The sequence below is a fragment of the Bacteroides sp. 1001302B_160321_D4 genome (genome assembly GCF_015667765.1).
Classification (GTDB): Bacteria; Bacteroidota; Bacteroidia; order Bacteroidales; family Bacteroidaceae; genus Bacteroides; species Bacteroides xylanisolvens.
Map to the genome: position 1 here is coordinate 1 of NZ_JADPLO010000034.1, position 57,671 is coordinate 57,671.

Sequence of the window (57,671 nt, forward strand, 5' to 3'; positions counted from 1 at the left end):
ACCAGCCACAAGCCCTGAAAGGGCGGAACTGTATACAATTATGCCCTTTCAGGGCGCAAATTCAGATTGTCGTTTTTTCGTAGGGCGTTGCCCTACGCTATATAATTAAGCCCTTTCAGGGCACTCCGCAAAATAATCATTTATTGACCTACCTATTTTTATCCTACAATGTTTTATTTCTCAATTTTTAATTCTCAATTCTTAATTTATCATTACCTTTGCCACACTAACTAACATTACGTAATAAAATAAGAAACTTATGGCAACACCTCCGTTTAAGTATCAGCCCATGTTTGAAAAGGGAAAAGATACAACTGAGTATTATCTGCTTACAAAAGACTATGTATCAGTAAGCGAGTTTGAAGGAAATCCCATCCTGAAAATTGAAAAAGAAGGTTTGACTGCGATGGCTAATGCTGCTTTTCGTGATGTATCATTCATGCTTCGTCGTTCACACAATGAACAAGTTGCTAAGATTCTGAGTGATCCGGAAGCAAGCGAAAACGATAAGTATGTGGCGTTGACTTTCCTGCGCAATGCAGAGGTTGCTTCAAAAGGCGTACTTCCATTCTGCCAGGACACCGGTACTGCTATTATCCACGGTGAAAAGGGACAGCAGGTATGGACTGGATATTCTGACGAAGAGGCACTTTCACTGGGCGTATATAAAACATACACTGAAGAAAACCTGCGTTATTCACAGAATGCGCCTCTGAATATGTATGATGAGGTAAATACAAAATGTAACCTCCCTGCACAGATTGACATCGAAGCTACCGAAGGTATGGAATATGAATTCCTTTGTGTAACAAAAGGTGGTGGTTCTGCCAACAAGACATATTTGTATCAGGAAACAAAAGCGATCCTGAATCCCGGTACATTGGTTCCGTTCCTGGTTGAAAAGATGAAAACATTGGGAACAGCCGCTTGTCCTCCTTATCATATCGCTTTCGTGATAGGTGGTACTTCTGCTGAAAAGAACCTGTTGACAGTGAAATTAGCTTCTACTCATTTCTATGATAACCTGCCGACTACCGGAAACGAATATGGTCGTGCATTCCGCGATGTCGAACTGGAGAAAGAAGTATTGGCAGAAGCTCACAAGATTGGGTTGGGTGCACAATTCGGAGGTAAATATCTTGCTCACGATGTACGCATCATCCGTCTGCCTCGTCATGGTGCATCTTGTCCGGTAGGTTTGGGCGTATCTTGCTCTGCCGACCGTAACATCAAATGTAAAATCAATAAGGAAGGTATCTGGATTGAGAAACTGGATTCAAATCCGGGTGAACTGATTCCGGCTGAACTGCGTCAGGCAGGTGAAGGTGATGTTGTGAAGATCGATCTGAACCGTCCGATGCCTGAAATCCTGAAAGAACTGACTAAATATCCGGTTGCTACCCGTCTGTCATTGAACGGAACGATTATCGTAGGTCGTGACATCGCTCATGCTAAACTAAAAGAACGTTTGGACCGCGGTGAAGACTTGCCGCAATATATTAAGGATCATCCTATTTATTATGCAGGTCCGGCAAAAACTCCGGAAGGCATGGCGTGTGGCTCTATGGGCCCTACTACGGCAGGACGTATGGACTCTTATGTAGAACTGTTCCAAAGTCATGGCGGTAGCATGGTGATGTTGGCAAAAGGTAACCGTAGCCAGCAGGTGACAGATGCTTGTCAGAAATATGGTGGTTTCTATCTTGGTTCTATCGGAGGTCCGGCAGCTATCCTTGCACAGAACAACATCAAGAGCATTGAATGTGTGGAATATCCGGAATTGGGTATGGAAGCTATCTGGAAGATCGAAGTAGAAAACTTCCCTGCATTTATCTTGGTAGATGATAAGGGTAACGACTTCTTCAAACAGTTGAAACCGTGGAATTGCAAAAAATAATCGGTTGATACCTGTTGGGATAAAACTATAAGAAGAGGCTGTAAATGCCTTGAATTAATAAAGGGGCTGTCTGACTATTTTATTGTTAGACAGCCCCTCTTCTTATTTTAAGGACTTAAAGACTTTCCGGATATTTACTTTTTCAGTGTAAATATCGACCTTTCATCTGTTATGATTACTTATTCTGTTCTTTTTTCCATTTTTCATATCTCTTCAACACCTTGCTTCCATCTTTGTTATACCAACTATAACCATTTCGGCGTTCGTGTCCGATTTCCGATATATCATATTTTTTAATACCATCACGGTCGCAGAAAAAAGGCCGGTTTGTTTCCAGATCATAAAAACGTGCCCAAAGAGTAGGACAGTCTTCACAGGGAACCATGCGATAGTCTTTTTTGCCATCACTGTTGGTGAAATATTCCTTCTGTATTCCTTTTATTTCAGACTTTTGGAACCATTTGATAGCACCTTCTATGGATTTTACAACGTCTGCAGATGGATGGGGAAGTGACATCAACAGTAATACAATGTTGTCAGACTCTTGTCCGCTTAGTGATGGGAGTTCATAGGCACGTGCTTTGCAGGGTTCCAAAGTGACACGGTCATGTTGGGCGCACCACACTGTTAACTCTCCATTTTGGCGCACCTGCGTTTTGAGTATACACTCTATCCCTTTATTAAATGCATTACGTGCTTGTTCACAGATATTGTCAGGAAGGAAAGTGTACGGAGCTTTCTTTTCGTATATGCTCCGAAGTTGATTCATGACTCTCACCATTGCATTGTCATTGTAGGTGATTTGTACGTAATAACCTTTGGGACGCGGATAAAATTGAGGCCATCCACCGTTTTCATACTGCGATTTGAGCAGATATTGAATACCGTTCAGCACTCCTTCTTTATATTTCTCCTTTTGCGTAGCCAGATAAAGCCGTGACAAATATTCTATTTCTGTCGTGGTGGCATTGTTGTCAATGGTGCTTTGGTTGGTATCTTCTTTAGCTTTTAGTGCTGCATTATATTCTTGTTCCGTCAGTTCCGCTGGCATATAGATATTCTTGGGCCAGCCTCCGGTTGTTTGTTGATAGAGTAACACGTTGTCACCGATGCGTTGGGCTTCTTCCGTCTTGAAGAAATCATCGTCAAATTTAGGGGCGATGTGTACCCATTCTTTGTAGTTCTGTTGTTTTCTGTAATCTGTTGCTTTTTGGGCTGAGGCGTTTGTCAGGATAAAAAGTAGCAGTAAGAAAAGACTTAGTTTTCTCATGGCTTTTATTATTTAATGTTTTTATAGTATGCAAATGTAGGAAGAAAGAAAAACATCGGTATGTAATAACTGTTTTTTATACAGTAAAAATTGGGTTAACCCTTCCGATAAGAAGATTAACCCAATAAAAAAATAAATGGAAACTACTTCCTTATTCCAGATATTTCGTAATCTTTCCGCTGATTTGCAACAGGGATATTTCGCAAAGTTTCGTATTGTATTCAGCAGAGAGGATGCGTTCCTCTGCATCTAACAAACTTTTTTGTGCTTCACGCACTTCAAAACCGGAGAGGTCTCCCTGTATATAACGGTCCATGGCAATATCGTGATTATCTTTGGCGGTTATCAGGTTTTGACGTTCCAGATTCAACAATTGAAGATTGTTGCGATAGGCTTGCCATAAGTTACTGAGATCAGAGCGAAGTGCTAATTCCAAGTCCTGTCGTTCCAGGCGACGATTCTTGAAAGCCAGACTCGCATTTCTCTTTTCGCGGCGACGATTACCGTCGAATATATTAAAACCGACAGTTATTCCGGCATTGAAGCCCAGTTCACCTCTTCTGCTGTTTGCATTGATGTCATACTTGTTGAACGTATATCCATATCCGGTATTTAATTTGAGATATGGATAGTTGCGTGAGTTTATTTTCTTGTAGTCCAATTGGGCAAGTACCGTGTTTTGATCGGCCTTGAGCAAAGAAGCATTGGTTGCTAACGTAGAATTCCACAAATCATCAAATTGCAAGTCGCTGTGTACGTCGATGGTGGAATCTTTGATAATAATGTTTTGATTGACATTGTTGTTAGCCATCAGTTCATTCAACTGGATGCGTGAAGAATGTAGCAATTCCTGTTGTTTGATGTATTGGGCACTGTCTGCATTGAAATCCACCTTTGCCTGCTGATAATCCAGCCCTGAAAACTTACCGACCAGGTGACTAGCCTCGGCTATGCGCAAACGCTCTTTGGAAAGTGACATTGCATAATGAAAGTTTTTCAGACGGATCTTCTGCTGGATAAAATTATAGTACTCGGAAGTCAGGGCAGCAATAAAATCTTCAATAGCAATACGCGTGTTGGTTTCCCCCTGACGTTCCAGCTCTTTCAACTGTTTGTAGGTGGTACTGATATTGAATCCGTCGAAAATAGTCCAGTTGAGGTTAAGACCGACATTAACCGTCTGATCGTAGACTCCGTTATGCTTTGTTATTTCCCCGGTAGCACGCGCCTTGGTCTCAATATTGTCGAGGTTTCCGGTATATCCGGCAGAGAAGTCCAGTGTAGGCAGGTATCCCGCATTTCCCAACGTTGCGTTGTTTTTGCTGATCTGCTCTTCGTTATGGATGATACGTAAAGAGTAATTGTTTTGCAATCCTTCTTCCAGACACTCCTTGAGAGTGAGAACTTGTGCCTTTGCAAAAGAGACTGATAAGAAGGCACATGCAATGGTGATATAAATGATGCGTTTCATGCAAATTCCTTTCTGTTTCATTCTTGTAGTTTTTTGATTCGGTTAGTCGAAATGTAACTGTAAATAGCCGGTACAATGTACATCGTAAGCAGAGTGGATACGACCATACCACCCACTACCGCCGTACCCATGGCAATACGCTGGTTACAACCTTCTCCGGTGGCAAATGCCAGCGGGATAAGTCCCAAAACCGTAGAGGCACTTGTCATCAGAATCGGACGGAGGCGTTGAAGGGCAGCATCTTTGATGGCACTCATTTTATCCTCTCCGGCTTCCTGTTTCTGATTGGCAAATTCTACAATAAGAATACCGTTCTTCGCCACCAGACCGATCAGCATGATAATACCGATCTGACTGAAAATATTCATCGTAATATCTCCGAAATACATGAAGACCAAAGCTCCGGCAATAGCCAGCGGCACTGTCAACATGATAATCAACGGATCTTTGAAACTTTCAAACTGGGCTGCCAGAATCAGGTAAATCAAAAGGATAGCCAGGATAAAGGCGAACATCAGACTGGAAGAACTTTCACGATATTCTTTCGAGTCTCCCGACAGGGCAGTGCGGAAAGTGTCATCCAATGTTTCTTTGGCAATCTTATCCATTTCATCCAAACCTTGCCCGATTGTTTTGCCGTCTGCCAATCCCGCAGAGATGGTAGCTGACACAAAACGGTTATAACGATACAACTTTGGAGGTGCAATACCGCTTTCCAATTCAATCAAGTTGTCCAGCTGAATCATATCCCCACTACTGCTGCGGACGTAAATCGCTTTCAGGTCGGCCGGTTTGTTTCGTTGCTGGCGGTTGATTTCACCAAGAATTTCGTATTGTTTACCGTTCATATAGAAATATCCCATACGCTGTCCACTTAATCCATATTGTAGCGTTTGAGCAATGTTTTTGGTACTTACTCCCATAATACTGGCCTTGTCGCGGTTGATCTGAATACGAGCTTCCGGTTTACTGAACTTCAAATCAACGTCCGCCATCTGGAAAACAGGATTCTCATATACTTTAGCCATAAACTTGGGCAACACTTCTTCCAGCTTTTCCAAATTGGTAGCCTGAAGTACATATTGTACAGGCATACTCCCACGACGTCCGCCAAAAGAAGACTGCTGCTGTACGAATGAACGCGCCATTGTTTTCTTCTGTACCGCTTTTGATATTTTCTCTGCCACATCCATCTGGGTATAATTACGTTCATTCATATCCTTCAGCGTGATGCGCACGTTTCCGCTACCGCTGGATACACGGGCAGTTACAGCCTCTGCATCAGGCAGAATAGAGTCTACCAGTTGATTGATGTCTTCTGTGTAATCCCTGATATATTCATAGGTGACGCCTTCCGCTCCTCGTGTATTGATACTGATTTGCGAACGGTCTTCAAGTGGGGCCATTTCCGCAGGAACTGCATTCCACAGAATACCAATCAGGCAAATGGTGATGAAAGTAAATGGAAGAGCGATCCAGCGTTTACTAAGAAAAGCGGCAAGCGAACGGCTGTATAGCCGGTTCATTCCTTCAAAGAACGGTTCTGTTTTTGCATAGAACCAACTTTGTTTTTCCCGTTTAATGAGTAACTTCGTTGCCAACATCGGAGTGAAAGTCAATGCGGCAAATGAGGATATAATCACCGAACCCGAAATAACGATACTGAACTCACGGAATAATCGTCCCGTCATTCCATCCATAAAGACGATAGGGAAGAATACCGCTACCAGCGTAATAGTGGTGGAAATAACGGCAAAGAAAATTTCTTTGGCTCCTTCTATTCCCGCTTCTTTCGGGGCCATTCCTTTCTCTATACGGATGTAGATATTTTCCGTCATAACGATGGCGTCATCTACCACCAGTCCCACCGATAGTACGATGGCGAGCATGGAAAGCACATTGATGGAGAATCCTGCCAGATACATAACGAAGAAAGCACCGATAAGGGAAACAGGGATTACGATACAAGGCACCAACGTGACGCGCCAGTCACGCAGGAAGAGGAAGATAATGATGATTACAAGTACAAAAGCCTCATATACAGTGGACTTAACCTCATTGATAGACGCACGGATAAACTTGGTATTATCAAAACCATAATTATAGTGTACATCTTCCGGCAAGTCTTTTTTCATTTGCTCCATACGTTGGTATACAGCATCCGCAATCTCAATGTGGTTGGCTCCCGGCTGTGGAATGACTACGACACCCACCATAGGAACGCCGTTCATCTTCATATAACTCTTGATATCAGCCGGCCCCAATTCAGCACGTCCGATATCACTGAATCGTACAATACGGTTATTCTCTTCTTTGACAATCAAGTCATTGAATTCATCTGCGGTATGCATCAATCCTAGTGTACGGATCGTCAACTCGGTGGTATTTCCTTCGATACTACCTGAAGGAAGTTCCACATTTTCGTTATCTACAGCGTTTTTAACATCGACGGGAGTGATACCGTAGCCTGCCATCTTTACCGGGTCGAGCCAAAGGCGCATGGAGTAACGCTTTTCTCCCCAGATAGATACACTACTTACATCGGAAATAGTCTGTAATTGTTCTTTCACAGTCAGATCCGCTATTTCACTTAATTCCAACAGAGAACGTTTGTCACTTTGAAGGGCAACCATCAAGATAGGCATGGCATCGGCATCCGCTTTTGAAACTGTCGGTGGGTCACAGTCGCGAGGCAGATAACGTTGGGCACGTGAAACCTTGTCACGTACGTCGTTGGCCGCTGTTTCCAGATCGACGGACAATTCAAATTCTACAGTGATACGGCTTTGCCCCTGCTGGCTCACACTGGACAAAGAACGGATACCGGGAATACCGTTGATATTCTGTTCCAACGGTTCAGTTATCTGGTTTTCGATAACGTCGGCATTAGCTCCCGGATAAGAGCAGCTGACAGAAATAATCGGATTATCTACCGACGGATATTCGCGGACACCCAAATAGTTGTATCCGATGAATCCGAAAAGGAGGATAATAATCGTTAATACTGTGGCTAATACCGGGCGACGTATACTTAATTCGGAGATGTTCATTGATTTATGATTTCTGATTTCTGAATTATGATTTCTGAGTTATGGATTGAAGATTTCTGATTTTTGAATTCTGATTTCTGATTTCTGAATGTTTGCTGGATTCTGCTGACTTATAAATCATAAATTATTTGGCTTTATAAATCATAAATTCTCATTCTTCAATATTGTCAAGTGTTACGGCGAGTCCGGTACGGAGTTGCAATGTTCCTGAAGTGATGATTGTGTCTCCTACGTGCAATCCTCTAATCACTTGCACTTCAGATGCGGTGCGGATACCGGTAATAATATCCACCGGTTCGGCCTTTCCTGATTTATACAGATAGACTTTATCTTTACCCATTTCCGGCACAATTGCTTCCGTTGGGATGGCTATTGCATTAGGTATTTCATCCTTTTTCAACAGCACACTGGCATAACGGCCGGGAAGCAGGGTGCGATTGACATTCGGGTATAATGCACGGGCGGTAAATTGATGCAGATTCGGATCGATGGCAGATTCTACAGCGTATACCTGTGCGCCAAAAGCATCCAATGTTCCTTCAACGCTGAAATTGAGATTGGTACCCTTTTTAATTTGCTTGGCATAGCGTTCCGGAACGGAAAATTCAACCTTCAGTGGAGCGATTTTTGTCAGCTTGGCAACGACTGTGGTCGGAGACGCATACGTACCGATACTGACTTGGCGAAGTCCGATCACTCCGTCAAACGGAGCACGTAGCTCTGTCAGTTCAATATTAGCTTTGATAATTTCTATATCGGCATTCAGAGTTGCTAAATCCGTTTTCACCTGTTCGTAGGCTTCTTTACTGACAGCATCCCGTTTCAATAAAGCATCCTGGCGGAATACACGGTCTTCTGCCAGTTTCAATTGCGAAATCAACCTTTGCAATTGTGCCTGCAACTGCCTGTCATTCACTTTGGCTAGTAATTGGCCTTTCTTTACGGCTGTTCCTTCTTCAAAGTTGATTTCTACAATCTTTCCCGACGTTTCGAAAGATAAATCCACTTCTTCATCGGGTAGAAGTACACCAGTAGTGGTGAACTCATCTGTCAGAGATTGTGGTTTTATGACCTTGGCATTTACATTTAAAACTTGTTTCCCTCTTTTTTTATTACTGCCCATCACTTTGTCGGCGGCTGCTAGTTCGTCGTTTTTTTTCGGTAATTGTGAGTAGATTCCTCCACCGATAATCCCGGCACCAACAAGAATAATGATGCCCCATTTAGTCTTCTTATTCATGGTTTAGTATTGTATATGGCAATTATATTGTACATCTTCAAAAATTAGACTTCCCCTGATGGGAAAGGTTTAAAGAAAGGAAGAGTAAAAAAGAGTTAATCAGTAAGCAGCCCGATATTTTCCTTCCTCTTTATCTTCCAACATATTGAGATAAGAGGTATAACGGGATTCGCTGATGAGGTGCTCTTCCACTGCTTTGCGTACGGCACATCCCGGTTCATGACGATGTGTACAGTTGCCATATTTGCAGTCGGCGGAGGTTTTGAATATTTCGGGAAAATAATGTCCGATCTCTTCTTCTTCCATATCGAATGTGCCGAAGCCCTTGATACCCGGAGTATCGATGATATAGCCATCTCCTTCCACAGGGAACATTTCGGAGAAAGTAGTAGTATGCATTCCTTTGTTGTGGTAAGAAGAAATTTCGCCGGTCTTGGTTTCTATGCCCGGCAGTATGGAATTGATAAGAGTCGATTTGCCGACTCCCGAATGTCCGGAAAATAAAGTAATCTTGCCTTCCAGTGCTTTTTTGATTTCAGCCACTCCAGTGCCGTTCTTTGCGGAAACTTTGAAGCAAGGGTAGCCGATTTGTGTGTATAAGTTGATAAGTGCGTCCAGATAGCGGAGCTCATCTTCGTCGTAAGCATCTACCTTATTAAATACCAGTTTGACAGGGACGCGATAGGCCTCTGCGGATGCAAGAAAACGATCAATAAAAATAGTGGAAGTTTCCGGATAATTGATGGTTACCACCAGCATACACTGGTCGAGATTGGCAGCAAGGATATGAGATTGTTTGGAAAGATTGGATGAACGGCGGATGATGTAGTTCTTTCTATCTTCTATTTCACTGATAAAAGCAGTGCCTTCCTGATTAAGTATAATTCGGACACGATCACCCACTGCAACAGGATTAGTACTGCGAATCCCTTTCAATCGGAAATTCCCTTTGATTTTACATTCAATAGATTGTCCGTCATCGGTTTTCACCTGATACCAACTACCCGTGTTTTTGATTACTAATCCTTTCATATAAATTATAAATTAAAAATGAAGAATGAAGAATTCAGGCTGTGTTTCAACTGAATAATACAGCATTATAATTCCTCATTCTTCATTCTTAATTCTTCATTATTTTTTAGACGGTCATAATTTCTTTATCCTTTTCAGCCAGCATATCATCGATTTGTTTGATATACTTATCATGGATTTTTTGCAGTTTGGCTTCCGCATTCTTCTGCTCGTCTTCTGCCAATCCGTCTTTTACGGCCTTTTTCAGTGCGTCGATGCCGTCACGACGCGCGTTGCGTACGCTTACTTTAGCCGTTTCGCCTTCTCCTTTACACTGTTTTGCCAGTTGTTTACGGCGTTCTTCCGTCAGGGGAGGGATGCCGATACGGATCATTTCTCCATTGTTTTCGGGCATGATACCGAGGTCAGAGTCGATAATTGCTTTTTCGATGACACGGAACATGCTTTTATCCCAAGGCTTGATCACGATACTGCGGGCGTCCGGAGTAGTAATTGCTGCTACATTGCTGATAGGTACCATACTTCCGTAAGAATCTACGCGGATACCATCTAATAAGCGTGCACTCGCTTTTCCGGCGCGGATATGTGCCAGTGCTTCTTCCAGATACATGATGGCCATATCCATCTTTTCTTGTGCATTGTCAAGGCAAGTCTTTACGTCTACCATATTTTTTGAGATTTAAAATTGCATTTTGATTGATTAAGTAGCAAAAGTATATTATTTTTTGTTCATCTGCAACAGCATACCCATCTTTTTTATGAGTGACTTGCCAATGATAATCAGGGTAACAGCGGTGATAATCATTAAAATACCCATCATTAAGCGGGGAGTCAGTTTTTCGTGAAACAGGAGAACACCGAAGAATAAAGCTGTCACCGGTTCCAGAGCACCCAATATTGCCGTTGGTGTAGAGCCTATATAATGGATGGCCAGTGCGGTACAGACCAGTGATACGGCAGTTGGCAGGATGGCGAGTGATAATACATCGGCCCAGAGCCAGGCAGACGGTATTACTTGCAGTTCCGTACAGAAATTTAAACGGACGATATAAACCGATAGTCCGAACAAAATGGCATAGAAGGTAAGTTTCGTGGTCGGCAGGTTTTTCAATGTCGAACGGTTTACACCTACTATATATATAGCATAAGAGAGAGAAGACAACAGAACAAAGATAATTCCCAAAGTCGATAGCGGTTTGTTGCCGTCTCCCTGATAGAGCAAGGCAATACCGGAAAGTGCCAGCAGGATGGAGAAAACGGTAATGGCGGAAATCTTTTCCTTGAAGAATATTCCCATGATGACAGCTACCATCACCGGATAAACAAACAGAATCGTAGAAGCAATTCCGGCATCCATATAATTATAACTCATAAACAAAAGCAGTGATGAAAAAGAGAATAACAATCCCATAATGACTAAGGGCAAAACGTCTGCCTTATGAAGTGCAAAAGACTGATGCTGCATTTTCATCAGAATACCCAATACGATTGTCGCAAAGAAGTACCGGTAGAATAAAACGGTATCGACACTCATTCCGGCTGCATAGAGCGGAAGTGCAAAAAGAGGATTCATACCGTAGCTCGCAGCGGCAATCGCTCCATAGATAAAACCTTTGGTTTTGTTAGTCATTGTTTTGCTTTTTTTAATGGCGTGCAAAAGTACGCAGTTCACCAATGATAAACAAGTGTTTAGGCGGTTGATAGTATAATTTAATCTTTCGTATGCTAAAAACTATTTCTTGGTAAAGAGATAACTAATCTTGTTTATGCATAAAATTAATCGTCTGACTATAGTCGAACTTGCGTCTGACTACTGTTAAACTTACGTCTGACTATAGTTGAACTTTCGTCTGACTATAGTCAGACGAAAAAGAATTAACCGTCAGATGATTAATTTTATTCGGTAGGGAGATTAGTTATACGCCTCCCGAGTAATAGTCTGCAGGCAATAGGCAATCAGGTTTTTGAATAAACACTTGCATATATCTTGGATTTTCCCGAATATTGCATCTGAATTATCGAAAAACACAGATGACCAAAGCTAAATTTCTTGTTGTTTATTGCCTGTTCATATCGGGACTTTGTTGCATGGCAAATGTGACGAAGGATATCAATATGCGCTTTAAGGACGTAAGGCAGGGACTTTCTCATCAAACAGTCAATTGTTTCTATCAGGATGAATTCGGATTTTTGTGGATCGGCACTCAAGACGGGCTGAATCGATTTGACGGACGTAAGTTTGAAGTATTCAAACCGGATAACGCTAATCCTTATTCCATCAATATCAATAATATCAGGCAGGTTTGCGGAAATAAAGCCGGATTGCTCTTTATCCGCAGTTTGCAGAGCGTGACTCTTTATGATATGCGTTTGAATCGTTTTAGGGTGTTGCGTGAAGGAGAAGTTGCGGGAATCTGTTATGCGCACGATGCATTATGGATAGCTACCGGAAAGGAAATCTACCGTTATCGCAACCTCGACCAGGCGCCCGAGTTATTCTTTTCATTTCCTTCGGATGAGGAGGATGTATTGATGAACAGTCTCATGGTTCGTCAGAATCAGACAGTGGTGGTGGGGACTTCTTCGAAAGGTGTATACTGTATTGACCAGTCTGCACATATCACCCGGCGTATGGATGTGGGAGCTGTCAATTCAATAACAGAAGATAGAAACGGGAGTATCTGGATAGCTACCAGAAACAGAGGGCTCATACGGTTGGATGAAGATGGAACACTTACTCATTTCAAGCATAATAAGGTAGCTGAAAATACGATTAACCATAATAATGTGCGTCATGTGACGCAAGCTAATGATAGTCTCCTGTATATCGGAACCTATGCCGGTTTGCAGACTTTAAACCTGTTTACCGGAGAGTTTACAGATTATGAATATGACTTGAATGTGGAGGCGGCCGATATACGTTCTATTATTTCGATGCATTACGACACTTCGGGGACTTTATGGTTGGGGACTTTCTATCAGGGAATCCAATATTATAATGTAGCGAATGATGCTTTCCATTTTTACCGCTCGTCTACGGCTGTTGGCGGTCATTTGAATTCTTATATTATCAGTTCCATTGCCGAAGACCGTTCCGGACGGATCTGGTTTGCAAGTGAAGGAAGCGGGTTGAACTATTATGATAAACATACCAAACGCTTTTTCCCTTTAAAAAAGGTCTATTCTCAAGAGCTTTCTTTTAAGATAGTGAAGTCTCTTTATTATGAGAAAGAGCCGGATTATCTTTGGGTAGCTTCTCTTTATCAGGGAATCAACCGGATTAATCTGTCGACCGGGCATATAGAATCTATCTCGGAAAACATCTATACTCCGGAAGGAAAAACAGTTGTTGACAGAGCCTATAATCTGGTGAAAATGATAGAGTTTGCCGGCCACGATTCTTTATTGATAGCTGCCAAGGGAGGATTGCTTGTATTGGATAAAAAACACCTTCGACTTCATCATTTCGAACACCCTTCGTTGGCTGCCAAACATCTGTCGCAGGTTTGGGATATGACGTTTGACAAAGACGGGGATCTATGGCTGACTACCTCTTTTGATCTGATACGAGTCAACCTCAAAGCGGGCATTGCCCATAGTTATCCTTTCTCCCAAATAGCGCAGAGTACAGCGCAGCATCACATCAACCACATTTTATGTGATAAGAAAGGACGTATATGGCTGGGATCGACAGGCTCGGGAATTTATCTATTTGATAAGAAGACAGATTCTTTTGTGGGATACGGAGCGAAACAGGGATTGGAAAATGGATTTATAACCGGATTGGTGGAGAGTCCTTTGGATGGTTCTATCTATGTGGCAACCAATGGTGGTTTCTCTAAATTCAATCTGGCAACGACTACATTCGAGAACTATAACAGACAGAGTGATTTTCCCTTGAATAATGTAAATGACGGAGGGCTGTATATTGCGTCCGACCACGAAATTTACGTGTGTGGTCTGGCGGGTATTGTCTCTATCGCCCAGGAAAAGCTGAACAAGCAGTCTGTTGACTATGATGTGTTTGTAAAACGGGTGCTTGTGGATAATACGGAAATACAACCGCTTGATTCGTTGGGGCTTATCAAAGAAACCGTATTGTATGAACATCGGTTAGTATTGCCGCCCAGATATTCTTCCGTCACTTTTGAGATAGCAAGTAACACCCTGAATAATATTTCTAATATCGGTCTGGAATATAAACTTGAAGGCTTTGATAACGAATATATGAAGGCGGGCGATAATACGATGATTACCTATACCAATCTTCATCCGGGGCATTATACTTTCCATGTCCGTGGCGACCAGGTGGGCGTTCACGGTCGGGAAGCACCTTCCGTTAGTTTTGAGCTGATAGTGGAGGCTCCGGTTTATCAGCGGGCATGGTTTATTTTGTTGATGGTGCTGGCAGCTATCCTTATTGCCGGCTATATTATCCGTATGTTCTGGATACGAAAAACCTTGCGGCACTCTTTATTGGCCGAGAAACGGGAAAAAGAGTATATCGAAAGTGTGAACCAGTCCAAACTGCGTTTCTTTACCAATGTATCGCATGAATTCCGTACTCCGTTAACGCTTATATCCAGCCAGCTCGAAATGCTCCTGATGCATAAGGACATTATTCCTGAAGTATATAATAAGATTCTGGATATTTATAAAAATTCCCGCCGGATGAATAACCTCGTGGATGAAGTCATTGATATCCGTAAGCAGGATCAGGGATACTTGAAACTAAAGATTTCTAAAGAGAATATTGTGGCGGTGATAGAGGAAATTTGTGGCTCTTTCTATAGTTATGCCCAACTGAATAAGATAGATCTCCGCTTTTCTTCCACTCTGAAAGAAGCTGATTTGTATATTGACAAAACACAGATAGAGAAAGTATTCTATAATTTATTGTCCAACGCTTTTAAGTATACGAAGCCTGGTGACTGGATTTCTGTTGAGCTGTCAGCGGAAGGAGATAATGACATTGTGATTTCAGTCAACAACCTGGGGGTAGGCATTGATAAATCCAAGATCAAACATGTATTTGAACGGTTTTGGCAGGATGATTCGGCAACAACCACACGAACTGTCAAAGGATCGGGCATTGGATTGGCGATGGCGAAAGGAATTGTAGAGTTGCATCAGGGAACCATCGGAGTGGAAAGCGAACTGAATGGAGTTACCTCTTTTACCGTTACTCTCCACCGGGATGCGAATATGAATATGGAAGCCTCTTCCTCCGCAGACGAGCACGTTGCCGAACATTATATAATAGAGCCTCAAGAAATCTCGGAAATGGTGAAGCCGGATAAAACGGTGAAAATACTGATTGTAGAAGATAACCCGGAAATGCGTAAAGTATTGACGCAGATTTTTGAACAGATATATGAGGTATATACGGCTGCCGACGGGCAGGAAGGATTGGAACGGGCTTCTTCGCTCCAACCGCAGATGATTGTAAGTGACATCATGATGCCTGTCATGTCCGGACTGGAAATGTGCGAGAAGTTGAAAAGTAATTTGCAGACCAGCCATATACCTGTTGTCTTGCTGACAGCCCGCAACCGGGAAGAACATACCTTGGAAGGCTTGCAGACAGGTGCGGATGATTATATCTCCAAACCTTTTAATATCAAGATATTGGTAGCCCGGTGCAACAATATCATCCAGACTCGTAAACTACTTCAACAACGGTTTGTTCGAAACGACGAACCTAAAGTGGAAGACCTTCCGTTTAATCCGATCGATAAAAAGATGTTGATGGATGCTACGGCGATTGTGGAATCTTATATTGATAACCCAGACTTTGACGTAGCTACTTTTGCACGAGAAATGTGTATGAGCAGAACGTTGCTTTTCACCAAATTGAAAGCATTGACCGGACAGACCCCGAATGACTTTATTTTATCTTTGAGACTGAAAAAAGCAACAGAAAAATTGCGGAATGACCCCAATGCCCTGATTGCTGATATAGCATTTGATTACGGTTTTTCTAATCCAAGTTATTTTATCCGGTGTTTTAAAAATGCTTATGATATTACTCCGGCTGCTTATAGACGGAAATATGCAAACTCTTAATTTATAGTGTTTTAGGTGCTTTCTACCTGACGAGATTTGTACTATTTGAACTTTTATACGGACGATTCTATTATTCGAAATCATTAATAATTGGGATTTTTGCGCTGTAATCATTCAAATTATTACATAGTATGAAAAACATCGTAATTAAATGGGCTGTGTTCCTGACAGCCTTTCTTATCTCTTTAGAGGTTAGTGCTCAAAACGTCAGAGTTTCTGGAGTGGTGACAGACGCACTTGGACCGATCCCCGGAGTTAATATCATGGAGGAGGGGACTACTAACGGTACAGTGACGGATGTAAATGGAAAATATTCAATCAGTGTATCGGCTAAATCTACCCTTGTTTTTTCTTGTATAGGATATAAGGAACAAAAAATACGTGTCGGTACGAAAACGGTACTGAATGTGAATATGGTGGAAGAGTCGAAAATGCTCGATGAATTGGTGGTTGTCGGTTATGGAGTTCAGCGTAAGAGTGATGTGGCCACTTCGGTAGCTTCGGTCAAAGCGGATGAAATGAAAACATTTCCCGCCGGAAATGTGGCTGACATGTTACGTGGACGTGCCGCAGGTGTGAATGTAACGAGTAGTTCCGGACGACCGGGATCGACTCCTTCGATTACCATTCGTGGTTCCCGTTCTATCAGTGCAGACAATGCACCTTTATATATTATAGATGGTTCTCCTTCCAGTGCAACAGAGTTCAGTACGTTGAGTGCGGATGATATTGAATCGGTTGAAATTCTGAAAGATGCTGCGTCGCAGGCTATTTATGGTGCACGCGCCAGTGACGGTGTGGTACTGGTGACTACCAAACGTGGTAAAGCCGGAAAAGTGGAAGTCAACTATAATGGCTATCTGGGTATTCAATCTCTCTGGAGAAATTTCGATTTCTACTCTCCCGAAGAATATATGCAGCTTCGTCGTGAAGCAAAGGCGCATGATAAAGGAATAATTGATGCGCGTGAGATTTCTATAGCCGAAGCGTTGGAAGACGAGGTGATGCAACGGGTATGGGCCAGCGGAAAGTTTATCGACTGGGAAAAAGAAATGTTCAGAAATGCAATCTATCATAATCATGACGTCAGTGTACGTGGAGGAACAGAAAAAATCAAAGTATCGGCAGGTGCCAACTACTTTGACCAACAAGGAATGGTGGTTACCGGATCGGGGTATCAGAAGTTTTCTTTAAGACTGAATCTGGACTTTGAAATAGCCAAATGGATTAGTTTCGGTATCAATTCTTCTTATGCGATGACAAAACAAGATCGTGAGGATGGTAACTTTAATGATTTTATTACCAGTTCTCCATTGGCGGAGATATATGATGCGGATGGCAAGTATACAAAATATATCAACTCGGAAGGAAATTATAATCCTTTGTACCGTGCCGAACATTATGGACGTGAAGTAACCCGTGATAATTACCGCCTGAACTTTTTTATGGATGTGAAACCTTTCAAGGGATTCAATTATCGTCTGAATACTTCTGTTTATAATCAGACGTCTGAAGACGGTTCTTATAAAGATTCCCAATATCCGGGAGGCGGAGGAACGGCCGTTCTTGACGAATCGCGTACACAGAACTGGCTGGTTGAGAATATTGTAACCTATAAAGTGCCTATCCGCAACAAGAAACACCAGTTGACATTGACCGGCGTTCAGTCTGTCGACCATAATGGGTCGAAGTCTATCGGGTACTCGGTTGAGAATCTTCCGGTGGATAAAGACTGGAACTTCATTTCTCAAGGTGAGTTTACAGGCAAGCCTCGTCGTCAGTTTAATGAAAATAACTTGGTGTCGTTCATGGCCCGGGCGCAATATTCGCTTTTAGATCGTTATTTGTTGAACGTGGCTGTCCGCCGTGACGGTTCCAGCCGTTTCGGAAAAGAAAATAAATGGGGAACTTTCCCGTCGGCAGCTTTTGCCTGGCGTGTCAATCAGGAGAGTTTCCTAAGAGATGTGTCGTGGATTGATAACCTGAAACTGCGTGTGAGTTATGGTATTGTAGGTAATCAGAACGGTATCGGCAATTATACTACTTTGGGACTGGCTGATAATAAAGGATATGAGTTTGGAGATGTTTTTCAAATGGGATATTTGCCGGGCAAGGAACTGTCTAATCCAAACTTGAAATGGGAACAGTCTGCAACAGCTAACTTTGGTGTTGATTTTAGTTTCTTCAATGGGCGTCTGAATGGTACGGTTGAGTATTATAATACTCATACGAAGGATTTGTTGGTGAAACGTTCCCTGAATGCGTCACTCGGATATACTACCATGCTAGATAATCTGGGAAAGACGAAATCCAGTGGTATCGATCTTTCTTTAAATGGTGACGTGGTACGTACAAAGGAGTTTACCTGGACACTCGGAACTAATTTCAGCATGTATAAGAATGAAATTGTCCGTATTGACGATACTCTCGATGAGAACGGGAAACCGGCAAGTCAGGTAGCACAGGGGTGGATTATCGGAGAACCGATCAATGTATACTATGATTATCTGATAGATGGAATTTTTCAGTATGATGATTTTGATATCACTCGTGATGGTACGGGAAATCTGGTTTATACACTGAAAAACACCTATGATAGTGATAATGACGGTGTGGCCGACAGTCCGATTAATTACGGTGGCGCTATTGAACCGGGAATGGTCAAGGTGCGTGATAACAACGGGGATGGAAAGATTACAGCTGATGACAGGGTACCTATCCGTAAAGATCCGAAGTTTACACTCTCCCTTTCTTCTACATGGAACTGGAAAGGATTTGATCTGTTCATGGACTGGTATGGAGTTTCCGGCAGAAAGATTAAGAACGGTTATTTGTACGAGTATAATTCCGGTGGTTCTTTACGTGGAAAATTGAATGGGGTGAAGGTGGATTATTGGACTCCGTTCAATCCTTCGAACAAATTCCCACGTCCTTCTTATAGTGCGGACCCTGCATATTTGAGTGCCATTGCCATTCAGGATGCTTCTTATATCCGTTTACGCACCTTACAACTGGGATATACTTTCCCCACCCGACTATTGAAGAATACTCCGATTCATAAATTACGATTGTATGCAACAGCTACTAACTTGCTGACATTTACGGAGTTTAAATCTTATAGTCCCGAACTGACTCCAGGGTCTTATCCGGAGTCCAAACAATATGTGTTTGGTGTCAATGTTTCATTCTAAAATAAAGAATCCTTATGAAAAAGTTAATATATACAGCCTTTGTCATTTGCGGAATGTTGACCGCTTCTTGCTCGGATTTATTAAATCTGGAATCAAAAACAGACGTGACGAATAATTATCTGTTCACTACTCCCGAAGGGTTGAATACTGCCGTTACAGGATTGTATTCCCTGGCACGTGAATTGCCGGGTGGAGCGGATAATAACGAATCTAATCTGTACATCGTTACCATGTGTGACTTTAATACGGATATTGCCATACTTAGAGCAGGTGTTTCTACCTCAATCGGACGTTTGAATACAAGTTTTACTCCAAGTACTGGAGATGTTAATAAGTTCTGGAAACATCACTATGGGATTATCGGAAAAGCAAATGAAATTATTGTAGCGGCAGAAGCCTTGGGACTGGATGACAGCGATGTATTGCACGCATGGAGTGAAGCGAAATTCTTCAGAGGACGGAGCTATTTTGAACTTTGGAAACGCTTTGACCGCCTTTATCTGAACGTCACTCCAACCACTGTCGATAATCTGAAACGGGAGTATAAACCGGCTTCTCATGAAGAACTGATGACACTGATGACGACTGACTTGGATGATGCAATGAAAGGTCTGGACTGGTCGCTTCCTCAAAATAACGGAAATGTATTGTATGGACGGGTAACGAAAGCGACTGCCAAACATGTCCGTGCACAGGTTGCCATGTGGGAATCGGATTGGGATACAGCCATTGAGGAATGTGAAGACATCTTTAAACAGGAGGGCATTTACTCAATGGAAAAGAAGGCCGAGAATGTATTTAATAGCGCAGATTTGAAATCCCCGGAAGTGTTGTGGAGTTTCCAATATTCACAAAACTTGGGTGGAGGAGGTTCCGGAACTCCGGTTGCCGGACATCGTATCTCTATTCAGACCACTACCCGAATCAATAAAATTGCAGGTTGTATCAATACGGCCGATCAGGGTGGATATGGTTGGGGACGTATTTATCCGAATACCTATTTATTGAGTTTGTATGACCAGGCTAAAGATACACGATACAATGAATTGTTTGTACACCGTTTCAAATACAATGATCCTACTTCTCCTAAATATGGCGAATTGATTCCCCTTGCGAAAAGTTCCAGTTATTGTGAGACGTTGCATTTCATGTCGAAAAAATACTTTGATCAGTGGACTATGGCCGATAATCCGGACCGGACAACGGGATTCAAGGATTTGATTGTCTATCGACTGGCTGAAACTTACTTAATGGCGGCAGAAGCGTATATGCGCCGTGACGGAGGAATGAGCACGGATGCTCTGCGCTGTTACAATAAAATATGGGAACGTGCCGGGAATGACAAATTTGCGGGACCTCTGACGCAAGATATTCTTTTGGATGAATATGCCCGTGAACTGAACTTCGAGGGAGTCCGTTGGCCTTTACTAAAACGTTTGGGGCTTTTGGGTGAAAGGGTGAAAGCGCATTATGGCGAGACAAAAGCTGAAAATCCTTATTTAGATAAAGATTATGCGGAATGTCGTACCAGTTTTGTAGTTGGAAAGCACGAATGTTGGCCTATCCCACAGGAGCAGATTGACTTGATGGGGAAAGAGAATTTTCCACAGAATGAGAATTGGTATTAAGCGATTGATTATCTGAAAAACATGAATGAGTATGAAAAGAATAATATATCTGTTATTGATTTTAAATCTGGGGCTGCTTTCCTGTGTCGATGATGCGTCGGTACGTGTGATGCCTGAATTTAATTGTAAAGATACAAAAGTAAACCTGGCAAAAGCGGCGGGTTCTTCCGTTACATCGCTATTATATACTAATGTCGGTCAGGTTGTTGCTCAATATCAAGCGGAGTGGCTTTCTGTAGATGTAAACGCTAAAAGTGTAATATACACTGCCTTGACGCAGAATGACGGTGAGGATGCAAGGACTACTGTCGTGAAGCTGACTTGCGGTTCATATACAGTGGAAGTGACGGTTACACAGGATTCCAAAGAACCGGACCTTTCTTTGAAGGTAGGACAAAGTGTAGATGATGGTATTGGTATGATTTTCTGGGTGGATCCTTCGGACAAGATGGTAGGAAAAGCTGTATCTGTAAAACGTCAGGGAGGAAATCCTTTTGAGGCCTCCGTGATGTTTCATAATGCGCTTTCTACAGTGAATGGATATGCCAATACGGCTTTGTTTACTGCTCCTACTGCAAATGATGCAGTGGCATACTGTCAGTCGTTGGGTGAGGGATGGTATCTGCCTGCACGTGATGAGTTATGGGAGTTGTTTGATGTTTACAACGGTATTGGACATGCTGATCCGGATTTTGCTTCGGTTGTACCTGATAAGTTGACGGAAGTTGAGAAAGCGGCACGTGCGGCATTTGATAAGATGTTGACCGATTTGCAGGGTGATGTGATAAATGAGGCTGCCGGTTCGGGCAATGGGGAAAGCTATTGGTCGAGTACGGAAAATGCAGCAGGGGATAAGGCTTATTGGGTACGTTTCGGAAAGTCTGGTGCTGATGCAGGAAATAAAACAGCTACCAACCGTTTTGTGAGATGTATGCGCACAGTTGGTGATTATACTTATCCTGAAGAGCCGGCAACTCTGACGGTTAATCCGAATCCTGTGACATTGGAAGGTGCTAACGAAGCGGAAGCAAATGTTACGTTGACATCCAATAAAAGTGTATTCAGCGTAGTGTTGGCAGATGATTCCTGGCTTTCATATACTATTTCAGGCACAACAGTTACGTTCAAGGCAAAATCAAAAAATACCACTGGTAATATTCGTACGACAATTGCTACAATAACAGCCGGTACTGGCGCAGCCGCAAAAGCAGTGGAGGTAACAGTGAATCAAAATGTAGCTGCCGAGGGAGACGCTTCCCTCGAATTGAGTACCAATACGGTGACTATTACGCCTGATGCGGTAGCAAAATCAGAGGTAATCACAATGATTTCTGATGAGACGGAATTTGTAATAAATATCACTGATGAATCTTGGGTGAAAGCGTATGTTGATGTAACAAATAAAACTCTTTATTTTTGGACATTATCTCCCAATCTGAATAGTTCTAACCGGGTGACGACTGCTACGGTAACAGCCGGAAGCGGAGCGAATGCGCCTAAACAAGAGGTTACGATTACACAGAGAGGACTTTTAAGTTCCGAGTTTGCGGTGGGACAGGTAATTGCGGATAATGGTTCGTTGAAAGGAGGCATTGTTTTCTGGGTAGATGCAACTAATCGTGGTAAGGCTAAGATTATGTCGTTGGACAGAGAGAATTTGGCATGGTCTACAGCAGGCTCTCCGGCTTCTACCGGAGTGGATTTATCCGGAGATGATGGATATACTAATACTATGGCGTTGGCTGCATTACCAAATGCATCGGAAATGCCTGCCATTAAGTTCTGTATGGACAAGGGGACAGGTTGGTATTGGTCGGGGAGAAAAGACTTGGAACAAATGTTTGAAACATATAATGGGACCACTGTGGCAAATGCAACAAATGATAATCCGAATGCGATTACTGATTTTGAAAAAGCCAATCGTGCAGCATGGGATCGGGTTGTCAGCAATGCGGGAGGAACTATTATGAATGAGGCTGCGTCATCTTCTACAGGAGATACATATTGGGCTTGTCGTGAGGCTTCGAAAGGTGTGAATGGATTTTATGTACGTTTTGGAAAGCCTATATCTTGGAGCAGTGCAACCTCTAAAAAGAGTTCTTTAAGATATATTCGTGCAGTCCGTTCAATCTCGAAATAATGGTATTAGGTATGTATAAGGTATATAGAAAAATAATCTTAGCCTGCTTGTTATTGATTGTTGCCGGCACGGTTTGCGGTCAGCGTGTGACGCAAACGATCAACGATGGTTGGAAGTTCTCCCTCTTTGAGGGAGACGCGTTCGATGCTGACTTTGATGTGTCCGGTTGGACTGACGTTTCCATTCCTCATACTTGGAATGCAAAAGATGCAGAAGATGAAATCCCCGGTTATTTCCGGGGAAAAGGCTGGTACAGGAAAGCCGTGACAGTGGAGGAACTGATTGTCGGTCAAAGAGTTTATCTTTGTTTTGAAGGGGCCAATCAGGAGACAAATGTATTTGTGAATGGAAAGTTGGTAGGGAATCATAAAGGTGGTTATTCTGCTTTTACGTTTGATGTGACTGACTATGTTCATACCGGACGCAATCTGGTAGCAGTGAGTGTTGACAACTCTTATAATCCGGATATTGCTCCTCTTTCGGCAGACTTTACTTTCTTCGGCGGACTTTATCGGGATGTTTATCTGGTGTATACTTCGCCCGTGCAACTGTCTACCACCCATTATGCTTCCAGTGGAGTATATCTCAAAACTGTTGGAATAACAGACGCTCAAGCGGAAGTGTGTGCAAAAACATTCTTGTCCAATGCTTTGAAAAGTAATCAGGCATTGATTCTTGAAACGGAGATTTTGGATGCAGACGGTAATAGAGTGGCACTTTCCGCAAAGAAAGTGAATGTGAAGGCAGGAGAGAAGAATGTAGCCTTTGAAGCGTTGATGACTATTGCGCAACCCAAACGGTGGGATGTTGATTCTCCTTATTTATATAAGGTGTATAGCCGTTTGAAGAATAAAAAGGGAGAAGTTCTCGATTGCGTTGTTAATCCGCTGGGAATCCGTGAATATCATTTTGATGCGGAGAAAGGTTTTTTCCTGAACGGGAAATATCGGAAATTGATTGGTACCAGCCGGCATCAGGATTACAAAGGAATGGGGAATGCCTTGCGGGATGAAATGCATATCCGGGATATACAGTTGAGTAAGGATATGGGAAGTAATTTCCTGCGAGTGGCTCATTATCCGCAAGATCCGGTTGTGATGCAGATGTGTGATAAGTTGGGGCTGTTGACTTCGGTTGAAATTCCGATTGTAAATGCCATTACTCAAAGTAGGGCGTTTATGGACAACTGTGTGGAACAGGCTACGGAAATGGTTTATCAGAACTATAATTATCCGTCTGTCATCATTTGGGCTTACATGAATGAAGTGCTTTTGCGTCCTCCCTTTAATCCTGACAACAAGAAAGAACGGGCGGAATATATGAAGTCTCTTCATCAAATAGCTTCGGCTGTTGAGGCGCAGATCAGAAGTCTGGACTCGGAACGCTATACCATGTTGCCTTGTCATTCTGCTTCCCAAATCTATCAGGAAGCAGGGATTACTGAATTGCCGATGTTATTGGGATTTAATCTTTATAATGGATGGTATGGTGGTAATTTGGACGGATTTGAAGAGAAACTGGAAGAACTTCACAAGGAGTTTCCTCATAAACCGTTGCTTATTACCGAATATGGGGCGGATGTAGATACTCGTATTCATTCTTTTTCGCCTGTGCGGTTTGATTTTAGTTGTGAGTTTGGCTCTGTCTATCATGAACATTATTTGCCTGAAATTCTAAAGAGGGATTATATCGTGGGGGCTATGGTCTGGAATTTGAATGATTTTTATTCCGAAGCCAGAAGAAATGCCATGCCTCACGTGAACAATAAAGGGTTGGTAAGTACGGATAGAGAACGTAAGGACGGATATTATCTTTATCAGGCTTATCTGAAAGAGTTACCTGTTCTGCATATTGCTTCTAAATCTTGGAAGAATAGGGCAGGAGCCAGTCGGGATGGAAAGAGTTGTACACAACCCTTGAAAGTTTATACTAACGCGGATAAGGTGGAGGTCTTTTTGAATGGAAAAAGTTTGGGAGTATATCCGGTAGCAGATAAGGTGGTTTCCGTGGACATTCCTTTTGTAAACGGAAAGAATGTGGTGGATGCTGTGATTGAAAAGGAGGGACGTGAATATCGTGACCAGTATGTTTGTGATTTTAAATGTGTCAATGTGAAGAATGGCTTTACGGAAATCAATGTACTACTGGGTGCTCGACGCTATTTTGAGGACCGGATAGCAGAGATGTGCTGGATACCCGAACAGGCTTATGCAGAAGGTTCATGGGGATATATTGGTGGGGAAGTGGCTCCGAACAAAACTCGTTACGGTTCTTTGCCGGCCAGCGATACAGATATACTGGGGACGGATCAGGATCCTGTCTTCCAGACACAGCGAGTAGGCATTGAAGCTTTTAAGGCAGATGTACCGGATGGTGTTTATGCTGTATATTTGTATTGGACAGAACTTACTTCTGAAAATAAAAGAGAGGCTTTGGTGTATAATTTAGGAAATGATGTAGTGAGGGAGGACTATATTAACCGGGTATTTTCTGTGGATATAAATGGAGTATCTGTTGCCAAACAAATGAATATTGCAGAAGAATACGGTTCCGAACGTGCGGTTATTAAGAAATATATTGTTCCGGTTTCACAAGGAAAGGGGCTTGTCGTTCGTTTTGGAGCGGTGGAATCTGTGCCTATTTTAAATGCAATACGAATCGTAAAAGAATATTAGATGATGAAAAATAGTATAGTTATATTGTTTTTACTGCTGTTATCCCAGTTTGGTTATGCGCAGGGAAGCACATTTAAGGTCACTGCCCGTCCGTGGGTGAAAGGACAGAAAAATCTGCCTTGGAAAGAGTATGATACTCGTACTATTGCTCAATTGGATGGGTTCAAACCTACTGGTAAAGTACGTGTGAATAAGTATGGAAGTGATTTGGATGCTCCCAGGCATCGGGCTACAGGATTTTTCAGGGTAGAACGTACCGGAGATCGATGGTGGATGATTGATCCCGATGGGTATCGGCATTTGCAGAAAGTGGTGGTAGGAGTACGTTTAGGTACTTCCGAACGCAATAAACAAGCAATGCTGGACAAATTCGGTACGGAAGAAAAATGGATCGAAGGAACGGCACGGATGATTCATTCGCTGGGCTTTTCCGGGGCCGGCTCCTGGAGTAATGAGGAAGCTATTGCCTCTTACAATGCCTCTCATAAGGAGGTACTGACTCGCTCAATCATTCTGAACCTGATGAGTGGATATGGGAAGAAACGAGGAGGAACTTATCAGTTACCTGGTAATACGGGATATCCTAATCAGTGTATTTTTGTTTTTGACCCGGAGTTCGAAACCTATTGCGATGAGATGGCACAAAAACTGGTCGCAAATAAAACGGATAAAAATATCATCGGCTATTTTTCGGATAATGAACTGCCGTTCGGGCCGAAGAATCTGGAGGGGTATCTGACTTTGAAGAATCCCAATGATCCGGGAAGATTGTATGCAGAATCCTGGTTGAAACAGCAGGGTATTACTTTGCAGCAAATTACGGACGAACATCGGGAAGAGTTTGCGGGGGTAGTAGCGGAACGATACTATAAAGTGGTGTCGGAAGCGATTCGGAAATATGATCCCAATCACCTTTATTTAGGTAGTCGTCTACATGGAAAACCTAAGTTTATCCGCCAGATTGTGGAAGCGGCAGGCAGGTATTGTGATGTCGTTGCTATTAACTACTATGGTGCATGGACACCGAGTGAGAAGACCATGAAGCATTGGGGCGAATGGGCTCAAAAACCTTTCATCATCACGGAATTTTATACGAAAGGAATGGATTCAGGGCTGGCAAACACAACAGGGGCAGGTTTCACCGTTCAAACCCAGCAGGAACGTGGATATGCCTACCAGCATTTTGTTTTGGGATTATTGGAAAGTGGGAATTGTGTCGGATGGCATTGGTTCCGTTATCAGGATAATGATCCGACAGCAAAAGGGGTAGATCCTTCGAATCTGGACTCTAACAAAGGGCTGGTAGATAATGAATACAATCTTTATAAACCGTTGGCTGATGCTATGAAAGAATTGAATATCAACGCTTATCGTTTGGCTGACTGGTTCGATCAACAATCAACTAATAATAAATAAAATACATACCATGAAAAAACTATTTATATTGGGAACTTTTCTGTTTATAAGTTCTATTCCTATGGTGTCTTGTACGGATGATGATGATAAAGATCCTAATTTTATGCCTCCTGACATAGTGATGGGAGGGGGAGATGTAGAATCGGAATATCCGGAAGATTTGCCTGCTCCCGGAGCTTCTGTGATGTATACTCCGTCATTAAATGCCAATATGTATCGCCCTATCAATGTTAAGTATTCCAGTGCTTATCCGCCTATATCTAGTTGGAAAACAGAGAATACACGTATTATTGCGTATATGGACGGGTATAAGCCGGCTATTAAAACGTTGAAAGCGTATCAGGAGTCGGTTAATAAATACGGAAGTTCGACTACGCTTCCGAAACAGGCGGCTACGGGAAGATTTTATACGAAGAAAATAGACGGACGTTGGTGGTTGGTTGATCCGGAAGGTTGTCTGCATCTGGAACGTAGTGCGACTTCTTTGCGTAAGGGAACTTCCAGTCGTAATAAAACGGCCTGGAATAGCAGGTTTGGAACTGATGAGAAATGGTTATCTACTACTCAACGTGAATTGAGTGAGATCGGCTTTCACGGTACAGGTGCCTTCTGTACAGGAACTTATTCACTGATTCAGACTCATAATGCTTCCAATCCGAGCAGTCCGTTAACTTTGGCGCCTTCATTTGCTTTTTTAAGTCAGTTCAAGAGTGCGAAGTCTTATAATTACCCTGGAGGAAGCGATGATAACGCAGCAGGTCTTGTGTTTTATAATGGATGGAGTGAATGGTGTGAATCATATTTGGCAGGTAGTGCTTTCGCAGATTATTTGCGTGATCCTAATGTGTTAGGTTTCTTTTCGGATAATGAGATAAACTTCTCTTCAAACAGTTCCCGGATTTTAGATCGTTTTCTGGCTATCAGTAACTCAAGTGATCCGGCTTATGTTGCGGCGAAAGCTTTTATGGATTCTAAAGGTATGCAAAGTGTGACGGATGACTTGAATAATGAGTTTGCCGGGATTGTAGCAGAGAAATATTATAAAGCAGTGAAAGAGGCAGTGAAGAAAGTAGATGATAAGTTGCTTTATCTGGGAACAAGATTACATGGAACTCCTAAATATATGGAAGGAGTAGTGAGAGCTGCCGGAAAATATTGTGATGTTATTTCTATCAACTATTATAGTCGTTGGAGTCCTGAACTGACAACAGCGATTGCTGATTGGGCTAATTGGGCGGACAAACCGTTTCTTGTAAGTGAGTTTTATACGAAAGGGGTGGAGGACTCTGATCTGAATAACCAGTCGGGAGCCGGATATTCTGTTCCTACACAAAACGAGAGAGCTTATGCTTATCAGCATTTTACATTAGGATTGCTTGAAGCTAAGAATTGTGTTGGCTGGCATTGGTTCAAATACCAGGATGATGATGGTACGGACAATTCGTCGAAACCTGCTAATAAAGGTCTTTATGATAATTCTTATCAACTCTTTCCTTATCTATCTTTCTTTGCCCGCGAATTGAATTTTAATGCGTATGATTTGATTCAGTATTTTGATAAATAGGTGTTTGTTTCTATATAATATTTGAGAGGAAAAACAAAGTGCGAATTTTACAGGATTAGTTTTGGTTAAAGCTATACTGCAAAATTCGCACTTCTTATTTTTTAATGAATAATCAATGTCTTATCAGATCAGAGTATCATCTGATAGACAAATGAATATCGGTAGTGAAAAATTAGTTATGTACTAACGTACCTATCTCTTCTCCACTGATAACCTTCTTTAAGTTGCCTACTGTGTCCATATCAAATACGACGATTGGCAGATTGTTTTCTTTACACATACAAGTCGCTGTCAAATCCATGACTTTCAAACCACGTTTCAGTACTTCATCGTATGTAATATCGTCGAATTTGGTAGCGGTAGGATCTTTCTCGGGGTCAGCTGTGTAAATACCATCTACACGAGTACCTTTCAGCATAACGTCTGCTTCGATTTCTATGCCTCTAAGTGAAGAACCGGTGTCAGTAGTAAAGAAAGGATTTCCCGTTCCAGCGGACATAATGACTACTTCGCCGTTCTCCATACATTCGATAGCTTTCCATTTACTGTAGAATTCACCGATAGGTTCCATCCGGACTGCTGTCAACACACGTGCCTTTACACCGGTAGCCACAAGAGCAGAACTTAGAGCGAGACTGTTGATTACAGTAGCCAACATTCCCATTTGGTCTCCTTTCACGCGGTCGAAACCTTTATTGGCTCCGCTTAGTCCGCGAAATATATTGCCTCCTCCGATAACGATACCGATCTGTACCCCTTGTTCGTGGATTTCTTTGATTTGTTCAGCATATTCTGCCAGTCTTTTTTCATCAATGCCATATTGCTTTTCGCCCATTAAGCTCTCTCCACTAAGCTTTAGTAAGATTCTTTTATACTTTGCCATACCTTTTGCTTTTTATTGTTTGCCGCAAATATAGAGATAATTTATCGGATAGCCTCACCGGGATACGATTACTTTTTTCATTATTTGTCTTCCCAAAGGGGTTTGTATAATTCCCCGCAATGAAAGATAAACGAGAAAAGCCAGCCACAGGGCATGATTTCCTAAAAGGGGATGGAAAGCGTAATAGACTCCAAAGAAGCTGGCAGAGGCAACTAACATGGAGTAAAGCATTTGTCGGGTAGCAGTGGCACCGATGAAAATGCCATCCCATAAGAAAGCGGAGAAACCGGCTAACGGAATAATGAGTGCCCAGTAAAAATAAGTGTCTGAAGCGCTGATTACTGAAGTGTCATTGGTTAGTAATCCTAGGAATTCTTTTCCGCCAGCTGCATAGAGAATTGTGAATACCAGTGAAAGACCGAACCCCCAATAGAAAAGGTGATGTACTGTGTTACGTAAGCCTGTTTGGTTTTTGGCACCAATGTAACGGCCGGCCAGTGCTTCACCGGCATAAGCGAATCCGTCCATAATGTACGAAAACAAGGTAAATAATTGCATGAGTAAGGTGTTCACGGCTAATACGATTTCTCCTTGGGCGGCTCCTGCAGAGGTAAAAAACATAGTGACTATAACAAGGCAGAGGGTGCGGAAGAATATGTCCCGGTTGACTTGAAAGAAACGGTACATGGCTTGTTTCTGTATGATTTCTTTCCATACGATTCGTTTTTTAAGCGCACTATAGTAACGCATGTATAGCAGAATAGCCATGAAGAAACCTGCATATTGGGCAATTAAAGTCCCTGTTGCCACTCCTGCCACTTTCATGTCCAATAAGTAGACAAAACATAGACTGGCTACAATGTTGACAATATTTTGAGTAATAGCGATATGCATGGGAAAACGTGAATTCTGCATCCCGATAAACCAGCCGGCGAATCCATAAAGCCCTAATGTGGCTGGGGCTCCCCAGATACAGATATAGAAATAGGTTGTTGCCAATTGCTTGACCTCCGGTGTGGTTTGTATCAGTGTAAATGCCAGTTTCAGAATAGGGTATTGGAGTATCAACAGGCAAAGTGCTATAAATAATCCTACTCCAACAGAACGTAGCAGTAACCGGGTGATTTCGTTTAAATCATGTTGACCGTACGCTTGTGAAGTCATTCCGCTTGTTCCCATGCGTAGGAATCCAAAAATCCAGTAGATAATGTTGAATAACATTCCCCCTACTGCAATGGCTCCAATGTACGCCGGAGAACCGAGATGTCCTACGATCGTGACATCGATAAGTCCCAGTAGCGGAACGGTAATATTCGATATAATCGATGGGATGGCTATCTGTAATATTCGTCTGTTTACGGAGGATTTTTTTTTATCTGTCATTGTATAAAAACACTTTTATCAATTTGATTGTTCTTTTCGCGAACAAAGGTACATTTTTTATTTTTTTATTGTATCTTTGTGTGTCACGAACTAAATAGCAATCAGATGGATTATGAGGACCTTAACTATTTTTCTTATCTCTTTATTTTCATTGCCGCTGGTGCTGAATGCGCAGTCGGTTGATGAGATGTTACAAAAAGTGTCTGCTGCCATTGAGGCAGGGCAGAATGGGCAGGCTGTGAGCTATTTCCGGCAGACTATCGCTCTGAATATAGACCGTACGGAAATGTATTATTGGACGAATGTAGACAAGAACAGTGAAATTAGCTCCAAACTGGCTACAGAATTAGCGCTTGCCTATAAAAAGAATCGGAATTACGATAAAGCCTATTTATTTTACAAGGAATTACTGCAAAAGACTCCTAATAATGTAGATTGTTTGGAAGCTTGCGCAGAAATGCAGGTATGTCGTGGGCAGGAGAAAGATGCTTTGCGTATGTACGAAAAAATATTGCAACTTGAGGCGGATAATCTGGCGGCTAATATCTTTTTAGGAAACTATTATTATTTGACAGCAGAACAGGAGAAGAAAAAGTTGGAGATGGATTATAAAAAACTTTCTTCTCCCACTAAAATGCAGTATGCCCGCTACCGGGATGGATTATCGAAGTTGTTCACTACCCGGTATGAGAAAGCGCGTAACTCTTTGCAGAAAGTGATTCTGCGTTTTCCATCAACAGAAGCTCAAAAGACATTGGATAAGATATTGAGGATAGAAAAAGAGGTGAATCGCTAAGCGGTTCACCTCTTTTCAATTATATTCAATTTGTTATTTTATAGTTCGTATTGGTAAATCCAAAGGCCCTTCATTAAGCGCTCGGGTATCAATGTCTCCTTTCTTCGGTCCGGGTATCAGAGGACTATAGGATAAGACATGTCTGATACGTTCACGTTGATTTTGAGTGAATTGGTTTGAATAACTAATAGCATAATCCATGATATTATAAGAGATAAACTCTATACCATCACATCCTGTTCGTTTTACCAAATTTTTAAATGTGTATTTTTCTCTCTCATTCTCATATATGTAATCACATTTGCTATCATACTCTTGTTTATTATAGCTTTTGGTATCTTTGCAATAATCCGTATCTTCACACGTGCCATTATCGGTTTCGGCAAAGACATGATGTAGTCCCAGGTAATGTCCTAATTCATGAGCTAGCGTGACAGCAATGTCTGCTGTACTATATTCTGTTGGAGTAGACTCTTCATTAATATATAGGCTATTAATGGAGACAGATAGTGGGAATTGTAAATTTGCTAATGTTAGATGAGAGTAGTCTGTTTCACCAAGCCCTTCTAAATAATGCTTGCCTGTAGTAGAAAAAGGAATATGAGAGATACCTAATGTTACTGAATTTGAATTCGGTTCAGTTGTAAAATTATAAACCATAATGTTGATATATGAGTTTGGATCCCATAAGTATTTTACATATTTTCCCGAATTATCCTTCATAAAAGCTTCACAATCGATAGGGTATGACTCTGGCCATTGGATATATTCTACGCCAGGATTGGGTAATGTTTCTCCATTTTTATCTGTTGTTGCCAATGTAAAAGTAAGATTCATGTCTACACTGTTATTCTTGCTTTTATACAGACTGTTCACTTTGTCTAGTATATGGGATAAACGGCTTGAATTTACTTTTTGTAGAGAATTCTCATCTTCTTTATACAATACATGAAAGATTACAGGGAGTTCATAATGGTATTCTTCAGCCGTATTGGTAGAGCCATTTTGAATGATTTGAACAGTTTTGCTAACCTTATGACTTATGATAGTGACAGTTGCTGTTCTGGATTTGGATTCCAGATTTGCATTAATAGATAAGATTAACTTTCCATCGTTTTCTCCTTTTTGTGTATTGGGAATGCACCATTGTTTATTACTTGTAACAGTCCATGAGGAACTACAAGTAATATCTATCGTTAATGATTCACCGCTTGCGCTGATGTTATCAAACTTCGATTCTGATATATGCAATGTTGCAGAATCTGAATCATCGCATCCTATTAATATCCATAACAATGGAAGGAGGAAAATTAATTTTGTTTTCATAAATGAAAGAGTTTTATATAAAAACGCACGTTTCAAAGATAATGTTTTGATCTGGAATAGAATAGCTTATTTCAGTAAATATTCTACTTCCTTAAACATATACCCTCTTTTAATCAGCTTCTCATCTTCTAATATCAACTTTCCTTCAGGTTCTACACAAACGATTCGTGCAAGAAATTCTCCATTGGCATCTTTATATCGATGCATCCCTTCCCTTCTGAAAAGAGATTTTTCATATTGACAGGCTATTGATGTCGTATCGCCTTTTTTGAGCAAGCTATAATAAGATTGGATACGCAGCATGATATTTTTCAGTATTTCAAATAGATCATGCTCTTCTTCTGTGATTTGTAGCAGTGAAACGGGGTTAGGAGCAGAACTGTGAAATATCTCTTGATTAATATTGATTCCGATTCCTATAATGCTCTGACTGATATTCCGCCCCATCAGATCGTTTTCTATCAACATCCCACATATTTTTTTTTCTTTCCAATAAATATCATTCGGCCATTTGATAGAAATGTCGGTGGTATAGGTATCCAATTCTTCTTTAATAGCTAAAGATATAATCTGTGAAATAAGAAACTGACGTCGTGCTTCCAAAAACTCGGGGAAGATAACGGTGCTGAAAAGAAGATTCTTGCCAGGAGCTGATTCCCACGAATTTCCACGCTGTCCCCGACCGGAAGTCTGAAAATCGGCGACAACGACAGTTAATTCCTCCACCTTCTGTTCAGAACAGAGAGATTGCAGATAATTGTTGGTCGAGTTCGTCTCGTTGATATGAATCAATGGAACCGGGAATGTATCAGGGGAGGGCATCATATTCTGCGCGTAACTTTTTAGTAAATTTTTTGATTACCTCATCATAAGAGTGGTCAATAAGCTCTTTCATCAATTTATCATCTACGTCACTGTCAAAGCGGACACTATTCCAGTACTTTTTATTAAAATGATAAGCCCCTTCAATTCCCGAATAATGTTCACGCAATTCGATTGCTTTTTCCGGATCACATTTTAGTGCGATGTGATTAGCTTCTTCCAGGTCAATGAGAGCAAACATCTTGTTCATTACCTTTACAACCAGTGATACATCATCGAAAGGAAAAGATTCGGTGACTCCTTTCTTGTTCAAGCAGTATTCTCTGACAGTTTCTACATTCATAATGAATTAATAATTATAGTATGTTTTCATAATTGGTTATATCATAAATTAAAGCGCAGATTGCACGAATTTCACGGCTTTTATAATGATGAATATCTAAATCCACAGCTTTCTTTAATATAAAGGAGGATAAAACGCTTCCTCTATGTGTTCAACCTTGAAATTCCCGTCGTTGCCTACTACAGTGATGATATCGAAGCGTACAGGAGTGTCAATCTGAAACAATCTGATATAGGCATCTGCTGCACGTACTGTACGTTTTATTTTGGGTAAATCTACAGCATCTTCCGGGGCTGCAAACAGAGTGTCACTGCGCGTCTTCACTTCTACTACAATTAGTTCATTGTCTTTTGCAGCTACAATGTCCAGTTCGAAATGTCCTCTTCTCCAATTCCGGTCACGAATAAGATAACCTTTCTGCTCAAGATAAGCTACGGCGGCATTTTCTCCGGATTTTCCTAAATCATTATGTTCAGCCATCTTTTTTTGCAAATTTACTGCTTTTATTCTTTGTTTTTACAGAAGTAAAAGTAATTTTGCAGAAGATATGAGAAAAAGGAGTAAGAAGTGCCTGAAAATGCATGTCGAATGTACCAAAAGGGAACGACGGATGAGCATTTTATTGAGCGACGAAGAACAGCTGATTGTAGATCGTTATCTTGAGAAATATAAGATAACGAACAAGTCACGTTGGCTTCGTGAAACAATTCTCATGTTTATCCATAAGAATATGGAAGAAGATTATCCCACCCTTTTTGGTGAACATGATATGAGACGATAGTTGAAAATTAAAAATTAAAGAGGGGAATGCTGGACGATATTTACTTCATGAAACAAGCCTTGATAGAGGCAGGTAAGGCTGCCGAGCGAGGAGAAGTTCCCGTTGGAGCTGTCGTGGTTTGTAAAGAGCGGATTATTGCGCGTGCCCATAATCTCACAGAAACATTGAATGATGTAACGGCTCATGCTGAGATGCAGGCTATTACAGCTGCTGCCAACGTGCTTGGTGGTAAGTATTTGAACGAATGTACCCTGTATGTCACCGTTGAGCCTTGCGTGATGTGCGCAGGGGCTATTGCTTGGGCACAAACAAGCAAGCTTGTGTTTGGTGCCGAAGATGAAAAACGCGGCTATCAGAAATATGCCGGTTCGGCTCTACATCCTAAAACAGTGGTTGTAAAAGGGATAATGGCTGACGAATGCGCTGCACTAATGAAAGAGTTTTTTGCAGCGAAACGGAAATGAAAGCAGTGTAATGGCTATTTGATTTCCTCAAAATCTACATATTCGCCATCATCCTGGGTGAATATTTTTTTATGTCTTTTCTCCGGAACATTCTCGGAATATATTTCTTCTTCATCATCATTTGAACGGCGATTCGTTTGGTTATAGCTTTGTTGGCTTGTACGTCCTGATTCCGTCTGTTTCGGGCGGGATGAAGAAGAACTACGTCCTAATCCGAAAATCGTTCTTAATATGAAGCCGACAATAGAAAGGCCAAATACGAAAATGGCAATGATAAAAATGAGTATGAATAAAAGTATATGCATCGGACTATGATTTTTATGTTGTTACTTTGATAAAACTCATAGTACAACAAACGTGCCAAGAGATTGTTTATTTACTTTTTCTTGTAAAAAGTGAAAGTAAAATATACCATACAATAATGGCGGCAAAACTGCTAATTCCAAGAAGTAGAAGAAGAGGAATGCAGATAATCAGGAATATAAAACTGATTTTGTTGTCATTCCATGACAGGTTTTTAAATTTCAAAGAAAACATCGGTATTTCTGATACCAGTAGTCCGGAAAACAGACAGACAAGTATAAGAAGGTAGACAGGATGGCAGTTGTCTGATATCAGGAAGTCATGTGCCCCTGCCACTAATGAGCCCCAAAACAGAGCATTGGCTGGTACTGGGAGTCCGACAAAAGAGCTGGTCTGCCGTGTGTCATTGTTGAATTTAGCCAGGCGCAAGGCAGAAAAAACAGAAATCAAGAATGCCAAATAGGGTAGATAAGGAGCGATGAACTCCATATTTGCCGGATAGTACATTTCTTTGAACAAGGAGAATACGATCAGTGAGGGAGCAACTCCGAAGCTGACATCATCTGCCAATGAATCCAGGTCTTTTCCGATAATGGAATGTGCATTAAGTGCACGAGCCAACAATCCGTCAAAGAAATCAAAAATAGAACTTAAAGCGATGAAAAGTAGAGCCAGTTCATATTTTGCTTCAAAAGCCATGACGCAAGCAATACAACCGGAGAAAAGGTTCAGGCAGGTTACGGTATTCGGAATACTATTTTTAATAACGTTTGTCATTGTGACAGAATTATTTAAGTTTGGCGATAACCGTTTGGTTACCGGTCGTTAATTGTCCCATTTTGACACAAATCTCCGTGCCAATGGGTAAATACACATCCACGCGGGAACCGAATTTGATAAATCCCATGTGTTCGTCAATATAACATTCTTCTCCTACTTCAGCGTAGGTGACAATACGGCGTGCCACTGCTCCGGCGATTTGCCGGGTGAGTATTTCCACTCCTTCCGGAGTTTCGATCACTACCGTAGAACGTTCGTTTTCTGTGCTGGCTTTCGGCAGCCATGCTTTCATAAAATTGCCATTATGATGCGCTACCTTTTTAATAGTACCATCTACCGGATACCAGTTGGCATGTACATTCACGATGCTCATAAAAATAGATACCATTAAGCGGCGGTCATGGAAATATTCGTTTTCATCCACTTCTTCGATGACGACGATTTTTCCATCGGCGGGTGCTACGACAATCTTTTCAGTGTCCTGCCCGAAGAGACGGATCGGACATCGAAAGAAATTCACCATCAGCAGATAGACTGCTATACTCGCTACTGCTACCACATAAAAAGGTATTTTGCAATCGATTCCCCAATAAAGAGCTGCATTAATCAATAGCAATAGCAAAAAGCTTGCCCATAATATATGTGTTCCTTCGCGGTGAATACGTATTTTCTTCAATTTCTTTAGTCGGCCCATGAATGCTGTTTAATGATATTGTCTGCAAAAATATACTTAATTTAAAAAATCAGCAAGTAAATGAGCATAGAAATGCGAATGTTGATAACTTTTTGAGGATTATTTTTGTTTATAACCCAAGAGGTAGTAATTTTATGCCTTCAAATTAACTACTTATCATTATGCAGGATTTCGTTCATTTACATGTCCATACTCAATATTCTCTGTTGGATGGTCAGGCTAGTGTAGCTCGTCTGGTCGATAAAGCCATGCAAAATGGGATGAAGGGTATTGCCGTGACCGATCATGGAAATATGTTCGGTATTAAGGAATTTACGAACTACGTTAATAAAAAGAACAGCGGTCCGAAAGGTGAAGTCAAAGACCTGAAGAAGCGAATTGCAGGAATTGAGGCCGGCACAATAGAGTGCGCGGATAAAGAAGCGGAGATTGCTGCCTGCAAAGCTAAGATAGTGGAAGCGGAAAACAAGCTTTTCAAACCTGTCATCGGTTGTGAAATGTATGTTGCGCGCCGCACTATGGACTTAAAAGAAGGTAAGCCCGACCAAAGTGGTTATCACTTGATTGTATTGGCTAAGAATGAAAAAGGTTATCATAATCTTATTAAATTAGTATCGCACGCATGGACACGCGGATATTATATGCGCCCGCGTACTGATCGTAGCGAACTGGAAAAATATCACGAAGGACTTATTGTTTGTTCGGCCTGTCTCGGTGGTGAAGTGCCGAAGCGGATTACTGCCGGGCAATTTGCAGAAGCCGAAGAAGCCATACAATGGTATAAGAACCTGTTTGGGGATGATTATTATCTGGAGATGCAGCGTCATAAAGCGACTGTTCCCCGTGCTAATCACGAATGTTATCCGTTGCAGGTAAATGTGAACAAATATCTGATTGAATATGCTAAGAAGTTCAATGTCAAACTAATTTGTACGAATGATGTTCACTTTGTAGATGAAGAGAATGCGGAAGCGCACGACCGTTTGATCTGTTTGAGTACCGGTAAGGATTTGGATGATCCTAGCCGTATGCTTTATACCAAACAGGAATGGATGAAAACACGCGAAGAGATGAACGAACTCTTTGCCGACGTTCCCGAAGCGTTGAGCAATACGCTGGAGATTCTTGACAAGGTAGAATATTACTCCATCGACCATGCACCTATCATGCCTACTTTTGCTATTCCCGAAGATTTTGGGACGGAAGAAGGCTATCGGGCGAAGTTTACGGAAAAAGACCTGTTTGATGAGTTTACTCAAGATGAGCACGGTAATGTGGTATTGAGTGAAGAGGATGCGAAAGCAAAAATCAAACGCTTGGGTGGCTATGATAAACTCTATCGTATTAAACTTGAAGGAGATTACTTGGCGAAACTAGCTTTTGACGGAGCTAAGAGAATTTATGGTGAACCTCTGTCGGAAGAAGTCAAAGAGCGAATGAACTTTGAACTGTATATCATGAAAACGATGGGTTTCCCAGGATACTTCTTGATTGTACAGGACTTTATCAATGCGGCACGTAAGGAATTGGGTGTGTCGGTCGGTCCGGGACGTGGTTCGGCTGCCGGTTCAGCGGTGGCCTATTGTCTGGGAATTACGAAAATCGACCCTATCCAGTACGATTTGCTGTTTGAGCGTTTCTTGAATCCGGACCGTATCTCCTTGCCCGATATCGATGTGGACTTTGATGATGACGGGCGTGGAGAGGTACTTCGTTGGGTAACGAATAAATATGGTCAGGAAAAAGTAGCTCATATCATCACTTATGGTACAATGGCTACCAAGTTAGCTATCAAGGATGTTGCCCGTGTGCAAAAGCTGCCTCTATCGGAGTCTGACCGATTGGCTAAATTAGTGCCGGATAAGATTCCTGATAAGAAACTGAACTTGCGGAATGCGATTGAATATGTTCCCGAACTACAAGCTGCGGAAGCATCATCCGATCCGTTGGTACGGGATACGATCAAGTACGCTAAGATGCTCGAAGGTAACGTACGTGGTACAGGTGTACATGCTTGTGGTACGATTATCTGTCGTGATGATATTACCGATTGGGTACCTGTCAGCACTGCTGATGATAAGGAAACGGGCGAAAAAATGCTTGTTACCCAGTATGAAGGTTCGGTGATTGAAGATACCGGATTGATTAAGATGGACTTCCTTGGTCTGAAAACTTTGTCTATTATCAAAGAGGCCGTTGAAAATATCCGTTTAAGCCGTAATGTTGAAGTAGATGTCGATGCGATAGACATCTGCGATCCGGCTACTTATAAATTATATAGTGACGGACGTACAATTGGTACATTCCAGTTTGAATCTGCTGGTATGCAGAAGTATCTGCGCGAATTGCAGCCTTCTACATTCGAAGATTTGATTGCCATGAATGCCCTTTATCGTCCGGGGCCGATGGATTATATACCTGATTTTATCGACCGTAAACATGGGCGTAAGCCGATTGAGTATGATATTCCGGTAATGGAGAAATACTTGAAGGATACGTATGGTATTACGGTTTATCAGGAACAGGTGATGCTTCTGTCGCGCTTATTGGCGGACTTTACCCGCGGTGAGTCTGATGCACTCCGTAAAGCGATGGGTAAGAAGCTGCGTGACAAGCTGGACCACATGAAACCTAAATTTATTGAAGGTGGACGAAAGAACGGGCATGACCCGAAAGTTCTTGAAAAAATCTGGACCGACTGGGAAAAGTTTGCGTCATACGCTTTCAATAAATCACATGCTACTTGTTATTCGTGGGTAGCTTACCAAACCGCTTATCTAAAAGCTAATTATCCTCCTGAATATATGGCTGCTGTGATGAGCCGAAGCTTGTCGAACATTACCGATATTACGAAACTGATGGACGAATGTAAGGCAATGGGTATTCAGACGCTGGGGCCGGATGTAAACGAAAGTAACCTGAAGTTTACAGTAAACCATGATGGTAATATCCGTTTTGGACTAGGGGCTGTCAAAGGTGTAGGTGAAGCTGCTGTCCATAGTATTATGGAGGAACGTAGTAAGAATGGTCCTTTCCTCGGTATATTCGACTTTGTGCAACGTGTCAACCTGAATGCCTGCAACAAGAAGAATATGGAGTGTCTGGCATTAGCCGGAGGGTTTGATAGTTTCCCGGAACTGAAGCGGGAGCAATACTTTGCTGTAAATTCTAAGGGTGAAGTATTTCTGGAAACATTGATGCGCTATGGTAACCGCTATCAGGCAGATAAGGCAGCTGCTTTCAACTCTTTGTTCGGTGGTGAAAACGTTATTGATGTTGCAACTCCTGAAATTCCTCAAGGTGTAGAACGTTGGAGTGATCTTGATCGCTTGAACCGCGAACGTGATTTGGTAGGTATTTATCTTTCCGCTCATCCGTTGGATGAATTCTCTATCGTGTTGGAACATGTCTGCAATACACGGATGGCGGATTTGGAAGATAAAGCTGCACTTGTTGGTCGTGAAATAACGATGGGAGGGATTGTGACTAGTGTTCGTCGCGGAGTCAGCAAGAATGGAAATCCGTATGGTATTGCTAAGATTGAAGATTATTCCGGTTCTACCGAAATCCCATTCTGGGGAAATGACTGGGTGACTTATCAGGGATATCTCAACGAAGGAACGTTCCTATATATTAAAGCCCGTTGCCAAGCGAAACAATGGCGACAGGATGAATTGGAAGTGAAAATCACTTCTATGGAACTTCTTCCCGACGTGAAAGAAGAACTGGTACAGAAGATCACGATTATCATTCCTCTGTCAGTCTTGAACTCGGCTTTGGTTACTGAGCTTGCCACTCTGACCAAAGAACATCCGGGAAATACGGAATTGTATTTTAAAGTGACGGATGATGCCGATATAAGTCACATGTCAATTGATTTGATTTCTCGTCCGATTAAGCTTTCGGTGGGGCGGGATTTAATAACATATTTAAAGGAACGTCCCGAACTGGGATTTCATATAAATTGATTATATTTGTGGCGAGAATAAGCTAACGAAATAACATTTAATAATTAATACTTAAAAAAATGGCTTTAGAAATTACAGACAGCAACTATAAAGAGGTTCTTGCAGAAGGAAAACCGGTTGTTGTAGATTTTTGGGCTCCTTGGTGTGGCCCATGCAAGATGGTGGCTCCTATCATTGAAGAATTGGCTGCGGAGTTTGAAGGACAAGTAATCATCGGTAAGTGCGATGTAGACGAAAATGGTGATATGGCTGCTGAATATGGTATCCGTAATATTCCTACTGTATTGTTTTTCAAGAACGGTGAAATAGTAGACAAACAGGTAGGTGCAGTTGGTAAACCGGTATTCGCAGAAAAGGTGAAGAAGCTTTTATAGTCGATAATACTTAATACTTATCACTTAATACTTAAAAAAATGGGACTGGAAGACGATTTTTTATTAGCAGATGCCGATGACGAAAAGACCATCGAGTTTATCAAAAACTATCTGCCTCAAGAACTGAAGGAAAAGTTCTCGGACGACGAATTGTATTATTTTCTCGATTTAATCGACGAGTATTACTCTGAAAGTGGCATTCTCGACGCTCAACCCGATGAAGATGGTTATGTCAACATTGATTTGGAAGAGGTTGTGGCTTACATTGTAAAAGAAGCCAAAAAGGATGAAGTAGGAGAATATGATCCTGAAGAAGTCCTCTTTGTGGTTCAGGGAGAGATGGAATACGGAAACTCTCTGGGACAAGTGGACTAAACGACGTCCGGTCTCATTGCAGATAAAATTAAGATAAGGGGTGTGCTCTGTGAGTATACCCCTTTTTTGTGCGGTGTTTTTTCTCAAACATTCTTATGCCTATGAGAAAAAGTTCTCACTGCGATGAGAAAAAATACTCATTGCAATGAGAATTAATTCTCACTATGGTGAGAATAATCCCTTGCCTGAATAGCCTGAAACAGCGTATTCTGGTTATATTTCCTCCAATGCATAATACTGATAATCGCGAAGTACAGTCTGAAGAAATTTTTCCTGATTACCGTCACGAGGAGTAACGGAAAGCAATTCCTGTACTTTCTTAGCAAGTGCCGTGACACGTCTTGCCCGGTCTTTCTCGCTGGATTCCAGTGTTCGGGTAATTACATTCACTTGTTCGAGTGATAAATCAGCCGATTGTGGATATACCGGATGATAATTCTGGGTAAGATAATCGAATTCATCCAAGCTAACATGAATCTTACGGTAGTTTTTCTCTTTAATCACCATCGTACCGGCAGCAAGATCTCCTAGCCGTTGATTATTTTTATTCAATAAAATGACCAGAAGTCCAAGGCCACTTGTGATGGGACCATCAATTGGGAAAAGAAGCCATCGTAACAGATAAGAGCCGATGCTTGGAGTAGAACCGTCTACTTTTACGACACGGATATTGATGAGTTTTTTGCCAAAGCTCTGTCCGTGATTGAACATCTCGCAAAGAAAAGAATAACCGAGAATCGGTAAATAAACGACGCACAGAAAAAAGAATAAACTGAATCCTGATGGTAAACTTAATTTAGACAAGAGCGTAATAGTGGACAAGATGTAAAGCCCGATCAGAAAATAATCGATGATTAAAGCCATCAGTCGTTCGCCGATACTGGCGGGCGTTTGGCTGATACGAACGAATTGTCCGGTTATTATCGTAGATTCTGCCATTTCAGGTTAAACATTTTTAGGATTCCGTTGCAAATATATCATAATTCTCTTATTTTTGCTTCCGGTTTCGGACAAAACTTATCTGAAATCGATTGAAAAGCATGAAAGAAGTAACGTTTATTCGTCGGAACATTGAAAAATGGAAGGAGACAGAGAAAGTTGTGGAGCGGGCGGCAAGCCTGTCCCCTGACCAACTTGCCGATGCATATACGGACTTGACGGCTGACTTGGCATTTGCCCAAACACATTTCCCAACTTCCCGTATTACTATTTATCTGAATAATCTGGCTTCAGCGTTGCACAACGAAATCTACCGTAATAAACGCGAGAAGTGGACACGGATTATTACCTTTTGGACACAGGAAGTGCCACGAAACATGCACGATGCACGTCGCGAATTATTGACCTCCTTTTTGATTTTTGTTGCCAGCGCATTAATCGGCGTATTATCAGCAGCGAATGACCCGGATTTTGTCCGGCTGATATTGGGAAACGGTTATGTGGATATGACACTCGACAATATTGCCAATGGTGAGCCGATGGCCGTATATAATGGTTCTTCCGAAGTACCGATGTTCTTGGGCATTACACTTAATAACGTGATGGTCTCTTTCAACTGCTTTGCAATGGGATTGCTGACTAGTTTTGGAACAGGGTATATGCTTCTCTCCAATGGTATCATGGTAGGAGCTTTTCAAACATTCTTTTATCAACACGATTTGTTGTGGGAATCCAGTCTTGCCATCTGGTTGCACGGAACGCTTGAGATTTGGGCGATTATCGTGGCCGGTGCCGCCGGATTGGCTTTAGGCAACGGCTGGCTGTTTCCCGGCACCTATTCCCGACTGGAATCTTTCAGAAGAGGAGCGAAGCGAGGCTTGAAAATAGTGATCGGCACTGTTCCAGTGTTCATTATGGCAGGCTTTATAGAAGGTTTTCTTACCCGCCACACAGAGCTTCCCGATGTGTTGAGGCTTGGCGTGATATTCACTTCTCTGGCATTTATTATATTCTACTATATTTATTTACCAAATAGAAAAAAACATGGAATCACAGAAACCTAAGATTGCGATGTACGTGAAACGTCCTTTCGGTGAGAAGTTGAACGCTTCTTTTGATTTTATAAAAGAGAATTGGAAACAATTGTTTAAGTATTCAACTTATCTGATACTCCCTATATGCTTAATTCAAGCCGCAAACTTTAGCGGTTTAATGGGAAGTATGACAGATCTTACTGCCATGCAGGCATCCGGAGGAATAAGTGATAATCCTTTAGCTGCTCTGGGACCTTCATTCGCACTGAATTATGCAGGAGTTATCTTTTTTTCATGTCTGGGAGCTTTGCTGATGACTTCTTTGGTTTATGCGATGGTGCGATTGTATAATGAACGGGAAGAACGTCTGAACGGGATTGTATTCGGCGATATTAAATCGTTGTTGCTCCGCAATATTAAAAGACTCTTTTTGATGGGGATTGCCTGCAGCTTTTTATTCATCTTTGCTGTGGTCATTGTTGTCTTGTTGGCTGTGTTAACACCTTTCACACTCATTCTGACCATCCCGCTTTTATTCGCATTTATGGTTCCTTTGGCATTAATGGCTCCCATCTACTTATTTGAAGATATTTCATTGGGTGAGGCATTTGCAAAAACATTCCGGTTGGGATTTGCAACCTGGGGCGGCGTCTTTCTGGTTTTAATGGTGATGGGACTTATTGCCAGTGTATTACAAGGAATCGTTTCTATACCCTGGTATGTGATCTATATTGTAAAAATGGTCTTCACTATGAGTGACGGAGGTGCAACCTCTTCATCAGTCGGACTGAACTTTGCGCAATATTTGTTCTCTATCCTGATGCTGTATGGTTCTTACTTGTCGGCTATATTCAGTATCGTCGGTCTGGTTTATCAGTATGGTCATGCATCGGAAGTGGTGGACAGCATAACGGTAGAAAGTGATATTGATAATTTTGATAAACTCTAAAGAAAAACTCCACTAGATGAATCTCACTTCTCCGGCTGATACACTAGTTTGTGATACGGTGCAGATTGCCCTCTGGCAGTCTGATCCGGCATACAACTATAACCGTGAACTGATTACTCCGGAGATGAATGTCTTTGAGTGGATCAGTCGGCAGTTTGGGGAGTTGTTGCGCAAAATATTCGGCAGCCATTTTGCTGAAGAGTATTCAGGGCTTATCCTGGTATGTATTGCCATTCTTCTTTTGTTGCTGATTGTTTGGTTTGTCTATCGGAAACGCCCGGAATTGTTTATGGTCTCGCATAAAAATGCGTTGCCTTATACAGTTGAAGAAGACACCATTTACGGAGTAGATTTTCCGGGAGGGATTGCGGAAGCGCTTTCCCGTCAGAATTACCGGGAAGCAGTACGTTTGCTTTATCTGCAAACTTTGAAACAACTTAGTGACGCAGAACGTATTGACTGGCAACTTTATAAAACGCCTACCCAGTATATCAATGAAGTCCGGCTACCGGCTTTCAGGCAACTGACCAATCATTTCCTGCGGGTACGTTATGGCAACTTTGAGGCGACGGAAGAACTCTTCCGGATAATGCAGACCTTGCAGGAAGAAATAGAGAAAGGAGGCGTCTCATGAAAGGAAGTCGCTGGTTCATTGTCTTTATTGTCGCTTTTCTATTCATCATGTTTGCAATAGAATGTCATTTGCCGAAGAATTTTGTGTGGAAGCCCACTTTCGGACATCATGATGAGCAACCTTTCGGATGTGCAGTATTCGATAGTGTATTGTCTTCTTCTTTGCCACAGGGCTACACTTTTTCGAGGAAAAGTCTTTATCAATTGGAGCAGGAAGATACGACGCAACGCAGAGGTATATTGGTTATCTCTGATAATTTGCGATTGTCGGACGTCGATGTAAACGCTCTGTTGAAAATGGCGGAACGCGGAGATAAGATCATGTTGGTGAGTACCTTGTTCGGCAGATATTTGGAAGATACCTTGCAGTTCAGGTCTTACTATTCTTACTTCAGTCCGATGGCTTTGAAGAAATATGCAACTTCATTTATGAAAAAGGATAGCTTGCATTGGATAGGAGATTCGACGGTTTATCCCCGTCAGACTTTCTATTTTTATCCCCAGTTGTGCTCCTCTTATTTTGGGGGAGATTCACTTCCGGAAAGGGTGTTGGCACAAAGAGTTTTTGAGTCGAATGAGTTCCGGTATGAAACAGAGGCGGACTCGTTGACAACGGATAGTCTTGTTTATATGCCTGTAGCGATGTCCCGTCGGTGGGGGAAAGGAGAAGTTATTTTAGTTTCCACTCCTTTGATTTTTACCAATTACGGAATGTTGGACGGCAAAAATGCAACCTATATCTTCCGTTTGTTGTCGCAGATGGGGAAGCTTCCCATCGTTCGCACGGAGGGGTACATGAAAGAAACTGCACAGGTGCAGCAATCACCTTTCCGTTATTTTCTGGCACATGAACCGCTTCGTTGGGCTTTGTATCTGACGATGATTACCATCATACTCTTTATGATATTCACAGCGAAGAGGCGGCAACGGGTGATCCCTGTTATTCACGAGCCGGCGAATAAATCTCTTGAATTTACCGAACTGATAGGCACGCTTTACTTTCAGAAGAAAGACCATGCGGATTTAGTTCGCAAGAAGTTTTCCTATTTGGCCGAAGAACTGCGGAGAGAGATTCAGGTGGATATTGAGGAAGTGGCCGACGATGAACGCTCTTTCCACCGGATTGCCCGGAAAACCGGAATGGATGCCGGAGAGATTGCTAAATTTATCCGCGAAGTCAGACCCGTGATTTACGGAGGACGTGTTATTGATGCGGAGCAGATGAAGGTATATATCGATAAAATGAATGAAATAATCAATCATATCTAAAGAAGAAATTTATGGAAGAGAATACAGAACAGCGAGTAGATTTAACTCTCTTTTCCGAGAAGATACAAGAGTTGAAAGACCGGATTGCTTCCGTCATAGTTGGGCAGGAGCAGACAGTCGATTTGATACTGACAGCGATTTTGGCGAATGGACACGTATTGATAGAAGGTGTTCCGGGAGTTGCGAAGACACTGTTGGCCCGCTTGACAGCTCGTCTGATTGATGCAGACTTCAGTCGTGTCCAGTTCACTCCGGACTTAATGCCGAGTGACGTATTAGGTACGACTGTGTTTAATATGAAAACCAATGGTTTTGATTTTCATCAGGGACCGATTTTTGCGGATATTGTATTGGTCGATGAAATCAACCGTGCTCCTGCCAAGACACAGGCTGCCTTGTTTGAGGTAATGGAAGAGCGCCAGATCAGTATTGATGGAACGACTCACCGGATGGGAGATCTTTATACGATTTTGGCTACCCAGAATCCGGTAGAGCAGGAGGGAACATACAAACTTCCCGAAGCACAGCTCGACCGTTTTCTGATGAAGATAACGATGGATTATCCTTCATTGGAAGAGGAAGTGAATATCTTGGAACGTCATCATACCAATGCCGCATTGGTGAAGTTGGACGACATCACTCCTGCTATTACCAAAGAAGAACTGTTGTCGCTTCGTGCTTTCATGAATCAGGTATTTGTAGACCGCACGTTGCTCCAATATATCGCATTGATTGTACAGCAGACCCGTACCAGCAAAGCTGTATATTTGGGAGCTTCTCCACGTGCATCTGTAGCCATGCTGCAATCGTCGAAAGCGTATGCTCTTTTGCAGGGACGTGATTTTGTGACACCGGAAGATATCAAGTTTGTAGCTCCTTATGTACTTCAGCACCGTCTGATCCTGACTGCGGAAGCTGAAATGGAAGGCTATTCTCCAGTGAAAGTGACGCAACGCTTAATTGATAAAGTGGAAGTACCAAAATGAAAAGATTTATGATTTATGAATTCTGATTTATGATTTGGGCTGCGCGTTGGATGTCTGACTCTATTCATAACATAAATCGAAGAAATCATAAATCGTAAATTATAAACTGTACGTAAATTGTACGTAAATTGTAAGTTGAAGAAATCGTAAACCCAAGAAATTATAAATCATAAATCATAATTCATAAATCATAAATCATTTGTTTCTGACTCGTCGTTTCTATATTGCCCTTGTCATAGTTATCCTGTTGTTGGGTAGCGGATATGTTTTTGCTCCGTTCTTTGTTATCGGGCAGTGGGCACTCTTTGTCTTGCTTTTGGTGGTACTGGCAGACGTATATTCTCTTTATCGTATTCGTGGAATCCATGCTTTCCGCCAGTGTGCCGACCGTTTCTCTAATGGCGACGAAAATGAAGTAAGTATTCGGGTAGAAAGTAGTTATCCGCATCCTGTATCTTTAGAAATCATAGATGAGATCCCTTTTATCTTTCAGAAACGTGATGTCGACTTTCAGGTGAAGCTTGGAGCAAACGAGGGAAAAACAGTTACCTATCGTCTTCGACCTACTCATCGTGGTGTTTACTCTTTCGGTCATATTAGAGTTTTTGTGACCGGAAAAATCGGCTTTATATCCCGGCGCTATACTTGTGCAGAACCTTTGGATATCAAAGTGTACCCGTCATATCTGATGCTCCATCAATATGAATTGTTGGCAATAAGTGATAATCTGACAGAACTGGGAATAAAACGTATTCGCCGGGTTGGGCATCATACGGAGTTTGAGCAGATTAAAGAGTATGTAAAGGGGGATGATTACCGTACGATTAACTGGAAAGCAAGTGCCCGTCGGCATGAACTTATGGTGAATGTGTATCAGGACGAACGCTCACAGCAGATTTATAATGTGATCGATAAAGGTAGAGTGATGCAGCAAGCTTTCTGTGGAATGACCTTGCTGGATTATGCAATTAATGCTTCGCTGGTGCTTTCGTATGTTGCCATGCGGAAAGAAGATAAAGCCGGATTAGTGACTTTCGATGAACACTTCGATACTTTTGTGCCTGCTTCCAAGCAATCGGGATATATGCAGACATTGCTGGAAAGTCTTTATAGCCAGCAGACCACTTTTGGGGAGACAGACTTCTCGGCTCTTTGCGTTCATTTGAACAAACATGTCAGTAAACGTAGCCTGCTGGTACTATATACTAACTTCTCGAGCATAGGAGGAATGAACCGTCAATTATCTTACCTGAAACAACTAAACCGCCAGCACCGTTTGCTCGTAGTCTTTTTTGAAGATGTCGATTTGAAGGAATATATCGCCCAACCGGCAAAAGATACGGAAGGGTATTATCGGCACGTGATTGCAGAAAAGTTCGCTTACGAGAAGCGGCTGATTGTATCTACTTTGAAACAACATGGCATCTATTCTTTATTAACTACACCGGAGAATCTTTCAATTGATGTGATTAATAAGTATCTGGAGATGAAGTCACGACAGTTGCTTTAGACATAAGAACAAAAGAACATATTTTTGTAGTCTTTTGTACTTATGTTCTTTTGTCTAAAAAAAATGTGTCAAAGAGTGATGGCTTTCCGTGTTTCCACAAAGAAGAATATAGCCATTCCAATGATGATAATTCCCAGTATCCCATAGAAGAGTCTTGCCCGGTTGCGTCCTACATTCCGGACAATGGTTTGTGCGTTGCGCGTTGTAAAGAACCAGTCCCAGTTCAGCAATGACGCCAGCAGGGAGACGATTCCTGCTAGCGCAAAGATTCCTTGTACGATATATTGTCCGGTCATAGTCTGATTACTCTATTTCCGTCTTCCAGTTCTTCAATCGTTACTTTTACGGCATTTCCCGGAAGTAATTCTTCTACCAGTTCCGGCCATTCGATAAAGCAGAGAGCGCCACTGTAGAAATAGTCTTCGTAGCCCATGTCATACACTTCGCTTAGTTTCTTGATGCGGTAAAAATCGAAGTGATAGATTAACTCTCCGGTTTCGTCCGAACGGTATTCGTTGACAATGGCAAAAGTAGGAGAAGTGATAACATCCGTTACGCCCAATTCTTCGCAGAGCGCTTTGACAAATGTCGTTTTGCCGGCACCCATCTTTCCGTATAAAGCAAATACAGTGTTGTCGCCCATAGCAGCGATAAATTCACGGGCTGCTTCATAGATACTTTCCAGTGATTGAATTTTGATTTCCATATACTATCTATTATTATGACTTTTTCTTGCAACAACTCTTTCCGATTTTACAAACAGCGTAAATCAGGATAGAGAAGAATATGATGGAAGCTCCCGAAGGGACTTTCCAGTGATAAGAAATAAATAATCCACCCAGGCAGCCCAAGAAACCGATGCCGATTGATAACCAGATAATCTTCTTGAAACTATAAGTGAACAAGTTGGCTGTCATCTGTGGAATGGTGAGAAGAGAAATGGCCAGTACGATGCCTACCATACGCAGGCAGGCTACAATTGTCAGCGCAATGAACATCATCAACACATATTCGAATATCTCTACCGGAATCTTTTGCGAACGTGCAAATTCACGGTCAAAAGCAATATATACGATAGGGCGGATAAACAGATAAAAGAATCCGGTCAGTATTAGTGCCAATATGCCGAGCATCCATAAATCGATTTGGTTGATGGTCAGGATATTGCCAAAGAGGTAAGCCGATAAGTCAGGCGCAAATCCCGGCGACAGGAAGCTGAACATAATTCCGAGTGCCATCCCTAACGTCCAGAATACTGCAATGGCAGAATCTTCGCGCATATCTTTCCGTCTGCTAAGCCACTCGACACCAAAAGCCGATAATACCGAGAATACGGCTGCCGAGAGTATCGGGGAAATTCCGGCAAACAATCCTAACCCGACCCCTCCGAAAGAAGCATGGGTGATTCCTCCGCTGATAAATACCAGGCGGCGGGTTACGATATATGTACCGATAATCCCACAGGCAATGCTTGCCAGCAGACTTCCCAATAGGGCGTGTTGAAAGAATGTATATTGTAGTAAATTCATCACCTCTCATCTGCTTTTTTTACTTCTACGTTTCTTCTTTCTCCGATAATCAGAAAAACTTCGTCTTTGAGATCATCCGGTAATTCAATGCCACGGAGCTGAAGGCTACGTATCCATCCGGCCACTTCTACATCCAGTGTCGTATACAATACATCCCGAAACATTTCTGTTTCTTCTTCTGTATACGCATCTCCTGCCCTGCCAATGAACTGATCCAGTTCTTCGTCATCGTAATATTCTATTTTTTTGCTGACAGCTGCCAGCAGGCTATCCCGTTCGCATACTTCGTGTTGTCCGCAGCATTCCACATCTACTTCCTTCACTTCCGGCATACGGTCCAGTTCGCCCTTTTCTATTTTCTTTTGCAGTCTTTTGTTGCGGATAATTCCGGCTATCAGCGCAATGACACCCAGCAACACCAGACTTATAATAAGTATCCACATGACAATATAACAGTTACCAATCAATTTTGTGCAAAGTTACTTATAAATTTGCATTCTATCATGTATGCTATCTATTTCTTTCGTACTTTTGTATGTTACCTACAAAATAAACATTGGCGGGTGAATTAAATTTCACCAATCAATGAAAATGACTTAAGATATTTGAAGTACAATGAAGAGAGATTATTTACTATTAGCGTTACTGTTGGTTGGAAACATTACTTTTGCCCAATCTCCTATTGAGAGGGCCTTGAATACAATTAACCGTTCCTCTGCCGAAGCTACTATCAACTTTTTGGCTAGTGATGAATTGCAAGGGCGTGAGGCTGGGTTTCATGGTTCGCGTGTGACTTCAGAATATATTGTTTCTTTGTTGCAATGGATGGGAGTATCGCCTTTGGCTGACAGCTATTTCCAGCCTTTTGATGCTTACCGTAAAGAACGTCAGAAAAAAGGACGTCTGGAAGTACATCCTGATTCCATAGCAAAACTGAAACAGGAAGTTCATCAGAAGCTTACCATGAGGAATGTATTGGGAATGATTCCCGGTAAAAATACCAAAGAATATGTGATTGTGGGGGCTCATTTCGACCATTTAGGTATTGATCCTGTACTTGATGGCGACCAAATATACAATGGTGCTGACGATAATGCTTCCGGTGTATCGGCAGTGCTGCAAATTGCAAGAGCCTTTTTAGCCAGTGGACAGCAACCCGAAAGAAATGTAATCTTTGCTTTTTGGGATGGAGAAGAAAAAGGACTGCTTGGCTCTAAATATTTTGTACAAACTTGTCCTTTCCTATCTCAAATCAAAGGCTATCTGAACTTTGACATGATTGGCCGTAACAACAAACCTCAACAGCCTAAACAGGTCGTTTATTTTTATACAGCCGCCCATCCGGTCTTTGAGGATTGGTTGAAAGAGGATATCAGAAAATACGGTTTGCAATTGGAACCGGATTACCGCGCCTGGGAAAATCCGATAGGAGGAAGTGATAATGGTTCGTTTGCCAAAGTAGGTATTCCGATCATCTGGTATCATACGGACGGGCATCCTGATTATCACCAGCCTTCCGATCATGCCGACCGATTGAATTGGGATAAGGTCGTAGAAATCACCAAAGCCTCTTTTCTCAATATGTGGAAGATGGCAAATGAGAAGTCTTTTTAATGAAGCAGATAAAATACAATCCTGATAATTAGCGGGAAAAGTCAGGATTGTATTTCTTATTTTTTGAGTATTCTTTTTAAATAGTCGATAGGTGGCAAATTCACAGTCTCAAAACTTCCTTTATAAAATACAGCAAAATTATTAAAAACACACGGTAACTCTTTTGCTTTCTGTAGCGTATCTACTTGAATAAAAGAAACAGGGACATCATTTGTTTCACAATATTGTTTGATCATTTCAATGTATTTATAGATGTAGGGGCATTGCATATCATAATAAATCGTCAGTTCCTCACTTTCTATTTTCAGATTTTTGGCATTTGGCGCAAATTGCGGTACTGTTCCGTCGAAAGAAAGAGCAAGCAATTCATATCCGTTATCAGTAGTGTCAACCACCTCAAAACCAAATTTCTTTGCAAATGATTGGTCGGAAAGCCAGCTCTTCTGTTTTTTTGCCCCAAGCATACAAATGCCGGATCTACCTTTTTCTTTGGCATCGGCTATACAGTACTCTATTAATGCTTTCCCATATCCGTTTCCTCGGGGGCTACCTAGCACCCATAAACAATACAGATAATAATAGTTGTCGCCGATGACGGGAACCCAAGCTGTTTCAAGAGGGGCATATTCAATGAAAACCGTAGCTTTGGCGTTTAACTTTCTAAAGACATGGCCTTCATTCAGCCGGTCGGAAAGCCATTGCCGTTTTGCTTCAATACCAGGATGAGACTTTTTGCTGCGGATGATGCAGCATAAATGCTCATTAGAAAGATTTTCTGTTGTTAAGTTTGTAAAGTCAGTATTCATATACACCTTTGTTTCAAGTTAGATATTATCAATCGGATAGTGTAGTAATTGTAATACTTGATTAGCCCGGTTGACAGATAAGCAAATACAAATGTAGTGAATTTTGCGGATAATCTCTGTTGGGTGACTATGGAAATCACAAAGACTTTTTATACATCTGCAGAGGATGTTGAACGAGAACTCATGCGAATGTAAAACTTCATTGCCTAACTTAGGATTAGATTGACCGCAGTTCTACCTAATCTGGAGCGAGACAATGAAGTTTATAAAAATAAAAAGATAACAGATATATAATATTAAGGTCGATATATTTGTAAACTCAAAGAGTTGTTCTTTTATCTTTTTATTATTCTACAGGTTGTGCGCCAGTGTCGCCTTCAATCTTCCATCCCGGGTTCTGATAAACGACTGAACTTGTAAAATCATTCTTATCCGAGGCTGTCTGACGAAATACAGCCATACCTATCGGATTCAGATAATGAGCAGGTGTAAAGAGGAATCCCTTCTGCCCGGCAATCAGATTATTCTTCGTGATTTTTTCGTATGGAAGAATATATTTACTTAAATCAGGTGAGGACATATTACCTTCTGCCGGATCTACTTTACATAAATCTGCCAGTTGCGTTTCATAGTTGCTTCCCCAGTATAGCATACCTTCTACACGGTAAGATTTGGATATCAACTGGTCGCATGCACGCCAGCGTTTCAAGTCTTCCCAGCGCAAAGCTTCTGCACAAAGTTCGTTACGGCGTTCACGGCGGATATTATATAACGTCGCGTCTATCAATTGGCCATGAGAATAAGCACCGAAATCGCCTTTAGCCTCTTCGCTCATCTGTGTTGCAGCGATTGTCTTATTATAGTCTTCGTCCACTTTGGCGCGTCGGCGTAAAGCTTTCCAATATCCGTCGGCTGTTCCGTCGATTCTACCATTTTTTTCATACGAAGCTTCCATGTAAATCAACATGGCTTCTGCCGCACGGAAAACAATACCACCTGATGTTCCCGCACTATGGTCATTTGCCATGTGACTGGAGTAGTGTTTGCCTTTTTTGATGATGAATCCGGTTGTTGCCAAACTTCCTTTATCGCCATAAATGAAACGGATTGAGCAATAACTGGGAGTTCCGTCATCACCGTAATAATTCACATCACCTTTATTTTCGGTGTTGGCATCACCCGGCTTTTTGGTAAAGATAACAATGCGTGAATCACGATTCTGTAAAGTGGAATTTACTCCTTCTTTCTCCCAATCGGGATTATAACCGGAACCGGCTGCATAGATGGGAAGCCCATTGCGCATCAGGAACGAATTGACCATGCCACGAGTCCATCCGGAACCACCGCCATTGCGTGCCAACTCCATTTGCAAGTTGCTGGTTACCAATCCTTCCTTGAACTGTTTCCACATCAGTATTTCATCATATCCTTCCATGTTTTCATCGCAGAACATGGTGTAGTAAGGATTGATGGAAACCAGACTGGCGTTCATACCTTCGGGGGTATCGGTATTGTCTGCCAGTTTTCCGACGATATAGTCGCCTACCACTTTTGATGACTTCATTGCTTCATCAAGAAAATAAGCCACTTCTGCATCACTATTAAAACCGCTTACATCTGCGGGATTACCCGGCCATCCTTTTCCACCGGGTACAAAAGCTGTTCCTTTGTGATACTTTTCCCAAGTTGCTTCGAAGAGGGCAACGCGTGCACGTAGCAAGTGAGCTACGTTTTTGCTGATGCGATTCTTGCCACCGGGACTTTTATCAAGCAACAATTCTGTTGCTTTTTGCAAATCGTCCAGAATGAAGCGTGCCACCTTATTACGCGGCTGGCGCTTGCTGGATTCCACCAAAGTCTCTTCTATGTCGGGCAATGCAGTAGTGATAATAGGCAGATCTCCTAAAGAAACCAATAATTTATAATAATTGTATGCCCGGATCACGTACATTTCTCCGATATAATGCTTCACATTATCCTGATTGCCGGTAATAGTGCCTGCTTCGAATTTCGGTAAAGTATTATCAAAGAAATAGTTGCAGGTTCGTATTTTGCTCCAGTCCCATTCGCCTTCACCAGACGGCACCTTCTTTTGCCCGGGTATCCAGAAGGCCGGTGAGTCACCACTGGCTTGGTTATCAGTATCATTATCTTTGCCGAAGAAATTGATGCCATACGCATCGGTCACTGTTTCAAATGGGTAAGCATTGATTGTGTATGCAGCCAGATCACTTTCGGATGCAAAATATTTTTCGGGAATTACTTTATCCAGTGGTTCCCTGTCGAGAAAATCATTGCAACCGGTCAGTCCGCCCAATAGCAATGTTCCTATTGTCAAAAGTTTAATATGTTTTTTCATAATCGTTTATCATTTAAAATGTTGCACTTAAACCGAATGATACAGTCTTGGATAGCGGATAGGTACATCCGTCCCAGTTGCCGATGCCAACAGTTTCGGGGTCAAACGTATCGGCCAGACTGGTAATAGTAAATAAATTCTCTGCTGAAACAAAGAATCGCAGATTGTTGACGCAGAATTTTTCTGTCAAAGATTTAGGTAATGTATAACCTAAAGTAACATTTTTCAGACGGCAGTAAGCCGCATTTTGCAAATATCCGGTCTGTGGATTACGGTTTCTATCATTCTCGAGAGGACGCGGATAATAACCACCCAGGTTAGCTCCTAGCGGATTAGTCGTATCTTCTCCGCGGAAATAGTCCAGATGAGGTTTGAAAAAGTTGGTTTGCCAGTAGCCTACTGCTCCCCAGAACATTGTAGAACCACTCCCCGGCATATAATCACGTTTCATCGTTCCTTGGAAAAATAATTTAAGGTCGAACCCTTTCCAGGCGGCATCCAGATTCAAACCAAAGTTGTAGCGTGGTGTACTGTTGCCTATTTTCTTCAAATCACCATGATCAGCCAGTGTTTTGTTACCTCTGCTGATCTGGCCGTCACCGTTCAAATCCGCATACATGATGTCACCTGCTCCCCAGCCGGAACCGAGTACATCCTGTGCGCCATTGGGCATACCGGCCAAATGATCTTTCATCTCTTGATCGGTCTTTGCGATGCCGATTGTTTGGAATCCCCATATATCACCTACGTGAGCGCCTGCATAATACGTATTATTATTGTCTTTATCTAAAATTGTGTTTGACGGATTGGGGTATTTATCAATAACCACTTGATTGTCTGACAAAGATAAGGTAACTCCATACTTAAAGTCGCGTATCTGGTCGCGCCAGTTCACCTGTATTTCCCAACCTTTGGAAGTCATATCGAGGTTGTTTACTTTGGGAACGGCAATGCCTAAGAGATTGGGTAGTTCGGGGGCGGGGCCTACCATGTTTTTAGATTTACGCTGGAAATAGTCGAATGTTACATTCAAACGATTGTTGAGCATAGATAAGTCGAAACCTAAATCCAGTGTTTGCGTCTTTTCCCATGTCAGTAAGGAAGATACCAGCGCGGATTCTTTGGAAATATTTGGTTTTACGCCATTTACCAGCCAACTGCCTAGTGCGTAATTGCCCCATTGGTCTTTGTTAATATCAATAGTTCGATAGAATGGATACCAGTTATCTGTGTTTTGGTTGCCCAATTCACCCCATGAACCACGTATCTTGAATGTGCTGATTAAATCGGTCAGGTCTTCAAAAAATGCTTCACGGGCCATGTTCCATCCTAAGGAGAATGATGGGAATAGATTCCAGCGGTTATCTCGAAGGAAACGTGAAGTGCCGTCATATCTCATATTTACTTCAGCCAGATAACGTCCTTTGTAGTCGTAATTAACACGTCCGAAGAAGCCGGCTGTAGCCCATTCGGAGTACCCTCCTCTGTTTTGTGCATTTGTCTGCGTGGTGTTCAAGGTAGCCACTTCCGACATGATACCGTCTTGGGAAGCGGTAATATCACGTTGTTTGAATAGTTCGCTCTGAAAACCCAGCATCACTTTAAAGTTGTGCCCGCTTTCTAATGATTTGCCGTATTCGGTAAAGATGTTCGGATTGAAGAAATTGCTCTTATAAGCATATTCTGTAACGCTGGAAGTTTGATTGGCAATAATGTAGGGATTTTTACTCACATCATAACCATAAACGGTTTGATAATCGGTATGGTTGAAATTATAGTTGGAACGGTAGTTCAATTCTACGTTAATTTTCCAGTCTTTGATGGGTTCCACGATGAAAGCAAGCTGGTGTGCCATCACGTCTTTTTGTGATTTATATCGGCCTCCTTCTGTTAATTGGTAAATCTTGGATTCGACAGTATAGAATCCGTTTGGGTCTACTACCGGAATGACAGGCCAGTAGCGACATACATCGAAATAGAATACATTACTTTTGATATCGCCTCCGGCAAATGAAGGAGCTTCATAATCCGTCCGGTTAAAACGCATACTATAGCTTATTTTCAACCATTTGGTTAAGTCCGCATTGATTTTTGCAGTAAAGGAGTAGCGT

45 protein-coding genes (1 of these 45 running past the window's edge) are annotated in these 57,671 nt (G+C 41.9%); 21 read left to right on the forward strand and 24 right to left on the reverse strand.

The window, feature by feature from the left end:
* Positions 1-259 precede the first annotated feature (259 nt).
* The gene (locus tag KFO40_RS13965; RefSeq protein WP_004306525.1) at positions 260-1,897 is read left to right on the forward strand and encodes a fumarate hydratase; all 1,638 of its coding nucleotides are present in this window, start codon (positions 260-262) and stop codon (positions 1,895-1,897) included.
* A 175-nt stretch (positions 1,898-2,072) separates the two neighbouring features.
* On the opposite strand, the gene pelA is transcribed toward KFO40_RS13965, so the two are convergent.
* The 7 genes from pelA to KFO40_RS14000 form a co-directional block, all read right to left on the reverse strand.
* Positions 2,073-3,167 (reverse strand): pectate lyase, encoded by a 1,095-nt coding sequence (gene pelA / locus KFO40_RS13970; protein WP_004306527.1) that lies wholly within the window; start codon positions 3,165-3,167, stop codon positions 2,073-2,075.
* A 151-nt stretch (positions 3,168-3,318) separates the two neighbouring features.
* Positions 3,319-4,659 (reverse strand): TolC family protein, encoded by a 1,341-nt coding sequence (locus tag KFO40_RS13975; RefSeq protein WP_081357948.1) that lies wholly within the window; start codon positions 4,657-4,659, stop codon positions 3,319-3,321.
* Positions 4,656-7,688 (reverse strand): efflux RND transporter permease subunit, encoded by a 3,033-nt coding sequence (locus tag KFO40_RS13980; RefSeq protein ID WP_004299194.1) that lies wholly within the window; start codon positions 7,686-7,688, stop codon positions 4,656-4,658. Before KFO40_RS13980 ends, KFO40_RS13975 begins: the two co-directional genes overlap by 4 nt.
* A 151-nt stretch (positions 7,689-7,839) precedes the next feature.
* On the reverse strand, positions 7,840-8,928 hold the full coding sequence (locus KFO40_RS13985) for an efflux RND transporter periplasmic adaptor subunit (protein WP_004316320.1): 1,089 nt from the start codon (positions 8,926-8,928) through the stop codon (positions 7,840-7,842).
* A 99-nt stretch (positions 8,929-9,027) separates the two neighbouring features.
* Positions 9,028-9,960, reverse strand: a complete 933-nt coding sequence (gene rsgA, locus KFO40_RS13990) for a ribosome small subunit-dependent GTPase A (RefSeq protein ID WP_008770689.1) — start codon at positions 9,958-9,960, stop codon at positions 9,028-9,030.
* A 106-nt stretch (positions 9,961-10,066) separates the two neighbouring features.
* Entirely contained in the window at positions 10,067-10,627 is a 561-nt protein-coding gene (gene frr, locus KFO40_RS13995) for a ribosome recycling factor (protein WP_004299198.1), read from the reverse strand.
* Positions 10,628-10,678: 51 nt separating this feature from the next.
* Positions 10,679-11,590 (reverse strand): EamA family transporter, encoded by a 912-nt coding sequence (locus KFO40_RS14000; protein WP_004299199.1) that lies wholly within the window; start codon positions 11,588-11,590, stop codon positions 10,679-10,681.
* Positions 11,591-11,991: 401 nt separating this feature from the next.
* Between KFO40_RS14000 and KFO40_RS14005 the strand changes: the two genes are divergently transcribed.
* The 7 genes from KFO40_RS14005 (at position 11,992) to KFO40_RS14035 (ending at position 28,640) form a co-directional block, all read left to right on the forward strand.
* A complete protein-coding gene (locus tag KFO40_RS14005; RefSeq protein WP_211146489.1) occupies positions 11,992-16,026 on the forward strand; it encodes a response regulator in 4,035 nt (1,344 codons plus the stop codon).
* A 131-nt stretch (positions 16,027-16,157) separates the two neighbouring features.
* Positions 16,158-19,217, forward strand: a complete 3,060-nt coding sequence (locus KFO40_RS14010) for a SusC/RagA family TonB-linked outer membrane protein (protein WP_211146490.1) — start codon at positions 16,158-16,160, stop codon at positions 19,215-19,217.
* Positions 19,218-19,231: 14 nt separating this feature from the next.
* The gene (locus tag KFO40_RS14015) at positions 19,232-20,845 is read left to right on the forward strand and encodes a RagB/SusD family nutrient uptake outer membrane protein (RefSeq protein ID WP_211146491.1); all 1,614 of its coding nucleotides are present in this window, start codon (positions 19,232-19,234) and stop codon (positions 20,843-20,845) included.
* Positions 20,846-20,870: 25 nt separating this feature from the next.
* Positions 20,871-22,985: a BACON domain-containing protein gene (locus KFO40_RS14020; RefSeq protein WP_211146492.1), complete on the forward strand. Its 2,115-nt coding sequence runs from the start codon at positions 20,871-20,873 to the stop codon at positions 22,983-22,985.
* Positions 22,986-22,996: 11 nt separating this feature from the next.
* Complete coding sequence (locus KFO40_RS14025; protein WP_211146493.1) at positions 22,997-25,660, forward strand: glycoside hydrolase family 2 TIM barrel-domain containing protein; 2,664 nt, start codon at positions 22,997-22,999, stop codon at positions 25,658-25,660.
* Positions 25,661-25,663: 3 nt separating this feature from the next.
* Positions 25,664-27,076, forward strand: coding sequence for an agarase (locus KFO40_RS14030; RefSeq protein WP_118407625.1), 1,413 nt, complete (start codon positions 25,664-25,666; stop codon positions 27,074-27,076).
* A 10-nt stretch (positions 27,077-27,086) separates the two neighbouring features.
* Positions 27,087-28,640, forward strand: coding sequence for a hypothetical protein (locus KFO40_RS14035; RefSeq protein WP_008025077.1), 1,554 nt, complete (start codon positions 27,087-27,089; stop codon positions 28,638-28,640).
* Positions 28,641-28,812: 172 nt separating this feature from the next.
* On the opposite strand, the gene pyrH is transcribed toward KFO40_RS14035, so the two are convergent.
* Positions 28,813-29,523: a UMP kinase gene (pyrH, locus tag KFO40_RS14040; protein WP_008025075.1), complete on the reverse strand. Its 711-nt coding sequence runs from the start codon at positions 29,521-29,523 to the stop codon at positions 28,813-28,815.
* A 54-nt stretch (positions 29,524-29,577) separates the two neighbouring features.
* A complete protein-coding gene (locus KFO40_RS14045; protein WP_117809734.1) occupies positions 29,578-30,906 on the reverse strand; it encodes an MATE family efflux transporter in 1,329 nt (442 codons plus the stop codon).
* Positions 30,907-31,018: 112 nt separating this feature from the next.
* Between KFO40_RS14045 and KFO40_RS14050 the strand changes: the two genes are divergently transcribed.
* A complete protein-coding gene (locus KFO40_RS14050; protein WP_008770696.1) occupies positions 31,019-31,702 on the forward strand; it encodes a tetratricopeptide repeat protein in 684 nt (227 codons plus the stop codon).
* A 33-nt stretch (positions 31,703-31,735) separates the two neighbouring features.
* Here KFO40_RS14050 and KFO40_RS14055 read toward each other — a convergent pair whose 3' ends face one another.
* From KFO40_RS14055 to KFO40_RS14070, 4 genes are all read right to left on the reverse strand, one after another.
* Positions 31,736-33,028, reverse strand: a complete 1,293-nt coding sequence (locus tag KFO40_RS14055; protein WP_008770697.1) for a zinc-dependent metalloproteinase lipoprotein — start codon at positions 33,026-33,028, stop codon at positions 31,736-31,738.
* 66 nt (positions 33,029-33,094) lie between these two features.
* Positions 33,095-33,853, reverse strand: coding sequence for a biotin--[acetyl-CoA-carboxylase] ligase (locus KFO40_RS14060; RefSeq protein WP_074705848.1), 759 nt, complete (start codon positions 33,851-33,853; stop codon positions 33,095-33,097).
* Positions 33,837-34,193 (reverse strand): MmcQ/YjbR family DNA-binding protein, encoded by a 357-nt coding sequence (locus KFO40_RS14065; RefSeq protein WP_004316305.1) that lies wholly within the window; start codon positions 34,191-34,193, stop codon positions 33,837-33,839. The genes KFO40_RS14060 and KFO40_RS14065 overlap by 17 nt, the downstream gene beginning before the upstream one ends.
* A gap of 114 nt (positions 34,194-34,307) precedes the next feature.
* On the reverse strand, positions 34,308-34,673 hold the full coding sequence (locus KFO40_RS14070) for a YraN family protein (RefSeq protein WP_008025070.1): 366 nt from the start codon (positions 34,671-34,673) through the stop codon (positions 34,308-34,310).
* A 67-nt stretch (positions 34,674-34,740) separates the two neighbouring features.
* Here KFO40_RS14070 and KFO40_RS14075 point away from each other — a divergent pair, with 67 nt between their 5' ends.
* Together KFO40_RS14075 and KFO40_RS14080 are read left to right on the forward strand one after the other, a co-directional pair.
* Positions 34,741-34,974 carry a hypothetical protein gene (locus tag KFO40_RS14075; protein ID WP_004299215.1) on the forward strand — a complete coding sequence of 78 codons (234 nt, stop codon included), beginning with the start codon at positions 34,741-34,743 and terminating at the stop codon, positions 34,972-34,974.
* Positions 34,975-35,000: 26 nt separating this feature from the next.
* Positions 35,001-35,438: a nucleoside deaminase gene (locus tag KFO40_RS14080; protein WP_008025068.1), complete on the forward strand. Its 438-nt coding sequence runs from the start codon at positions 35,001-35,003 to the stop codon at positions 35,436-35,438.
* Positions 35,439-35,452: 14 nt separating this feature from the next.
* Here KFO40_RS14080 and KFO40_RS14085 read toward each other — a convergent pair whose 3' ends face one another.
* From KFO40_RS14085 to KFO40_RS14095, 3 genes are all read right to left on the reverse strand, one after another.
* Positions 35,453-35,743, reverse strand: coding sequence for a DUF4834 family protein (locus tag KFO40_RS14085; protein ID WP_004316302.1), 291 nt, complete (start codon positions 35,741-35,743; stop codon positions 35,453-35,455).
* A gap of 67 nt (positions 35,744-35,810) precedes the next feature.
* A complete protein-coding gene (gene pssA, locus KFO40_RS14090; protein ID WP_008025067.1) occupies positions 35,811-36,518 on the reverse strand; it encodes a CDP-diacylglycerol--serine O-phosphatidyltransferase in 708 nt (235 codons plus the stop codon).
* A gap of 10 nt (positions 36,519-36,528) precedes the next feature.
* Positions 36,529-37,215 (reverse strand): phosphatidylserine decarboxylase family protein, encoded by a 687-nt coding sequence (locus KFO40_RS14095; RefSeq protein WP_004316298.1) that lies wholly within the window; start codon positions 37,213-37,215, stop codon positions 36,529-36,531.
* Between the two features lie 161 nt (positions 37,216-37,376).
* On the opposite strand from KFO40_RS14095, the gene dnaE reads away from it, so the two are divergent.
* From dnaE to KFO40_RS14110, 3 genes are read left to right on the forward strand one after another with little or no spacing between them, the layout of a single operon-like run.
* Entirely contained in the window at positions 37,377-41,183 is a 3,807-nt protein-coding gene (gene dnaE, locus KFO40_RS14100) for a DNA polymerase III subunit alpha (protein WP_074705845.1), read from the forward strand.
* Between the two features lie 59 nt (positions 41,184-41,242).
* A complete protein-coding gene (gene trxA / locus KFO40_RS14105) occupies positions 41,243-41,557 on the forward strand; it encodes a thioredoxin (RefSeq protein ID WP_004306576.1) in 315 nt (104 codons plus the stop codon).
* Between the two features lie 39 nt (positions 41,558-41,596).
* Complete coding sequence (locus tag KFO40_RS14110) at positions 41,597-41,932, forward strand: hypothetical protein (protein ID WP_004307939.1); 336 nt, start codon at positions 41,597-41,599, stop codon at positions 41,930-41,932.
* Positions 41,933-42,145: 213 nt separating this feature from the next.
* On the opposite strand, the gene KFO40_RS14115 is transcribed toward KFO40_RS14110, so the two are convergent.
* Positions 42,146-42,871 (reverse strand): RDD family protein, encoded by a 726-nt coding sequence (locus KFO40_RS14115; RefSeq protein ID WP_049703603.1) that lies wholly within the window; start codon positions 42,869-42,871, stop codon positions 42,146-42,148.
* 101 nt (positions 42,872-42,972) lie between these two features.
* Between KFO40_RS14115 and KFO40_RS14120 the strand changes: the two genes are divergently transcribed.
* The 6 genes from KFO40_RS14120 (at position 42,973) to KFO40_RS14145 (ending at position 49,252) form a co-directional block, all read left to right on the forward strand.
* Complete coding sequence (locus KFO40_RS14120; RefSeq protein ID WP_049703604.1) at positions 42,973-43,935, forward strand: stage II sporulation protein M; 963 nt, start codon at positions 42,973-42,975, stop codon at positions 43,933-43,935.
* Entirely contained in the window at positions 43,916-44,854 is a 939-nt protein-coding gene (locus KFO40_RS14125; RefSeq protein WP_004306580.1) for a hypothetical protein, read from the forward strand. The genes KFO40_RS14120 and KFO40_RS14125 overlap by 20 nt, the downstream gene beginning before the upstream one ends.
* Positions 44,855-44,870: 16 nt before the next feature.
* Entirely contained in the window at positions 44,871-45,488 is a 618-nt protein-coding gene (locus KFO40_RS14130) for a DUF4129 domain-containing protein (RefSeq protein WP_087320652.1), read from the forward strand.
* Positions 45,485-46,756 (forward strand): DUF4350 domain-containing protein, encoded by a 1,272-nt coding sequence (locus KFO40_RS14135; protein WP_211146494.1) that lies wholly within the window; start codon positions 45,485-45,487, stop codon positions 46,754-46,756. The genes KFO40_RS14130 and KFO40_RS14135 overlap by 4 nt, the downstream gene beginning before the upstream one ends.
* Before the next feature lie 11 nt (positions 46,757-46,767).
* Positions 46,768-47,742, forward strand: coding sequence for an AAA family ATPase (locus tag KFO40_RS14140; protein WP_141408425.1), 975 nt, complete (start codon positions 46,768-46,770; stop codon positions 47,740-47,742).
* A gap of 199 nt (positions 47,743-47,941) precedes the next feature.
* Positions 47,942-49,252 carry a DUF58 domain-containing protein gene (locus KFO40_RS14145; RefSeq protein ID WP_211146495.1) on the forward strand — a complete coding sequence of 437 codons (1,311 nt, stop codon included), beginning with the start codon at positions 47,942-47,944 and terminating at the stop codon, positions 49,250-49,252.
* Between the two features lie 68 nt (positions 49,253-49,320).
* On the opposite strand, the gene KFO40_RS14150 is transcribed toward KFO40_RS14145, so the two are convergent.
* The 4 genes from KFO40_RS14150 to KFO40_RS14165 are packed head-to-tail and all read right to left on the reverse strand — an operon-like array spanning position 49,321 to position 51,224.
* Positions 49,321-49,548: an immunity 17 family protein gene (locus tag KFO40_RS14150; protein ID WP_004307942.1), complete on the reverse strand. Its 228-nt coding sequence runs from the start codon at positions 49,546-49,548 to the stop codon at positions 49,321-49,323.
* The gene (tsaE, locus tag KFO40_RS14155; protein WP_061447770.1) at positions 49,545-49,958 is read right to left on the reverse strand and encodes a tRNA (adenosine(37)-N6)-threonylcarbamoyltransferase complex ATPase subunit type 1 TsaE; all 414 of its coding nucleotides are present in this window, start codon (positions 49,956-49,958) and stop codon (positions 49,545-49,547) included. The genes KFO40_RS14150 and tsaE overlap by 4 nt, the downstream gene beginning before the upstream one ends.
* A 13-nt stretch (positions 49,959-49,971) precedes the next feature.
* Positions 49,972-50,781 carry a metal ABC transporter permease gene (locus KFO40_RS14160; RefSeq protein WP_211146497.1) on the reverse strand — a complete coding sequence of 270 codons (810 nt, stop codon included), beginning with the start codon at positions 50,779-50,781 and terminating at the stop codon, positions 49,972-49,974.
* On the reverse strand, positions 50,781-51,224 hold the full coding sequence (locus tag KFO40_RS14165; RefSeq protein ID WP_032811120.1) for a hypothetical protein: 444 nt from the start codon (positions 51,222-51,224) through the stop codon (positions 50,781-50,783). Before KFO40_RS14165 ends, KFO40_RS14160 begins: the two co-directional genes overlap by 1 nt.
* A gap of 172 nt (positions 51,225-51,396) precedes the next feature.
* On the opposite strand from KFO40_RS14165, the gene KFO40_RS14170 reads away from it, so the two are divergent.
* Complete coding sequence (locus KFO40_RS14170; RefSeq protein WP_015531364.1) at positions 51,397-52,395, forward strand: M28 family metallopeptidase; 999 nt, start codon at positions 51,397-51,399, stop codon at positions 52,393-52,395.
* A 56-nt stretch (positions 52,396-52,451) separates the two neighbouring features.
* Here the strand turns inward: KFO40_RS14170 and KFO40_RS14175 are convergent, their stop codons facing one another.
* The 3 genes from KFO40_RS14175 to KFO40_RS14185 form a co-directional block, all read right to left on the reverse strand.
* Positions 52,452-53,201, reverse strand: a complete 750-nt coding sequence (locus KFO40_RS14175) for an N-acetyltransferase (RefSeq protein ID WP_004299279.1) — start codon at positions 53,199-53,201, stop codon at positions 52,452-52,454.
* Between the two features lie 346 nt (positions 53,202-53,547).
* Positions 53,548-55,560, reverse strand: a complete 2,013-nt coding sequence (locus tag KFO40_RS14180) for a RagB/SusD family nutrient uptake outer membrane protein (RefSeq protein ID WP_211146496.1) — start codon at positions 55,558-55,560, stop codon at positions 53,548-53,550.
* 13 nt (positions 55,561-55,573) lie between these two features.
* Positions 55,574-57,671, reverse strand: partial view of a SusC/RagA family TonB-linked outer membrane protein gene (locus KFO40_RS14185; protein ID WP_134978634.1) — the 3' portion only. 1,136 nt of this gene lie beyond the right edge of the window; 2,098 of the gene's 3,234 nt are visible here — the last part of the coding sequence; its start codon lies off the right edge, out of view; it ends in the stop codon at positions 55,574-55,576.

Excerpts from the sequence above, each read along its gene's own strand:
- KFO40_RS14125 (WP_004306580.1), top strand. The coding sequence starts at position 43,916 with ATGGAATCACAGAAACCTAAGATTGCGATGTACGTGAAACGTCCTTTC.
- KFO40_RS14165 (WP_032811120.1), bottom strand. The coding sequence starts at position 51,224 with ATGTGGATACTTATTATAAGTCTGGTGTTGCTGGGTGTCATTGCGCTG.
- KFO40_RS14065 (WP_004316305.1), bottom strand. The coding sequence starts at position 34,193 with ATGAATGTAGAAACTGTCAGAGAATACTGCTTGAACAAGAAAGGAGTC.
- KFO40_RS13980 (WP_004299194.1), bottom strand. The coding sequence starts at position 7,688 with ATGAACATCTCCGAATTAAGTATACGTCGCCCGGTATTAGCCACAGTA.
- KFO40_RS14060 (WP_074705848.1), bottom strand. The coding sequence starts at position 33,853 with ATGATGCCCTCCCCTGATACATTCCCGGTTCCATTGATTCATATCAAC.
- KFO40_RS14075 (WP_004299215.1), top strand. The coding sequence starts at position 34,741 with ATGAGAAAAAGGAGTAAGAAGTGCCTGAAAATGCATGTCGAATGTACC.
- KFO40_RS14070 (WP_008025070.1), bottom strand. The coding sequence starts at position 34,673 with ATGGCTGAACATAATGATTTAGGAAAATCCGGAGAAAATGCCGCCGTA.
- KFO40_RS14050 (WP_008770696.1), top strand. The coding sequence starts at position 31,019 with ATGAGGACCTTAACTATTTTTCTTATCTCTTTATTTTCATTGCCGCTG.
- rsgA (WP_008770689.1), bottom strand. The coding sequence starts at position 9,960 with ATGAAAGGATTAGTAATCAAAAACACGGGTAGTTGGTATCAGGTGAAA.
- pyrH (WP_008025075.1), bottom strand. The coding sequence starts at position 29,523 with ATGGCAAAGTATAAAAGAATCTTACTAAAGCTTAGTGGAGAGAGCTTA.
- KFO40_RS13975 (WP_081357948.1), bottom strand. The coding sequence starts at position 4,659 with ATGAAACAGAAAGGAATTTGCATGAAACGCATCATTTATATCACCATT.
- KFO40_RS14135 (WP_211146494.1), top strand. The coding sequence starts at position 45,485 with ATGAAAGGAAGTCGCTGGTTCATTGTCTTTATTGTCGCTTTTCTATTC.
- KFO40_RS14010 (WP_211146490.1), top strand. The coding sequence starts at position 16,158 with ATGAAAAACATCGTAATTAAATGGGCTGTGTTCCTGACAGCCTTTCTT.
- KFO40_RS14085 (WP_004316302.1), bottom strand. The coding sequence starts at position 35,743 with ATGCATATACTTTTATTCATACTCATTTTTATCATTGCCATTTTCGTA.
- KFO40_RS14160 (WP_211146497.1), bottom strand. The coding sequence starts at position 50,781 with ATGAATTTACTACAATATACATTCTTTCAACACGCCCTATTGGGAAGT.
- KFO40_RS14020 (WP_211146492.1), top strand. The coding sequence starts at position 20,871 with ATGAGTATGAAAAGAATAATATATCTGTTATTGATTTTAAATCTGGGG.
- KFO40_RS14005 (WP_211146489.1), top strand. The coding sequence starts at position 11,992 with ATGACCAAAGCTAAATTTCTTGTTGTTTATTGCCTGTTCATATCGGGA.
- KFO40_RS14015 (WP_211146491.1), top strand. The coding sequence starts at position 19,232 with ATGAAAAAGTTAATATATACAGCCTTTGTCATTTGCGGAATGTTGACC.
- KFO40_RS14045 (WP_117809734.1), bottom strand. The coding sequence starts at position 30,906 with ATGACAGATAAAAAAAAATCCTCCGTAAACAGACGAATATTACAGATA.
- KFO40_RS14180 (WP_211146496.1), bottom strand. The coding sequence starts at position 55,560 with ATGAAAAAACATATTAAACTTTTGACAATAGGAACATTGCTATTGGGC.
- pssA (WP_008025067.1), bottom strand. The coding sequence starts at position 36,518 with ATGACAAACGTTATTAAAAATAGTATTCCGAATACCGTAACCTGCCTG.
- KFO40_RS13985 (WP_004316320.1), bottom strand. The coding sequence starts at position 8,928 with ATGAATAAGAAGACTAAATGGGGCATCATTATTCTTGTTGGTGCCGGG.
- frr (WP_004299198.1), bottom strand. The coding sequence starts at position 10,627 with ATGGTAGACGTAAAGACTTGCCTTGACAATGCACAAGAAAAGATGGAT.
- KFO40_RS14080 (WP_008025068.1), top strand. The coding sequence starts at position 35,001 with ATGCTGGACGATATTTACTTCATGAAACAAGCCTTGATAGAGGCAGGT.
- KFO40_RS14115 (WP_049703603.1), bottom strand. The coding sequence starts at position 42,871 with ATGGCAGAATCTACGATAATAACCGGACAATTCGTTCGTATCAGCCAA.
- KFO40_RS14055 (WP_008770697.1), bottom strand. The coding sequence starts at position 33,028 with ATGAAAACAAAATTAATTTTCCTCCTTCCATTGTTATGGATATTAATA.
- KFO40_RS14175 (WP_004299279.1), bottom strand. The coding sequence starts at position 53,201 with ATGAATACTGACTTTACAAACTTAACAACAGAAAATCTTTCTAATGAG.
- KFO40_RS14140 (WP_141408425.1), top strand. The coding sequence starts at position 46,768 with ATGGAAGAGAATACAGAACAGCGAGTAGATTTAACTCTCTTTTCCGAG.
- KFO40_RS14030 (WP_118407625.1), top strand. The coding sequence starts at position 25,664 with ATGAAAAATAGTATAGTTATATTGTTTTTACTGCTGTTATCCCAGTTT.
- KFO40_RS14095 (WP_004316298.1), bottom strand. The coding sequence starts at position 37,215 with ATGGGCCGACTAAAGAAATTGAAGAAAATACGTATTCACCGCGAAGGA.
- dnaE (WP_074705845.1), top strand. The coding sequence starts at position 37,377 with ATGCAGGATTTCGTTCATTTACATGTCCATACTCAATATTCTCTGTTG.
- KFO40_RS14120 (WP_049703604.1), top strand. The coding sequence starts at position 42,973 with ATGAAAGAAGTAACGTTTATTCGTCGGAACATTGAAAAATGGAAGGAG.
- KFO40_RS14000 (WP_004299199.1), bottom strand. The coding sequence starts at position 11,590 with ATGACTAACAAAACCAAAGGTTTTATCTATGGAGCGATTGCCGCTGCG.
- tsaE (WP_061447770.1), bottom strand. The coding sequence starts at position 49,958 with ATGGAAATCAAAATTCAATCACTGGAAAGTATCTATGAAGCAGCCCGT.
- KFO40_RS14130 (WP_087320652.1), top strand. The coding sequence starts at position 44,871 with ATGAATCTCACTTCTCCGGCTGATACACTAGTTTGTGATACGGTGCAG.
- KFO40_RS14110 (WP_004307939.1), top strand. The coding sequence starts at position 41,597 with ATGGGACTGGAAGACGATTTTTTATTAGCAGATGCCGATGACGAAAAG.
- KFO40_RS14035 (WP_008025077.1), top strand. The coding sequence starts at position 27,087 with ATGAAAAAACTATTTATATTGGGAACTTTTCTGTTTATAAGTTCTATT.
- KFO40_RS14170 (WP_015531364.1), top strand. The coding sequence starts at position 51,397 with ATGAAGAGAGATTATTTACTATTAGCGTTACTGTTGGTTGGAAACATT.
- KFO40_RS14150 (WP_004307942.1), bottom strand. The coding sequence starts at position 49,548 with ATGACCGGACAATATATCGTACAAGGAATCTTTGCGCTAGCAGGAATC.
- KFO40_RS14025 (WP_211146493.1), top strand. The coding sequence starts at position 22,997 with ATGTATAAGGTATATAGAAAAATAATCTTAGCCTGCTTGTTATTGATT.
- pelA (WP_004306527.1), bottom strand. The coding sequence starts at position 3,167 with ATGAGAAAACTAAGTCTTTTCTTACTGCTACTTTTTATCCTGACAAAC.
- KFO40_RS13965 (WP_004306525.1), top strand. The coding sequence starts at position 260 with ATGGCAACACCTCCGTTTAAGTATCAGCCCATGTTTGAAAAGGGAAAA.
- trxA (WP_004306576.1), top strand. The coding sequence starts at position 41,243 with ATGGCTTTAGAAATTACAGACAGCAACTATAAAGAGGTTCTTGCAGAA.